Raw genomic sequence first — 57,671 nt, forward strand, 5'->3', positions numbered from 1 at the left:
TTTTGAACAAGATCTTAATATCTTGAAAAAAACAGGCGTGTTCAATGTAGCGCAAATCTAACGCCACCATCTCTTCAAAGCTAAGATCACTTCGACCAGAAACCTGCCATAGACCGGTAATACCAGGGATGACCATTAACCGTTGCCGATCATAGCTTGTATAATTGGCAACTTCACGAGGTAGCGGTGGGCGAGGCCCAACCAAACTCATATCGCCACGCAATACGTTGTAGAATTGCGGTAATTCATCGAGACTGTATTTGCGTAAAACGCGACCAACTCGAGTAATTCGCGGATCGCTTTTTATTTTAAACATAGCACCGTCAACATCATTTTTTGAAAGCAATTTGTCAACCATCTTATCAGCGTTGGCGACCATGGATCGAAACTTCCACATTTGGAATTCCCGACCATCTTTTCCAAGACGAGTTTGTGAATAAAACACTTTGCCTCGCGGATCATCAAGCTTAATCAATAGTGCAATAACCAAAAAAACACCGCTAAGTAGCACAAGTGAAAGCGAACTCACAATAACGTCAAAGCATCTTTTCTCACGTAAATAAGTAAGTGTTAAGCTTCCAAGATCAACCTTTTCAAATTGAATTTGGTTGCGGTCACTTGTCGTTTCCAATAGCTACCCCTCCAAATGTGTACATTAACACAAACAAATAGTTTCCCCCGAAACTTGTTCAGAAACATGTTATAACATTATAACTCTTAGAGCAAGTTATATTGATTTAAAATTCCAGCTAATGTTCTTCTGCATGTCACCATTATACATGAAAGTAAAAGTGATATGAGCAAATTATTAACCTTGTGACAATTCTGACAAAAACTCTGACTGAATTGTCAATAATTGGCTCACTTGCTAAACGCGTTAACTGATTTGGTTCAAATGTGCGTGTCCAAATTAACATGTGTCCCTGTTAATTTGTTTAAAACAAGATTGCGTGCTTTTTTGACAATATGCTCATTCTCCATGAACATCACTGGGCATTCCACATACGTTTTCTTATTAGCCAAAAGCCAGGTATCCATTAGTAATTCGGCGAGAAAGCCCATCACGCGACTTTCATTGCCTTGGAGTTTAGAAAAATCAATTTTGGCTTCAACTGCAAATAAGATGGAAAATAGCCAATAAGAATATGCCATAAATTCTTCTCGGCGCATGATAAACATATTAAACATGTGTGCTTTTTTCGAATGCATGACTTTGGAAAAGCTTTCGCGATATTCAGCCGGCTGCTGTTCAATAACCTCATACAGAGCGTCAATACCGATGGCGCTATGGCTATGCCGATAATGAGACTCAATTGTTTCAATGTAATAATTTCGCGGTTTGGGGACGATAATGCTTGATTGCTTTAGTAACTCTTCAATCTGAGGTTTATGTAAGATCGATGAAAAGTCTTTTTTCTGTCCAAAAGAACGCTTAGAGAAATATCGACGATAGTGAACCAACCCAATTGCGTCTGCCGTGAGATTTTGAGTTGCCCAATATATCGCGGTTACTTCGTTATAATGCGGATTCTTATCCGATATATTGATGCCTTGGTCATCACGTTGATACCCATTCGGAATTTCTGAATGAAGACTGCTACCTACGAATATCGGCATATAAGCAGGATCTGAAGGCATACGGTAGGGTTTGTGAGTTGCAACAAGGACACTGATATGCATTTTTTAACGCTCCTTAAACTGATTGAAAGGGTTCCTGCAAATTTGACAATCGAAAAATACCGATCACAGTCGACAACCTCGCCGTCAACTGATCTTGAACCTAATTTGAAAAATCTACAAGGAATTTTTCAAGACGCTTAAAATATAATTCGGGATAAAATTTGGAAATGGTTTTTGGCAATTTATGATGGTCAAAAAGCCGCTCCCCATTAGCAACAGCGATCAGTCTGTCTGTCAATGTTGACACATCACCCGGCGGATAAAGGTAACCATTGTCATCATTCACAATATCGTCAGGTCCGGTTGGACAATCCGAACTAATGACCGGTATTCCCCGTGCAATCGCTTCACCTAGAACCAATACAAATCCCTCGTATTTTGAGGTTAGAAGCAAACAGTCAGCACTGGTTAATCGGTCGAATGGCCGCTTGACCCAACCATGAAAAGTGATCTTATCCGCAATGCCTTTTTGCGCGACCAATTTCTTAAGTTCTGTCATATCAGGTCCATCGCCAAATACATCCAGCGTCCATCGGGTGGTACTTTTATTGAGAGCACTCAGACCAGCGATGAGTTCCCCCAAATTTTTTTGGCCGTCGATGAAGATTCGCCCGATATAAACGAACTTAAAGGGGAAATCCGTAGTTGGAGGCACGACAGTAGTCGATGGTGCAATAGGATTGTAAACAAGCCCAATATTTGAATCCTTGATACCAATCTCATGCATCTGTCGTTGAATCCCAGAACTGATGGCTAAATGATAATCCGCTTTCTTAAGATCATTTAAGTTTATATCCTGACCATGGCGTAAGGAAAAATGAATCCATGAAACTATTTTAAACTTTTTGTGGAATACTTTTTTTAAGAAAGAAACCTCATAAATCAATTTTGTGCTTAAACAAATCACTTCATCCGCCGAAGTGAAAAGTATTGCGAAGGCAAGCCAAATTGCACCAAACGCATTCCGAACGAATCGCACATTTCTGAAAGCTTGCGCTAGTTTAAAAACCTTAATGCACTTGGAAGATGGATACCAGTGATCACGCATTGAGCCTTGAGGAAGAAGAAATGTCATCCTAAAATCTGGCGAATCTTCGAAATGTGATACCCATTCGTTAACGACGGTTTCAGTGCCACCCTCTCCGGATAAGAAAGGCAGGATGACAAGCATTCTAGTTTTTCTCTTGTTGTGCATCATTACGACCCCCTTGCTGGATCAACAGTCTTTTAAATACTTGTTGGAGAGTGGCGGCAGATGACACTATTGAATAGCCTGCCTCATCAATCAATTTTATGTTTCTCTGACTAATTGCCTTACGTTCCACAGGCAATTTATGTAAATATGAAATCACATTGGCAATCCATATTTCAGGTTCACTTAACGTCAAGCCTATGATGCTATTGGTTAACATAACGTCAGTAGGAATCTGATCAGACGAAATAACTTGAAGCCCAGCGGCCTGTGCTTCAAGAGGAACAAAGCCGAACCCCTCAAAAAGCGATGGAAAAAGTAAGATATCAAACGCCGCATACCATTCATTTGTAACGTTAGTATGCTTTATAAATGAAACAGCTGACTCAAGATTTTTTGCATGAACTTCCTGTTCAAGTTGCCCTTGAAGTTCCCCACTGCCAATAATAACAAGATGACTGTTTGGATGCCCTGTGTGGAGTTCCTCAAATATTTTTAGAGAGAAAAAAGGATTCTTACGTTCTGTTAGAACACCAACCATTCCAACAAGCCAAGTACTGTTCTCAACTTTGAGCGATTCTCGCAAGCTTAAACGCGCTTTCTCAGAAAAAGAAAATTTAGAGAGGTCAATACCATTTTTTAAAACAAGCGCATGCGTATCGCTGCCAAACATCCAGCTTAAGCTTTCAGTCGAAACGCCAAGTTTTAAGTCGCTAATCTTAGAAAAGATCCGCCTACCGTAGCCATTCACCATATCTAATGCAATCCTCAAAGCTCTGGATTTAATCGGCTTACTGTAGTCAGTGTTGTGTGACTGCAAAACGATTTTTGCTTTTGTAAATCGATGCGCGAAAACAACTGGTAGAAAATTCCAAGACGAAGAGAAATTAAAGTGAATAATATCGTACGAGTTTCGGTGCTTTTTGCAAAAACACGCCCAATCTATCCAGTGTTTAATCGGATTTTTGCCTACACGCGTCACGTAATGCATGGGCCATCCTAAGGCATCTGTCTCTTTTTCAAAGTCACGCTTTCCGGAATAACTAAGGCATTCCACGTCAACCCCGCTCTTCGAAAGTTGTCTGTATGTATTCATCATATAAACAGTCATGCCGCTACCGTATTGAAAATCTCCCACCAGCAAAACCTTCACTTAAAGATTCCTCCTTATCCGTTGGCCCAACTGATTCATTTGCCAGGATTGACCGTGTCTTCAAGAACGCTTAAGAATCTGGCACCTTTCCTCAACTGAAGCCCAAAAGTACGGGCATTCCCGGCAAACTCGGCATATTGTTTATCAGTCAGATGCTTTATAATCAACTCAGCCTCAGATAATGAATCAACTGTTATACCAAGGTGATGCTGATCAATGAAGTTCGCAATGGCAGCCTGTTTCCAAACAACAACAGGAATCCCGCTAGCTAAAAACATAGATGCTTTAAACGGACTGTTGTAACGTAAATAGTTACCCATGACTCCGGATATGTCATTTGCGGAAATTCCGTCCCAAACCAAACCAAAGCCTCCAGTAAACTGGCTAACTAGTTCGTCGGAAGGAAAAGAGCCTCGGTAATCAAGGCTGCTAGGTAAGTCAAAAGTAGCAGGTCGTTTCCCATAGATTTCATAGTGGAAATCTGACTGGTGTAGTTTGCTTAAAAAACCTGCCTTATTCAAATTTCCGGCAAATATCATGGTTGGCTGATTCTGAAAAACAGGCATTTTTAGAGAATTAGATAAGTATTCGTACATGCCAAAAACCACTATGTTAGCTGAAACTTTTTTTGTATTCATAATGAACTCGCGCATAGCTTCTGTTGGTACCAAAATATCAGATGCGAGTTTAAGTATTCTCAGCTCGTTTTTCAGCGAAAGTGTCGCGTTGTTTGTATGCCCCATACCTCTAAGTCCTGCGTCTGAATCAATACGCAGGGAGTTAATATCATGGATAATAAACACGAGCCTACAGCGTTTAAAGAATCGGAGGTAATAGATAACCTGTAGAAAGGCAGGATAGGAAATATACAAAGGGTATTGAACGAAAATCGTATCGCCTGCACTAACATCTCTAAAATAAGTTCGCAACTGCTTGTAAGAGATCAACTTTCTACTAAAAATATTAGGCAATGAATCGATTGACCCCATGTCATTGGATCCTAATTTAGCTAGGGTTTTAATCGCATCACCAATTGGCTTACTGACGGCAGTTGCCTGACCATCGACAGTATTGTTAATTGACTGAATATTGAAGCAACTCATAAGTACCCCCTTCTGCGCTTCCGTATACACACTAAAACTTCACTAATCTCGTGTTCTCGATTGGCGGATCCCTGTCTCAAAAATAAAGAAATTTAAAAAGACCCAGAAAATCATGACTAAGATAAAGGAACGAGCAAATATTTGTTCGAAAAACTTATTAGAAAAGAAGGATAATACAAGCGCACTAACAATATTTGAATAAATTAAAATACTGTAAGGCACATGATTTGGATTCCTGGTTGCAAGTACTCGCTCAAAAAACACTTGGCTTATTCCGGCCATAACGGGAACTAAGGTAAATACACCCCAAATTCCAAAGTCATAAAGATATGCGTAATAAGTCGTATAAACATTCCCGAGGTAAACACCGTTCACACTCTGAAAAGGCAAATTCAAGCCTTCAGCCGGTAAGGTAAAATTAAAAAGCTTCGCAAACCAGGGAAGAATGTTCACGAAAGTCTGGCTTCCCCAAACCGAACCAAAAACAGGGATGGTTGTATTGCGCAAAAAGCTGTCGAGATTTTTTATTTCTGCACCAATATAAACAGACAAATAGTCAAGGCTGTTGGATCCTGCATCACTTTCCCGACCTAAAAGCTTGGCAATTTCGGGAAACGCCAGTAAAACAACGACACCCACTGCCACAACACCTAATATAAATTTCTTATTATTAGGCCTTGACCAATTTTTCTGGGACCTCGATAAAAAATAAAAGTAACAGAATATAGCTATCAGGAAAATGATCATCTCTGTCCGGTCACCCATTAGCAACGTTGTCACGATAGCTAATAAGACGATAATCAAATTCGATATAGACCATTTATGAAAATAAACTCTTTCTCGAGCCAAGAGATACCCAAAAAAGAAGCCACAACTTATCGAAAAGTTCCTGATAATGCTGACTGTTCGCGGCAACGTATTACCGTTAACCGTAAAAATCGTCTGAACTCGCACGTAATAGATGGCATCTCGTAAAGACATACCAGTCCCTATTTTCTTTATTGAATAGATCGTGTACATGATACCAACAAATATGACAAAAATGACAAAAGCCATTTTCCAGGGGGCAACTGTCAGCGGCTCGATTTTATCTTCCTTTGTGTCTGCCTGCGCGTCGCTCGATGAATAATCTAAATTTACCTCATTTGCCATTTGTCTGGATCGCAAGGAACCAAAAAAGATATGGATAGCCCATGCAACAAAAACGAACTCAAGCCCACCACCAACTAAAACCAAAACGGTTAAAGATGACGGCTCTAAGAACCATTTGCCCGCATAAGCTAATGCCCACAAGCCGCTAAATGCAAATGCGCCTGAGTACAAGACGGCAGGAGACATTAATTCTCGATTATTCAAAAAATACGCTAAAATTAAAATCAGAACTAAAGTAAAGGCTAATGGGAGCATTCTTTCTCCTTACATTTTCTGCACTTAATCTTTTAACCATGTCCGAGTTGGACAGGAAACTTTTCCTTGAAGTAAAGCAATTACCAATTAGTGTAGCTTTTTTAAAGATGCCAGCATCTTCAGTAGTACAACCGGACGGAACATGAACAACGCTACCGTATAAACCAAAGCCCCATAGATGATCGCGCCAAACAAAGCCATAAGACTGGACAACGACAGCACACTGATGAAGATCCGAACGCTTACACCCATAATGAGAGCAGCCACCATATATTTCCAGACTTCGCGGAAAATAACATAAAGTCTGATCTGGTTTTTTACCCTTGAAAGTTGATAAACAGTCACGAGCAATTCTGAGAGAACCGTCGCTATCATGGCGCCGTTGCTTCCCAAAACTAAAATGAGCGGGACATTTAGTATTATATTCGAAATTGAACCCAAAACAACGGAGGTCGTGAATGGCTTAAGTTGATTTGTCGGGAGCAAATACTGAACCCCGGTTGCATTACTAATCCCTATAAGAATAATAACAATTGACTCAATGACCAACAAATCGGAAACAGGGTCGAATCCTCTCCCAAAGAAAATCCGCGTAAACACAGGCGCTATGCCAGCCAATCCGGTTGCTAAAGGGAAAGCGATAACTAAAATAAAGTGCATTGACTTATTTAATGATTCTTCGACTTCATCATGTTTTCCCTGCGCAAAGCTGTGCGCGGTGTGGGGTAAAAGAACTGTCCCGGTCGCCGTCACAATTGCTAGAATAATCTTTACGATTTTATCCGAGTTGTCATAAAACCCCGAAGCCTGTACGCCTATTAGTGCGCCCAGCATAGTCTTGTTGAGTTGTAAATAAACCTGAGTCGCGATTTGGGGTATAAACATTTCGAGGGTTGGCCGCAAGTGGTTTGCCAACTTTAAATCTGATAGATGTGGCAACCTGACATACCGTTTCAAATACGGAAGTAAGGTCATATTCCCTAACACTTGTGAACCAGTCAGAATCAAAATATACAGCCCAAGGTCATTCTTTGTTTTGATCAATGCGAAGATCAATATCAGAGAAATTATCTTAACCAGTGTATTTCTTAGTACAGTGATCCTGAATTCCTCAAGCCCTTGAAAAAACCAGGAAACATCAATTGCGGTTGCAACCAGCAAGAGGCCTTGAATCAAATAAAAAGTCTGATACTCCCCTGCTACTATAATGAACCCAACGTAGCATAGTGTGGCAATGCCCGTTGTACCTATACGAAGCAACGTCAACTCCCAAAATAAACTTGAAAGCCTTTTGGGGTGATCACGTTGATAGGCCACTTCGCGATTACCGTACATCGTCAGCCCAAGTGTTCCAAACAGAACAAAGTACTGAACAATTGAATTGGTGAAAGCATTAATTCCGATTCCGGTTGGCCCAAGAACACGTGAAACATATGGGATCGTGACGATCGGCAACAAGAGGATAAAAACCTGGTACCCCATGTTCCACAGGAGATTCTTGACAACTTTCGTGACGATCCACCTCATTTCTACGTATTATCAACAAAGAGTCAGCTCATCGGCAGCCTACTTTTTGTTAAAAAAGTCGCCTTGTAGAAATTGTAAAGCTGCTGCAACAACCTGATCCATATTGTAATAGCGATAGAGGCCTAATCGTCCGCCGAAAGCAACTTGTGGCGTTTCCTTAGCAGCCAGTTCGCGGTAGCTCGTAAATAAATGGTTATTCTCCGTATTATTGACCGGATAATATGGTTCGTCACCTTTTGACCAATTGGCCGGATATTCATGTGTAATCACCGTCTTGCCAGAATTGCCTTTACCAAACTCAAAATGTTTGTGTTCGATAATTCGTGTAAACGGTGTGTCGGCATCTGTATAATTGACAACGGCATTTCCCTGAAAATTATCCATGTTCAAAACTTCGGTTTCGAATCGTAAACTGCGGTATTCCAAAGTTCCCAACCGATAATCAAAAAACTGATCGATCATACCAGTATAAATAACCTTATCGTATCGGTTTAAGTATTCCTGTTTGTGATCCAAAAAGTCAGTATTGAGCTCAACATGAATATTAGGCTGATCCAACATTTTCTCAACAATCTGTGTGTAACCGCCCTCTGGAATGCCTTGATACCGATCATTGAAGTAGTTGTTATCATACGTAAACCTCACCGGCAAGCGGCGGATAATGAATGAAGGGAGGTCTTTTGGATCCCTCCCCCACTGTTTAGCGGTATAGTCCTTGATTAACTTCCGATAAATATCAATACCCACAAGCGAAATTGCCTGCTCTTCAAGGTTTTCCGGCTTTTTTCCGGCCATCACTGCTCTTTGTTCGGTAATTTTGGCCTCTGCCTCAGCGGGGGTGATGACGCCCCACATCTTATTAAAAGTATTCATGTTAAAAGGTAGATTGTAAATTTCACCTTTATAGTTGGCAATGACTTCGTTTGTGTATCGATTGAAGGTTGCAAACTGGTTGATGTATTCCCAAACTGCTTGATTACTTGTGTGAAAAATGTGGGCACCATATTTATGAACTTGAATGCCTTCGATATTTTCGGTATAGATGTTACCGGCTACATGTGCTCTTTTTTCAAGAACATCAACCGTATCACCTTTTAGTGCGCGTTCTCGAGCTACTGTAGCCCCGAATAGGCCAGCACCAACGATCAATAACTTCATAGTTAATCCCCCAAATTAAGTCAATGCGTATTCATCTAAATGTCGAGGTTACTTATACTACTAGTAAATCACGAGCTACAAACAATTTACGCATTACTTTGATAACCGTAGCCATAGCCATAACCGTAGCCTTTATCACCATGTCGTGACTTCACACGTTCGACTGAGCCAAGAATTTTAGCTTTTGCCAATTTTAAAACCTCAACAGTTCGCCGCAAATCACTTTTTTGTGTCTGACCGATTTTAGTTACAATGACAACCCCATCTGTCTTCGGAACTAAAACCTGTACATCTGACACTGCTAAAACAGGCGGAGCATCAAGGACAACGATATCAAAGTTTTCACGAGTCCAATCTAATAAATCTGACATCCGTTTGGAATTTAATAATTCAGATGGGTTAGGCGGAATGGGTCCTGAAGGAATAATACTTAGGTTGTCAACGAATGTTTCCTCCACGACCTCACTTGGCTTTGACTTCCCAGTCAGCACAGTTGTAACGCCGTCAAGATTAAGTTTTCTAAAAGTTGCGTGAACAGTAGGCCGGCGAAGATCTGCATCGATAAGCAAAACCTTCTTTCCTGCCTGTGCCCATGTAACCGCAACGTTTGCTGAAACTGTTGACTTGCCTTCAAACATCGTAGAAGACGTGAACATCACAACCTGACACTTGTCTAAAGCAGCACCTGCAAATTCAATGTTCGTACGAACGGTTCGATACTGTTCAGATACAACATGTTTAGGTTCAGCATACGTCACTAACATAACCCCGTTTTTTTGGGATTCCTGGTCTTCTTGTTTCCGTTTAAAACCAAACTTAAATAGCCAGTTCATCATTTTCTTCCTCTCTTAAACTCGACGACGACTTCGTTGGGGAAGGTCCGGCTCTGCAAAACTGTCTACGTCATCGTCATATTTTGCTTTTGTTGCCTGAATAACCTCATCAATATCTTTCATTCGCTGGACATAGTTCACAGCACCTAAATCTACCAAGCCAAGCGAATCTGTGATGAAATCAATGTCCTTAACGGTTTGATCGGTTAACTCTCGAAGTAGTCCCCAAAGGAAGGCGCCCAGAACGCCGACAACCAGACCAACAAGGGCAATTAATTTTAACCGCGGTGAAACAGGCGTCGGGTTAGCTGTCGCCTTTGATACAACCGACACATTGGAAATGCTCATGATTTTCGCAATTTTCTGTTCAAAAACTTTGGCGACCTCATTTGCAATATCACGCGCGCGAACCGGATCGGTGTCCTTAACATTAACCGTAAAAACTTGTGAATTTTGTTGTGTCGATACCGAAACCATTTGGGCTAGATCATCTGCCGTTAAGTTTGAATACCTTGCAGGCTCCAGTTTGTACTGGGCCGGTTTTGCTTTTTCGACAACATACCGTTCTCGAATTCCGGTCGTGGCATTATAGCGCGTACCATAAACTGCCTTTTCCGCTTTCTTGGTCATCACCTTTTGCGGACTTGTCAGGTCACTGGCAACTGCCTGTAAAACAACTGGTCGCGTAATAATGTCCTTATATGTATTGATAAGTTGCACATCTGCTTGTTGTGCATTCAATTGCATGTTCGGATCATTATCCTGTTTCCGATTAACTAACAGTGAGGTATCTGACTCGTACTTTGGTGCAATAAAGGTCTTGGCACCAAAATAAGCCGCTGCCATTCTGACAATGCCAAGAATAATCATTGCCAGAAAGCTGCGTTTGAAGATTTGCCACAACTGTGAAAGGTCGATCTGTTTGTTCATGAACTCTTTCCCCACCTAATCCCAAAAATTGAAAACGAATTTTAAATTGCGAATATGCGATATAGTTCGCAACGAAGACCAAATTTAAAAAACCACTCCAAAGCATAATACCTTAGCAAGTGGCATCAAGTCCACCCATTCATGATTTAGCTAAATCGGCTTGTAACAAATCGAGCTTAATCATGGGCAAAATAGAAGCTATTAAGCCATTATAGTTACCGCTGATAACGATTCCATTACAATCTCTTTACATTTTTTGGAGAAGTTGCGGGAATGACCTAAATTTGTAATCATTTCATTTTAACTTTTAGTTTAAAATGAAGTCAACGCGTTTGGGGGATCTCTAAATGAAAAAGAGTAGTTTGCGATTTCGCGATGTTTTGATTTGCACTGTTTTAGGTTTGCTAATCGCTGGCGTTGGTGGCTTCTTTTATTTCCGCCATTACCAGTCCGAGCAGGCAATTGCGGTGAACCAACAAACACGGCAGAAGATCCAGAAAGATGCCAAGACCAGCGTCAAAAAGGAAAAAGTACTGAACCAATACCGCCTTTATGGGCTGACGGATAATGAGATCACAGCGGCTAAAGATTTACCGGTGACAGCCATTGGCGACTCGGTCATGCTGGGCAGCTCGGCCTATCTCAAGGTGTTGTTCCCGAAGATGTCGATTGACGCCGAAGTTGGCCGCCAAGTGCAGGCAGCGCCCGCGATTATCAGTCAGCTTAAGTCGGAAGGCAAGTTGGACGATACTGTCGTGATTAGCCTTGGTACGAATGGCCCGATGACGGAATCGGACATTAATGGCATTTTGGATCAGCTAGGCAGCAATCGCCAAGTGTTTTGGGTGACGGCGTATGCGCCGGGTAAAGCGTGGATCGATCCGGTGAATAAGCTGATTCATTCCGCTGCTAAGACCCACAGCAATCTGCATGTGATTGACTGGTATTACCTGGCTGGCGGCAATGATGACTGGTTTGCCGACGACGGGGTTCACCCTAACGATGCCGGGCGGGTGCATTATTACACGTTGATTGCCAAGGATGTCATGCAGACGCTTAAGAAGTAGCGTGCCACCTGTTCTTGTCTGCAAACCCGCTTCAAATAAGCCTCAATTTTAAAAATAACACCGAGAAGTTTTCCGTCATCTCGGTGTTATTTTTGATTGATTCTTAAATCTGCCGGCGATCAGTGCGACTTTTTTTACCTCACAACGCTAGCCAACAGGTTTCTGCTAAGTTTATTTGTCCAAGTCCACATACCGGGTCAGCACCATCATCACGACACCGCCGACTGCCATTGAGACAGCTTCACCTAGGGCAATGGTGGCGTATGACGCCCAGAATGGCACCCTGCTCATGATTGTGAGCTCGCCGGCGACTGTGAACATCGAGAAGGCGAAGAGGACGCCCATGATAGCGAATTTGGCCCATTTTTGGTGGACGAATTTGGCTGCCCAGCGACTGATCACGATGAAGACGAGGGTGCCTAGCGTGCCGACTGGGACGTCGAGTAGTGCGGTTGGCGAGGCTAAATTGGCCAAAAAAACACCCAACGTAACCGCCCAGACGTACCGGCGATTAAAGAGCGCCGTGTAGTTGAGCATCTCGGAGAACCGGACCTGGACGACACCGAAGCTTAGCGGGCTGAGCATCAGGGTCATGACCACATAGATTGCGGCGACGATCGCGGTTTTGGTGAGACTGACGATTGAACGATGGGACATTGATGTTGTTTGCATATTGTTCTCCTTTGTGGCTTTGCCAGTAATAACGACGATCAAAGGAAATAAGTATCGTCGTGGAAGCGTTGTGCGCTTCCGATTCAATTAACATCATCTTAACAATGTTTCAAGTTTACTTTTCTAACCAACCGCCGTCAATAGGAATGACGGTGCCGTGAATGTAATCAGCGGCATCGCTGGCCAGAAAAAGGGATACCCGGGCGACTTCTTCTGGTTTGGCCCAGCGCTTGGCCGGCGTCTCCTCAGCCACCCACGCGGCCATTTTCGCGTCACCGGCGAAGTCAGCGGCGTTCATGGGCGTGTTAATGGCGCCTGGTGCTAATGCATTGGCACGAATGCCTCTTGCGGCGTAATCGAGGTCTAACTGCTTGGTAAGCCCGATAACGGCGTGCTTGGCGGCTGTGTAAGCCACGCCTCCGCCGCCACCGACTAATCCGGCGATGGAGCTCATGTTGATAAAAATGCCATGGCCACGCTTGAGCATCCCTGGTAACAACGCCTTGATCATCAGGAACTGGCTGGTGAGATCAACGTTAAGAATATGTTGCCAAGTTGCCAGATCAGTGGCGGCGACGTCTTGATAGCTGTCCAGAATGCCAGCCGTGTTGCAGACAATATCAGGTGCATAGTCACGGGCGATGGTTTCTGCTGTCGCATGCTGACTGACATCTGCCTGAATCGTGACGGCCAGCCCTGTCATGGGTTGAAGATCGACGCCGATAACCCGCGCTCCCGCTGCCGTAAACGCCGTCGCTTGAGCCGCACCGATGCCGGATGCCGCACCAGTCACGACGACGGTTTTGCCGCTAAAGTCAAATGCTATCATGCGTCAACAAGTTGCCAGTCTTCAGCGAGAATGTCACAGTCAGTCGGTGACCACAAACTGAAGGCCTCGTCCGCCGTTTTGATCAGAAAATACGGATTTAACGTGTCGCCTTCAAATTTGCCTTCCGGAACTAGCTGAACATACAACTCGGTGCCTTCCCAACCGGTTCGAACGGCTTTTTGGCCTTTTTTCAGTGATGGTAAAACTGCTTCGAATGTCATGAAGTTATTTCCTCCTTTTTACTTAGCAGGCAGCCCACAGACTTCGTGCGGCTTAGCTAGCTACCTTGAATGTGAATTCAGTGCACTAAGTATACGCGATTTTTTGATTAGCGAACAGCCCCGCTCGCAAAATGCCTAACCGGAGCAACGGCCATCAAGAGCGCTCATCCTTTTGACACTGCCTGCACGCCGCCAATCAACGACAAAGAAAAATCGGTGCCAACGACAATTGCCGCCAGCACCGATTTTCTAATTAGCCAGCCGCATAGCCGCTGCTGGCGTATTTTCAACCTATGACCGCACTCAAAGATTAATCACCTGCATGAGTACCTCGGAAACGCGTGCTCGCTCGGTTTCCGGCAAGCCAGTCAAGTACTTCACCAACGCTAACGTATTGATGTCGCTCATTTCCGGTGCGATGAAGAAATCACCGACCTCCATGTCTAAGGCTTGTGCAATGTCAGTCAACTTCTTAACGCTGATGTTGTTGACATCACCGCGTTCCATACGGGATATCAGACTGACTGAGACCCCCGAACGCTCGGCCAGCTTTTCAATCGTCAGGTTCAAACTGCGGCGTTGTTGATGTACTAATTTTCCGATATTATCTAACATCATGTCCCCCACCTTTAATGTACGGCGTTATGCTTTAACATTAAATGAAACGAGCGACCATCAAAAGATTTTATATTATTATTTAATAATCTAAAGACGGCCTATTCTCACACAACGCTGGTGTACGAACCCCACATTAACGCGCCAATACATCTCCACTACTATTGTAAGCGCTCGCGTGGGGGAAGCGCCAAATATTGGCTTGATAAGCGGGAAAAAAGAGCACATTCCGGCGGGGACAAATGATTAACTGATCTTTCGTGTTCTATAACGCGCTCGGGACAAACGCCCACAAGGTGCCGCGGGTAAATTCTTCACCGTCATCGGTATCGATTTCGCTAATGCTATTATTCGGCGGCATGGCCATTTCATCGCGGGCATTGTTGAGGTCTGCACCAAGATAAGTGCTCAGCAGCAGCATCCCCAACAATCCATGGGCAACCACGAGGACTTTGCCATCCGGATGTTGGTCATAGATTCGCGCGATCACGCGGCGCCCGCGAGTTAACGCATGTTCAAACGATTCGGCGCCGATTCGTTTATAATCAAATGCCAACAGATTATGATAATAATTATCGATTTGGGGATCATCTTGAACCTTTGCCAAAGGGCGACCGTCCCACTGACCCAAATCGACTTCACGTAAATCTTCTTCGGTAATGATTGCCGGTTGGGCCACCTTGCTTTGAGCCACAATGAGCTTTGCGGTGGTTTGTGCCCGCGGCATCGGACTGGCATAGATGCCAGCAAAACCGGTTGTTTCAAAAAATCGTCCCACTGCCATTGCTCCGGCACGGCCAGACGGCGTTAGCGGTGTATCGGTACGTCCGCCATTAAAGCGGTGTGCCAGATTCGTCTCGGTTTGTCCATGCCGTACAAAATAAAACTTGGTCATTCCTTGCACACTTCCTTTGAGGATAGTGTAGCAGACCCGCAGCCAGAAAGCGCCATCTTGAAGTCAAAATTCAATTCAGGCTTGGCAATATTTAGCGAATGTTAACAAGTTTCGGATTGATGAATCACAAGTTCACACAGTTGCAGAAGTCCTTCGTATAAGCGCTTTCATTCGCACTCACGCAAAAAAACCGGCAACACTTTTACGTGCTCCCGACTTTTATAAATCAAACGCTACTTTAATAAGACTTGCCGCAAATGCTACTGGAGCAAGCGAATCCTCAATGTTAGTCCGCAGCTGTCCCGGCTGGCGTCTTATGGTCCTCTTCGGCTTCAGCCTTATACGCGGCCACTTCATCGTCAGCAGCGAAGATGTAGTGATCGGGATAAACCTCGACCATTTTTCGTTGCTTGTTGTCGCCTTCGACTTTGCTGGCATCGTAAGGAATCGGAACGCGCTTCCGTTCGACATCTGGGTCAGGAACCGGAATGGCTGACAGCAGGCTCTTCGTGTATGGATGCAGCGGATGAGAATAAACTTCGTCGGCACTGGCCAGTTCGACCAGACGGCCATAGTGCATAACCGCAATGCGATCGGAAATATACTTCACCATGGACAGGTCATGGGCAATGAACAGATAAGTCAGCCCTTGGCGATCCTGAATGTCCTTCAGCAAGTTAACCACCTGAGCCTGAATGGACACGTCCAGCGCACTGATCGGTTCGTCCGCAATAATAAACTTAGGCTGCACCGCAAGCGCCCGAGCAATGCCGATCCGCTGGCGTTGACCACCAGAGAATTCATGGGGATAACGGGTCGCATGGTCGGCGTTCAAGCCAACTTCTTCCAGCAACTGTTCGACTTGGTGATCGCGATCCGCCTTGTCCTTGGCGAGATGGTGGATATCGATACCTTCCGCAATGATGTCTTTGACTTTCATCCGGGGGTTCAACGATGCATATGGATCCTGGAAAATCATCTGCGTATCCCGCCGAAAAGCCAGCATCTGCTTGGAACCATTTTTGAGCTTGGCGATGTCCTGACCGTTGTACAGAATCTCGCCACTCGTTGGGTCGTAAAGACGGATGATGGCACGGCCGGTTGTAGTTTTCCCGGAACCGGATTCGCCAACAAGGCCAAGGGTTTCGCCTTCGTAAATATCAAACGAGATATCCTGAATCGCCTTAACTTCGTCTTTCTTGCCAGCGTTAAAAGTCTGAACCAGATGCTTAACGGAAACAAGGATTTTTTTCTTATCAGCGGCCATGTCAGTTCACCACCTTTTCGTTTGGATGCTTACTTGCCCACAACGCGTGTCGCCGCGCGATTTCCGGTGGCAGCTCCACTTTCGGCGCACCCGGCGCTAATAGCCAGGTCGCGGCCGAATGGGTTGGCGAGATCTTGAAGAAAGGCGGTTCCTGTTCAAGATCAATGGCCATCGCATAGGGATTACGCGGGGCAAACGCGTCTCCTTTTGGCGGATCAAGCAAATCCGGTGGTGTGCCAGGGATTGCGTACAGCCGATCACTCTTCGTTTCCAGTGTCGGCATTGCTTCCAACAGTCCCCAAGTATACGGATGCTGAGCATTATAAAAGATTTCGTCAACGGTGCCGTATTCCACGATTTTACCGGCATACATAACCGCCACGCGATCAGCGATCCCGGCAACAACGCCGAGGTCGTGGGTGATGAAAATGATTGACGTATCGATTTTGGATTGGATTTCTTTTAACAAATGGATGATCTGTGCCTGAATCGTCACGTCCAGCGCTGTTGTCGGTTCATCGGCTAACAGGATTTGCGGGTGATTGATGATCGCAATCGCAATGACGATCCGTTGGCGTTGGCCGCCGGAAAATTGATGCGGGTAATCTTTCAATCGGCCACCTGCGTCTTTGATGCCGACCAGTTCCAGCACCCGTTCGGCTTCTTTCAAGGCGTCGGATTCGCTAATCTTGTTGTGCAACATTAACGGCTCAGCCACCTGCTTGCCGATGGTCATGGTTGGATCCAACGATGTCATCGGATCCTGGAAAATCATGGCAACATCATTGCCACGCATGGCATTCAACTGCTTTTCCGATTTCTTGAGAATATCGACGCCATCAAAAAGCACTTCACCGTGGGTAATCTTGGCATTGGGGGCCAACAAGCCCATCACGGTACGTACGGTAACGGATTTCCCGGAACCAGACTCGCCAACAATTGCCAGCGTTTCGCCTTTGTTAAGGTCAAAACTGACATCCCGAATGGCGTGCACCGGACCGGCATAAGTGGCAAAGTCGATTTCCAAATCTTTAACTTCCAGAATTTTAGTCATTTTGCCACCTCCTAGTGTTCACTACGCGGATCAAACGCATCACGCAAGCCATCAGCCAGCAAGTTGAATGCCAGCATCAGGACAACGATGACAATCGCCGGATACAGTAGTTGATATGGTAGAACTTGCAGGTTCTTCTGCCCATCGGATAACAACGTCCCAAGGCTGGCAGTTGGTGCCGGCAGCCCGATCCCAATGTAACTCAGGAAGGCTTCAAAGAAGATGGCCGTTGGAATCGTGAACATGGTCTGAATAATGATGATAGAGCTCAGGTTCGGAATCAGGTGTTTAAATGCGATTTTGACACTCGACTCACCAAGCGTTCTGGCTGCCAAGACAAATTCCTGATCTTTTAACTGTAGTGTTTGCGCCCGAATCAGGCGCGCCATGGTGACCCAGCCAGTCAACGCAATGGCCAAAATGATGGACGTCATCCCTGGCTTGAACACCTGTAGCATCAAAATAACGACAACCAAGTTTGGCACACTGGAGATGATTTCAATGACACGCTGCATCAAGGTATCGGTCATGCCGCCGCGCCATCCGGAGATGATGCCGTAGAAAACCCCGATAGTCAGATCGAAGAAGGTTGCGACAATCCCGATGAACAGCGAAACGCGGGTGCCGACCATGATCCGGGATAACAGATCGCGGCCGAGGTAATCCGTACCGAGCAGGTAGTAAACATTTTTGCCCATGCCTGCGTATTTATTCTGGCCATTCAGGTAACCGTTTAATCCCGGTAAATCCACGCCTGGCCATTTTGGTGGCAAATTGGAATAGTTCAGGTTCTGCTTGTTAGGATTTGAAGGTGACAGCCACAAAGATAGAATTGAAATGACCGCAATAATAATCAAGACCCAAAGTGAGATGAGCGCGGCTTTGTTCTTCTTCAGTCGCCGCATCGCATCTTGTGAGAACGTCAGCGCAGGCTTGGCAATGCGTTCCTGTTCAGCCGTATTCACTTTGACATGCTTGAATGCGTCTGGACTTAATTTTGTTGTTGCCATTAGTTTGCCTCCCCGCTCAGTCGGATTCGTGGATCAATGAAGCCGTAGAGAATATCAACGATTAAGATGATGACGGTCAACATTGCACTGTAAAGAATTGCCAAAGCCATGATCACCGGATAGTCGTTGGTCGTGATTGACTTAACGAATTGTTCACCAATGCCGGGAATCGCAAAAATATTCTCGACAACCAGTGAGCCAACCATCAAGTCAACCGCCATTGGCCCGATAATGGTGACAATCGGAATCATGGAGTTACGCAGCGCATGCTTAGCAACGACCTGCCAGCGTGATTCGCCTTTGGACCTTGCGAGTTCGATATAGTCTGAACTTAGCACATCCACCATTTCGGTCCGCATAAACCGCGCTGTCTGAGCCAGTGGCGCGATGGCAAGGGCGATCGTCGGTAAAATACTGTACGTAAATCCGCCCCATAATGCGACTGGAAAAGCACCGGTTTTATAAGCAAACAGTTGCAACAACGCAGCGAACACGAAGTTAGGGATGGACCGACCGAGAATTGCGAAAATTGTCGCGGTGGCATCCACCCAGGTATTCTTCCGAATCGCCGCAATCGCACCGAGCACGATACCGGCAAGCGTGCCCACAACCATGGCTTGCGCGCCGATTTGCAGTGACGGCCCCATTCGCGAAACGATCAGGCCGGACACGGTTTGACCGGGATACTGATACGACATTCCGAAGTCACCATGCGTGATCCCTGCCATATACGTGAGATATTGCATCCAAACCGGCTTATCCAGTCCATACTGTTTCTTTAAAATTGCCAGTTGATCTGCCGGAATTTTAGGATTATTAAACGGGGTCCCCGGCAGTAGCTTCATTAGGAAGAAAGTAATGGTGGCAACAAGAAACAGCGTCAGGAGCAGGAAGCCGATCCGTTTTAAAATATATTTAGCCATGTTTCACTCCTGTTTTTTTGGCTTTTACTCAAACGGCGTTGTCCCGCCGCAAAACACGTGACAACGCCGTTCATGAGAACTAATGATTAAAGTGTTAAGCCTTTATTTTTGATTGTTCCAATGCATCGAGTTACTTAACCTTTGCATTAACAAAGTCGTAAGAACTCGTTGGGTTGTACTTCAAACCGGTAATGGTCTTACGTTGCAGTGTTGCCTGAACGCGTTGATACAGTGGCACAACGCCTTGTTCCTTGGTCAGAATTTCTTGTGCTTTCAGCAAAGTATTCCAACGAGCAGTCGGATTGTTGGCATCTGTCGTCTTAGATTGCTTGATCAAAGCGTCGTACTCGGCGTTTGACCACTTGCCATCATTGTAGGAGTTATCAGAGGTGAACAGATCGAGGAAGGAAATGGCGTCAGGGAAGTCAGCACTCCAGCCTGAGTAAACCATGTCGAATTGGCCATTTTGAGCACGGGATAGACGAGTCTTGAACGGTACACTTGCAATGGTGACTTTCAATCCTGGCAAATTCTGCTGAAGCGTGCTTTGCAGGTATTCAGCAGACCGCTTACCTTGCGTTGTATCATCGGAGAGCAGTTCAAGAGTTGGTGCGCTCTGACCGGTTTCTTTCAAGCCTTCTGTCCATAACTTTTTGGCCTTGGCTGGGTCATACTTCGTCGCCGATGCATCAGTTTTAGATGCAGTCTTTGAGAAGTCCTGACCGCCTTTGGTGAAGAGACCTTCAGGCGTCACGTTGTTTGCAGCAATTGAGGAGTCATTCAAAACTTTCTTGATATATTCAGTCCGGTTAATGGCAGCTGAAACGGCTTGGCGAATCTTGGTATTCTTAAAGATCGGAACCTTCTTTTCGTTGAGTTCCAAATAGAAGATGGCACTTTGATTCAACCCTTTATAATCAGACATCGTCTTTGCTTTAGCTGCTTGCTCTCCAGACAACTGTGCAATGTCAAGCTTCTTTGACTGATATAGATTCAGTGCTGTCTGCGGATCCTTGACAACTTGGCCGTTTAACGTATCAATATGCACATTCTTGGCATTCCAATAAGTCTTGTTCTTGGTTTCTTTCCAAGTATTGCCAGTGCCGTTCCAGTCCTTTAATACATATGGGCCATTAGACAGAATATACTTGGATGTCGTCCCGTACTTCTTACCAGCCTTGTTAACAAACTTCTCATTTTGCGGGAAGAATGCTGGATTAACCAACATCGTCTTGAAGTATGGAATTGCATGATCCAAAGTAACTTTCAACGTTGTTTTGTTAACCGCGGTGACACCCAAAGTGCTGGCAGCTTTCTTGCCAGCAGTAATGTCATCAGCATTCTTCACGCCAGAAAAGAGATAAGCGTATTCTGACTTTGTTTTAGGTGTGACTGTCCGCCGCCATCCAAACACAAAATCTTGCGCCGTAACCGGATCACCGTTACTCCATTTGGCATTACGCAATTTGAAAGTATAAGTCTTGCCGTCTTTGGAAACAGTCGGTTGACTCTTAGCAATCGCCGGTTTCAAATCCTTGCCAGAATAACGGTACAAACCATCCATCGTATCGATCAAAGCCTGACCACTAATCGCATCAGTGTTCGTCGATGGATCCATTGTGGAGATAACATCGCTTTCCATACGGGTGATGGAACTGCCATTGCTGCTTGCTGAATTAGAACCACAGGCTGCTAACACCCCGGCGAGCGCAATTGTTGTGCCCGCAACCATTGTTTTTCTAAATTTCATCTTGTTCCCTCCTAAAATGATTGAACTTACCTTACATTAGAATCTCATTAATGTAAATAAGTAAACCCTCAATTTTGAATAAAAAAACCGCGATGTCAGAAAATGTCTCGTAAAAGGGTTAAGCCCGGTATCAAATAACAAATCGTACAAGGGTTATACAAATGTTTTAGATAGCGCATTAAATCCAGAAATAGCAAAGTTTGTTTCACTGGCAAGGAGTGACATTGAAAAATTGCTGCAATATCGGAAGTTGCAGCAACCCAAATATTAAATAACACGCACTTTTGGCATAATTTATTCCAGTTTTCATGAAATTGTTTGTTTTGTTCGAATAATTTTCGCTTCTGTCAAACGACTTGCTAGTCATGTGCTAACTAAAAAAGCAAGAACCAAGGCTTTTGCTCAGTTCTTGCTAATTATTTTCAAAGCAATCACTTATTATTAGTGAGTGTCTTAGTCTGCTTACGGCTGCGGATACTCCGGAACACCACAATCACCAGGCCGACGACGGAAACCAAAGTGACTAACCAAAAGACCGTAGCTAGCGCGTGTAAAAATGGTTCTCCGGACTGCGGTGAAATGCGGGTCACGCCGGGCAACTGGGCAAATAGCAAGGTAGCGCCGAAGCTGATGCCAATGGTCAACCCGATCGTGCGGGCCAGTGAGTTCATGGAACCGGCAACACCGGAAAGGCTACTGTCCACGGCGCCCATGGTTAAGGCGTTATTCGGTGACAGGAACAAGGCCATCCCCGCACCGTTGGCGACAATCGGCCAGATGATCGGCGCCATGCTTATTTTGGCGGGATAACTGGCATACCCGATTTGCGAAATGATCAGGACGAACAAGCCAAGAATCGTCAGGTAATAGCGATTCCAGTGATCGGCCAGCCAACCGGCAAATGGCGTAATCATCAGCATCGTGTCACTCTGCAACATCATCAGCAGGCCGCTGGCGAACGCTGATATACCGCCATAACTCTGCAGGTAGAATGGGAGAAGAATGTTGGATACCGAATTGACCAGCATCACGATCAACAACACGCTCACTGAAATTAAATAGTCCGGATTGTGCATAATGCTTGGCGCAATCCACGGCGAGCGCGAGCGTTGATCCTGAATAAATGCCAGAATCGTTAATAGAATGCCGCCTGCCAAAATACCTGCGCCCAGCCAAAGCTGTTTTGGCTGCTGCAGCCAGTAACCACTAGCGAACATCAAAATCATCCCACCGGTGAACAGATTCTGTCCGGTCCAGTTAGCTTGCTGCCAGACGCGCCTGATCTCACCATGCGCCGGCCGCCGTAATGGCAACAAACGCATGCCCGCCAAAACGATCAAGATACCCACCGGCACATTGAACAAATAAATCCAGCGCCAACTCGCCCAAGTAATGAGAATGCCGCCGAATGCCGGGCCGGAAATCGATCCCAGCGACACGAACATAGAGATCACAGCAAGGGCTTCTGCGCGATTCGCATCCGGGAAATATTGGCTAATGATGCCCATCGAGTTGGCCATAATCATCGCCGAACCAACCGCCTGAACCACTCGCCCAGCCATGATGGTTAGATAGGTCGGTGCGATTCCCGTCAACAGCGAGCCAACGATAAACACGACTTCGCCAATCAGGAAGACCAGGTTTTTGGAGACTAAATCGCCGATATGCCCGAACATCACCAACAAAACCGCCGTAGTAATGAGGCCAATGGACACAATCCAGGTCGCCGCACTACTGGAAATCATCAAGTCTTCGGAAATCCTGGGCATGGCCAGATTGGTACTCGATCCGGATAATGCCGTCAATAACGACATCATCCCTAAAACAATCAGAATTTTAACGCGTTGCGCCCGCGACATCTCCATCGTCCCCACACCCTTTCGAGTGTATTCTATGCTCATCGTTTAATCGCTACAATTAATCAGCCCGGCGACTTTGCCATGCGCACCACGCTTCCCATTTGCGAGCAACTCAACTATTTCAGATCATCAAAAAAGCGTCCATTTTGATTGGACGCACTTTGTTATTTGAATCTATTTACTTCTGAGCCCGACCCTTGTAAGTACCAGTGTCAGTGGTGACCAAAATCTTTTCCCCAGCCTTAACAAAGTCGGGTACAGTAACGACCAAGCCAGTTTCAAGCGTGGCTGGCTTGCCGCCGCCTGCCACTGTGCCGCCTTTAACCGCTGGCTGCGTATCGGTGACTTCAAGCTCAACCGTTCCCGGCAGCTCAAGGCCAATCACTTCATCGCCATAGAATTCAATTTCGACCGGCACATTTGGCAACATGTACTTAAGCTCGCGCGCGATGCTGGCAGTTGGGACCTCATACTGTTCATAGGTATCACTGTCCATGAAATAAGCGGTGTCGTCTTGCGTATACAGATAAGTGGCCTTTTTACGATCCATGATCGCAATTTCGACCTTTTCACTCGGCCGCATCGTCGTGGTCACGTTGGCACCGGAACGCACATCATACAGCTTCATCTGCATCACGGTATTACCCTTGCCTGGCTTATGATGATTCGATTCCAAAACCTTAATCAACTTGCCGTCCTTAACAAAGACCATTCCGGCCTTCAAATCGATTGCTTCTGTCATTCTGCTATCTCCTTCATTATGAGCAAACCGGCGCTGGCAAAATGTGTGAACACGTTTACAACCTAAGCGTTCACTAAGCACCGGTACAAATCATTTCATCAGCAAGTATACCATATCTGTATGAACGGTCGCTTGACCGCGAAAAGTGGCCTAAACCCCGGCGCACCAAAAAACGGCCACAGAGGCAACTGCTGTCCCTAAGACCGTTTCATTCAGGCATCTTGCATTAACGAGCTACCTGCTACATATCTTCAACCACCAAATAAGTCATATCCAGCGGCCCGTGCACCCCAACAACCAACGTCATTTCAATATCGCCCGAGTTTGATGGCCCGGTGATGAAGTTAATATTGCTGGTTTGCAGCTCACCCGCTTTGATAGCGGCATCGTAACGATCCATCGCCTGCCGTGACCGCGGCAAAATGTTGCTTTTCTTAACAATGGCGAGATAATGCGTTGGCAAAAAGTGGAACCCGCGGCCCTGCCCCGGCGTTGTTGCGATGGTGATGGTGCCGGATTCGGCCAATAGATAATCCGCAAAGCCAATCGCAACATCAGCCGTAGCCGCCTGCTTCAAGTTGAAGTCGCGGCCCTTTCCCGGCGCCCAATACATCGGCTTCGGCGCAACGGTTTCCGTCCAGTCACGGAGGCCAAAATCCTCATACTGATCCGTTGTCGGCAGAATCAGCGTTTTCGGCGCGTCATGTTCGATGTAGGCATTCAACGCATCGGCCAGCCCCGCCTTGTCCGTCGTGGAAAAGGTCACATGCACGGCTTCGCTATTTTTCTTGGCGATCGCTTCCAACTCGTCTTGCGAATGGCCAGACAACGTGGTTTCCGGCAGGTCATTCAGCGGTTCAAACGGATGATCCTGTAGCTGGTGGCGCGGGCGACCGGCTTTTTCGGCAATAGCATTTAAAAAGTCTTCGCGATTACTGTGATCAATCATGTTTTTGCGCCTCCAATGCTGCTTTGTGTTGTTTGAACCAGTGGCGGAAGTTCTCGTTCTTCTTCGGCGGCCGTGGCAAGTCACGCACATCGGTCCAACCGCGCGCCAGCTTCGGCATCATGCCGGTTTGTTTGATCCGGCCGCTATTGTATTCATTTTCAACGCTGCCTTGGTCTTTGGTAGATAAAACGCCCATCATCGCATGATCCATATCAAGTGCCATGTTGAACAGAACCGGTGCACTGGTGCCGACACCGACCATTTTCATAATTTTGTCGCTAAAACTATGATCCGTCTTCAGCTTGTCCATCATGACTTCGCGATGCTTGATCAGCAGATGATGCAATGGAATGCGGACAGGGCAGGTTTCGGTGCAGGCAGCACAAAGGCTGGAGGCAAACGGCAAGTCGCCGAACTTTTCATAGCCGTCTAGCACTGGGGACAGCACCGCGCCGATCGGTCCGGGGTAAATCGAGCCGTAGCCGTGTCCGCCGATGTGACGATAAACCGGGCAGACATTGAGGCAGGCCCCGCAACGGATACACTGCAGCACCGGTTCAAACGGGGTGCCGAGCGCATTGCTGCGGCCGTTGTCGACAATGACTACGTGAAAGTCTTCGGGACCGTCTGCTTCGCCTTCAACTTGCTTGCCGGAGAAGGAGCAGTAACTGGTCAGCTTCTGGCCAACCGCTGACCGCGACAGCATATTGTCCAGCGTCTCGGCTTCTTTCAGGCTCGGCACAATCCGTTCCATCCCCATCACAACCACCTGTGTCTTCGGAATGGCCATGGTCAGATCGGCGTTACCTTCATTGGTGACCAAATTAATCAGCCCGGAATCGGCGATCGCAAAATTACAGCCGGTAATCCCGAAGTCTGCCTGTAAGAAGTAACGGCGCAGGTATTCCCGGGCAAACCGCGCCAGATGTTCCGGATCGTTGTCGCCTTCATAACCGAGTTTGTCAAAGATTTCTTTGACTTGATCGCGGTTTTTAGCTAACGCTGGAAAGACAATGTGCGTTGGCTCCGCCCAATCGTCTTCTTGCAAAATAAATTCCGCCAAATCGGTTTCCATCAACTGGGTGCCGGGAATCTTCAATAATTCCTTATCCAGGTTGATCTCCGTGGTGACCATCGACTTGGACTTCACAATTTTATGTGCCTGCTTTTCCTTGGCGAGGTTTGTAATGTACTCAGCCGCTTCTTTGTCGGTTTTGGCAAAATAAACGTGACCGCCACGCTTTTCGATGTTATCGCTAAATTCTTCCAGATAATCCGGTAAGTACTTAATAACATGTTGGCGAATCTGTTCGCCTAGATCCCGCCATTGCGGCCAGTTGCCGAGCTCCTTACGCGAAGCTTCCCGCTTGTCCCACTGGGCATCCTGGGACTTGGCGACACTGGCTTGCATGAATTTGTCTTGTTCTGATTCCTTAACCCGCTCCAAGAACGGCTTGTCACTGGTTGAAATAGTCATGGGCGCACCTCCTGTTCGACCCCAAGCGGCTCATGGAACTTGATCCGCTCCGGATTAACATTGTGGTTCAAAACTTCCGCGATATGCATGATCTTGATCTTTTCATTTCGCCGGGAAAAACGGCCGGCAATGTTCATCAGGCAAGACGGATCGGCTGAAATCAGAACCTGTGCGCCGGTGCTCAACACATCGTCAACTTTTTCATCGACCATTTGTTTGGAGATTTCCGGCTCCTTAGCAGAGAACATCCCGCCAAAGCCGCAACAGTTTTCGATGTGCGGCAACGGTTCCATCTGCAAATCCTTCACATGATCCAGCAGCTTAAACGGCGCCGTGCGCTCACCGAGCAACCGCGTCATGTGACAGGAACGGTGATAGGTAGCCTTGGCGTCCAATTCGGCTCCGGCATCGATGACATTCAGCACGCGATATAGAAATTGGGAAAACTCGTACGTTTTGTCCGCGACTTCCTTGGCTTTTTCCGCATATTCGGGATCATCCTTCAGCAAAATCCGGTATTCCCGCAACATGTTCACGCAAGAACCGGCTGGCCCGACAATATAATCGGCGTCCACCGACAACAACGCATCGATTTCGTTGCGGAATACCTTTTGACTGGCTTTCACATAGCCAGAGTTATAGGTTGGCTGACCGCAACAAATCTGTTTGACCGGCATAAACGTTTCACACCCAAACCGCTCAAGCACTTCGGTCATCGCCGCCCCAACATTGGGAAAGAAAAGATCCACGATACAGGCGGAGAAAATAACGACTCTCATAATGCACCTCCCATATTACAATGATTCCAATTTAACTATACACCAGTGGCGCTAAATGCAACACCGAAAACGCTTACAAAATGGCAAATTGTTATTTTGTGATTAAGTTTTCCCGCTAAGCCAGTAAGCAAACCCCTTGGTCATACCGCGTTATTGTGACATACGCCACTTAGCTTAAAGCCAGATTCAGCCTAGCCTTATGCCGTTTTTATCGTACAATGCTTATGCAACTATAAGCAATGATCGGTTGTGACCAATTCAATGATATAAAATGATAATCATTTAAATGGTGCTGGTCGCGCCTGCTGTTTCCCGAATGCATACAAAATCGCATCTAAAATTCGCTGCGATGCATGGCCATCGCCATATGGATTCTTGGCATTAGCCATGCGTTGATATTCAGTCTGGTCATCCAGCAACTGCAGCATCGCCGTGTTAACCGTCTGCGGATCGGTGCCGACCAACTTCAGGGTCCCAGCCTGAACCCCCTCCGGCCGCTCGGTAGTGTCGCGTAACACCAAAACCGGTTTGCCCAATGAAGGTGCTTCTTCCTGCACTCCACCGGAATCGGTCATGATGAAATAGCTGCGCGCGGCTAAGTTATGGAAGTCGACCACGTCCAGCGGTTCAATCAGATGAATCCGTTGGTGATGCCCTAAAATCGAATCAGCCGCCTCCTGAACCACTGGATTTAAATGCACTGGGTAGATGATCTCGATATCTGGATGACTTTCAACAACATCCCGCATCACTTTGAAGACGCGGCGCATTGGTTCGCCTTGATTTTCGCGACGATGCATCGTGACCAGAATCATTTTCTTGTTGGGATCGATTAAGTCCAAAACCTCGTGATGATAATTATCCTGAACCGTTTGATCGAGTGCATCAATCGCCGTGTTGCCAGTCACAAAGATCTGCTTGTCGGGATGATGTTCCTGCAACAGATTGGCGCGGCTCTGAGCTGTCGGCGCAAAATAAAGATCGCTTAAAACATCAGTTAACTGCCGATTCATTTCTTCCGGATACGGGCTGTACTTGTTCCAAGTACGCAGCCCCGCTTCGACGTGACCGACTTTGGTTTGTTGATAAAAGGCCGAAATGCTAGCCGCAAATGTCGTGGTCGTATCGCCATGAACTAGCACGATATCCGGCTGTTCTCTGGCGATGATCTGTCCAAGCTTTAACAAAACACTACTTGTAATGTCTGCCAGTGTCTGTTGCGATTTCATAATGTTTAAGTCGTAGCGCGGCTGAATATGGAAAATCGTCAACACCTGATCCAACATGCCGCGATGCTGGCCAGTGACCACAGTAACCTCATCAAACTCGTCATGCCGCTGTTTAAGCCCCAGAACGACCGGCGCCATTTTGATTGCTTCCGGCCGGGTCCCGAAGACTGTCATCACTTTAATTTTTGCCAAGATGATGACCTCTTTTCCCCATTAAATCCGTTATTTTCTCTCGCCCGTTTTTAAATTACGATGAGTATAGCAGGTTGTTCCGATCGAACCACGTGAAAACACTTGGGATGTTGGATGTTAACGTTCACTAACTTATTTGGTAGGTTATTCGTTTGTTTTTCGATAATCTCATCTTTGTCAGAAGATCTTCCGTATTCTCCCTGTTCCACATTGATATATCACTGTTTCTCGATGTTTCACTGCCTTGATTTTTTGGCTGAAAGGACTAACATTAGAAGTGAGTTAGGGTTCCCTAAAATAGCTCAAAATAAATGGAGGCGGGTTTATGCGTAAACGATATCGGGCAACGTTGCGGGCACTTAACTCGGATTGCATTGGCCGCCAAGCGCACGGATTTGCAAATTTTGAGGTCACCGATGATGACGCTTTGCAAATCCGAATCGAGATGTTCAATACGCCAGCGGATATGAACCATATGGCAGTATTGGAAAGTACCGGATCGGATGCGCCGGTAGTGCCGGCCACTAGCGCCCAGGACAAGAATCATGACGGCGTGGTTGACGAAGAAGAAGCCGAGCAAGTTTCCGGCAAGGTCTTTGTGCCGCTCGACAATGCACCGGATAAGCTGAAACTGGTCGGCAGCAAATACCCCGAAGCTGATGACAATGGCTTTTACATTTACCAACAGCGCGTCGTCGTATCCGCGCTGCGCGACCAATTGCGTAAGCGTTATGGCCGAGATGTGCTCAACCTCGACAACACGGTTATCTATGTCAACGGCGTGCAAAGTGATGTCATTCTGCCCAAGACCGTGGCAAGTGATCTGGATAAAAGCAAGCCATACCTTACTTTGCCAATTGCAGTTGGGAAGTTACGAAAAGTAATGGGTTAATTCCTTTTCTGACTAGCAATCGAGTTATCGTGTCCCACACGTTAATTTAAAAAGACTGGAACAACGCGCCTGATGAGTTCTCAGGTTCGCATTGCCCCAGCCTTTTGCTGAATTTCGATTCAAATTTTGTAAAGTGTAGGCAATGACCTTTGTGCCGTACCAAACTCCGCAATCTCCGGCGGTTTGGCACTAAGGTTTAAACATGCCTAACGCGCTATCTTCCTGGACATGAATGATACTTCACGTACCACTATTGTTAATCAGTCACCACGGTTACTTCCGCCAAGCGCTGATACACTGCCACGACTTCGCCAGCTAAATCGCGAAACGTGATTGCATTCATTAAGTGATCCTGCGCATGCACCATCAGCAACGAAATCGTCGCATGCTCGCCGCTTGCCTCGGCTGTCAACAACTCAGTCTGCACATTGTGAGCCGTCACCAATGCTTCATCAGCCAATTTTAAATGGTGATCCGCTTCGCTGAAGTTGCCGGTTTTCGCTGTCTGAATGGCTTCAAAGGCCTCACTTTTAGCGTTACCACCGGCCATAATCAAGCCCATAATCGTTTCTTCGTTTACTTCATGCATAACTTTAATTTCCCCTCGGATTAATCTTGAATAAGTTGCTAGTTGGCAACGCGTTTTAGCATAAACGTCCGCCATGGCTTTAACAATGACAACAACGCCAGATCTTCATCGGTCAGTTGGCCGATTTTATTGCGGCGCCCATCGTTGGGCAGATCACGCAACACGATTTGCAACTCGCCTGCGTAACGCTTGTAAGTTTCATTGACCACCACGACATCCCCGCGGTGCAAGATTCCGGTGGCATCATGTGCCGGCAACGGTTGTCCGGCGTAACGTACGCGCGGTTGGGTATCGCGAATCAGGTAATCAGACGCATCGCCGCGATACAGGTGAGCTTCACTGAATGCAATTTTGGCTTCGAGATCCGCAAGCGCCGGCTCAGTGGTCATCCACAATGTCGGATAAGGACAAAAGAATGCCAATGCGGCTGCTTTTAAATCAGCCTCACTTGCCAGTGCATTGCCAATGAGGACGTCATCAATCACCTCGGTTAAACGCAGATGATGTACTTGACTTGCAATCGAACGGTGACGATCGCTTTCCAATGTCGGCAAGCCTTCGCTGACCGGCCACGGCCCGTGATCCGCACTCGGCGCACTGATAAAAGCCGCTGTTCGGAGTCCATACTGCCGAAACTTCTGGGAATAAGCCACCATCCGTTCATCGCCTAAGCCAGTGTATTCTTGCGGATAAAAGTTGTGACAACCTAGTAAGTTCGACCGCCGCGGACCAAAGGACATGATCGCATCGATTGCATTCGTCCCGGCACTCATGTTGAGTTCGATTTTCAGACCATATTGGTTATGCGTCATCAAGGCTTCTTCCTGACCGGTGAAGCCTTCATCAAGACGCAGGCCCCAAACGCCTAAGTCATGGAAGAAACTCAGGTCATAATAGTCAATGCCCAGTTCTTTAAACAGCGGCGGCGCAATATCGACAATGGTTTGAAAACCAAGTTGATTGGCCTTGGCCACCACGGCTTTGAAAACCGCAAGCTGATCGCGACCGTGGTCTCCTGACAGTTGTAGCAGTGACGTGAAAAGCCGGCGGTAACCGAATTGCCGGGCAGCTTCCAAATAGGCAGTTGCCTGCGCGACCGTTGTTTGTTCCGGATAGAGGCTGATGCCAAGTTTGCCCATAGTTCCTCCTTTTAGCGTTTGTTGCGCGTGATCTTTCAGCGATTATGGCGCAAAAGATCACGCTTCATTCCTACAGTGTCTGTTTAGACCCTCAGGTAGCACACATCTGGCGGGCCATTTTTTTAAAGCGCCGTTTACGGAACCACCCGAGCAAAAAACCGCTGGCACGATTGTTGGCGGCACCACGCGCACTTTTGGCGACAAGTGACTCTTCATAGACGAGCCGACTTTTACCGTTTTCCAGTAGGGTTAATTGATAGCGGACTTTAAAATCATCCCGTGGCGTTGCCAATTCATACGCATAGACTGAGTTAGGTTCGAACTCGGTGATGGTCAGCAGCGCCGTGCGTCCATTCGGCCAATTTTTGGCGTAACTGAACCCGCGCAGACTTTTAGGCAGCGGTTCGCGCCCGGTGTGCTGGCGAATATCGGCTAAGGCAGATTGTTGCAATTGATTGAAAAAGACGTTCGGTGCCACGGGTAAATTCATAATAATCTTCATACTGGCCTCCTTTGGCACGATGCGGCGTGGTGGATCAACCCCGATCGTGACTGCGTTGGTTTATTTTGCTTTGACAAGACCGACGTACCAGCGGGTGCAGAAAATGGTGGCGATGACGCCTAGAAGACAGCCGGCAATGCGCCATGGTGTCGGCATCAACGCGCTGAAAACGATGATTGCCATACTAATGTTAATTAGAATTAGCGCGGTGGTTGCGGTTTTCAAATCGCATCACCTTCTAGGTTGCGATCGTCATCGGTTGCTTCTTTGGTTTTTTCTACTGGCGGTTCGGTCATGTGCAGTTCCGGATCCAGCTTATTGGCCGCCTTGACGAATGGTACATAAATCAGGAAGCCGATGACCATGTTCACGGCTTGCAGAATCGGTGCGCGCCAATCCATGGTGGCGATGATCGAGTTGACAAATGGCGGCATAGACCACACGATTTGGTTCTTGACTGGCGATACCCAGCCTAGCATGTGTGCGCCGTACGCGATCGAGACCATCACAACCGGTGCCGCGATGAATGGAATGAAGTAAATCGGATCGAGCACAATTGGCAGTCCGAACATCACCGGTTCGTTGACGTTAAAGCAGCCAGGCGCAATTGAGAGCTTCGCCACGGTACGCTGGTCGTCACGCTTGGAGAACATGAGGATGGCGATCAGTAACAGTAAAGTACTGCCGGCCCCACCGATCCATGCATACAGATCGAAGGCGTTACGGGTCCAAACAAACGGTAGTGCTTCGCCTTTCATGAATGCATTCATATTGGCGATTTGGGCGGTTAACCAGATCGAGTCCAAAACCGGGCCCAAGACGTTGGTGCCGTGGAGACCGAAGAACCAGAAAATCTGTACCAGCAGCGTCATCAGTAACACCGCCCAGAAGCCTTGGGACATGTTCAAAAGTGGTTCCTGAACAATCGTGGCGATGAACTCGATGACGGTGGTCTTGTTGACGCTGAACAGGTAATTCACGATGCCGGCCAGGTATAGCGCGGCGGTGGCGGGAATGATCCCGGTGAATGCCTTGGCGATGGCTGGCGGCACCGATTCTGGCATGCGAATCGTGACGTTTTTCTTCATTAACCAGATGTAGAGGGTCATGGCAAGGGCGCCCATGATCATGACGGTGAAGAAGCCATAGGAGCCGAAGAACTTGTTGAAGTTGAAGAAGCCCCACATGCTGACGTTTTTGCCGTCTACAACGCCACCGGCATCGGTGATGAGTTTAGTCGCGCCCTTACCGAGTGTGCCTTTTAACGCTAAGGTGAAGTTTTGCGGCAGGCTCATGATGAACGTGCCGAGCACAACAATCCCGCCGGTCACCGGTTCCACTTGGTACTGAACGGCTAGGTGGTAACCGAACGTAAAGGCGAAGAGCAGGCCTAAAATGGCTAGGGTTCCGGTCCACACCATGGCGTTGATGCCGATGAGCCATTGCATGCTGTTGACGATACCCATCCACTTGAACTGGGTCGGGATGTCCCGAATCAAAACGTTCAAGACGGTGGATACCGCGCCGGCCATCATCGCCGGCATGATCGCGATAAACGCGTCACGTAATGCGACTAACCAGCGAATCGATCCAATCTTTGCTGCGACCGGGACGATATGCCGGTTCAGCCAACCAATAAATGCATTCATACTATGCACTCCCTTCAAAAATTTTATAATGTCGTTATTAGTGCTTAACTACAATTAAAATTCTACGGGAGTGCCAGATGGCGGGTCAAAGATTATAGTAGTTATTGTTTATAATTTTTATAAGCAAAATGTTTGACTTTGACGAAGGCGTTTTTAGGCTTGTGTTCTTTGTCGTGCCAAACTCCGCAATCTCCGGCCAGCTGGGGTGGCGACGCGAAGCTCGCGAAGCTAGAGTGGAGACGGCGCTTTGAGCCAGAAAACCGCTGTCTCAAAGTCGCCTAACAACATCAGCGACAAAGACCGTCGCTGTGTTGTTTCCACAACTGAGCCCCATCTGGCCTACGATTGCTCCGCTTTGGCACTGGCTTATTTAAGTTCCAATGGACTGTGTAGCTGATCTTTCTTTTTCAAACAGGTCCGCCTTAGTTTATTGAAAGTAACCCTTCTTCGAATAGTTGAACATGTCCCCACCTAACATGTAGACCGAGCAAATCACCGGCCGTTTGCTTATAATAGATTAAAACCAGAGATTTTCCAGGAGGCGCACCATGGCAAATATTGAATATGATCCGCAACGCCAGCTTTTTCATCTGCATAACGCGACTTTTAGTTACATTATTCAGGTGATTCGCGGGTACCTTGTGAAGCGTTATTGCGGTCCGGCGCTGGAGCAGTTTTCCGGAACGGCGAAGCTGGAAGATTTCAGCCATGCGTTTAACATTCAAAATGATGCCGCGCCGTTTTCGCTGACCACCCTGCCGCTTGAATATAGTACGCTGATGGGTGGCGATTATCGCACGCCTGCTTATGCCGTGCGAAATGCTCATGGCCAGTTGATCGGTAATCTTAAGTTTCACGATTTTCAGATTTTGGCTGGTAATGAAAACTTCAACGGCACGCTGCCGACTGCGCGGACGCCGCATGGACAGACGCTGATTATTACCATGCATGATGAGACCGATACGTTGGCGGTTCACCTTAAGTACACGATTGTTGGCGATCTGCCGGTATTGCTTAAGCAAGTGGCTTACCGCAATTTGAGTGATAACACCCTGACGATTACCCATGCAGCCAGTCTTCAGCTTGATTTTGACGATCATGCCTATGACCTCATTACCTTGACCGGGGCGCATCTGAGTGAAGCCAGTGTGACCCGTCAGCCGCTGACGCCCGGCAAAAAATCAATTGCCAGCAATTATGGCGCGAGTGGCCCACAAGGCGTGCCGGCGACGATTCTGGCAGCCCCCGCGACCGACGATTTTGCCGGCGAGGCGCTGGGCGTCACCCTTTTGTGGAGCGGCAATTTTAATTACACGGCACAGGTGGATCAGTTTGGTAATAGTCGATTGGTGATGGGGTTGAATCCGGAACTCTTTTCCTGGCAGCTTAAGCCCGGCAAGCCGTTTGTTACGCCCGAGGCTGCGGTCGCTTACACGACTAAGGGGCTGAATGATCTGAGTCATATTTTCCATCAGTTCTTCGCCAATCACGTCATGCCGGTGCCGCGGCGGAATCTGATTGAATATAATACGTGGGAATCGACTTATTTTGACGTGAGCGAAGCCAAGGTGCTGGCGGAGATTCCGAAAGCGGAAGCGCTGGGCGTCGAACTGATCGTGGTGGATGACGGCTGGTTTAAAAATCGCCCCAACGATGCTGGTCAGCTCGGCGATTGGGTGCCGGATCCGGTGAAGTTCCCGCGCGGCTTGCGGCCAGTTGCCGATGCCTTGCACGCGCGGGGACTGGCGTTCGGCTTATGGGTTGAGCCGGAAATGATCAGCGAAAATAGCGAACTGTACGCGGCACACCCAGATTGGGCCATGCAATATGTCGGGCAAAAGCCGTTGCGGTCGCGTAATCAATTGGTATTGGACCTCAGCCAGCGCATCGTGCAGGATCATTTGATTGCCGTGTTGACTGACTTGGTCCGCACGAATCACATCGACTATCTAAAATGGGATTACAATCGCCACTTCAGTCAGCCCGGCAGCCCGGTTTTGCCCCCGGATCAACAAGGTGAAGTGGGTTACCGGTACACGCGTGGCTTGTATCGCGTGTTGAAAACATTACGTGACACTTTTCCTAAGCTCATCATCGAAAATTGTTCTTCCGGTGGTGGCCGATTGGACGGTGGGATGCTGGCGTACACCGATCAGACGTGGACCAGCGATTTCACCGATCCGGTTTATCGCATGAAGATTATGAATGGTTTTTCGTTATTCTTCCCGCTTAAAACGTTCGTCTCCCACTTTACGATGTCGCCTAATCTGCAGGATTCACGGGTGACGCCGCTTCGAACGCGGGCGCTGCTGAGTCTGGTCGGCGTGACCGGCATTGAATGTCCGCCGAGCCAACTCAGTCCTGCCGAAGCCGCAGCGGTCAAGGCCAGCTTTGCCTTTTACAAAGCCAACCGCGCCGAATTGCAAAACGGCAGCCTTTATCGCCTCCATCCCAGCCATCCGAATCAGGATCAGGTCTGCTGGCTCATCACCGACGAGGCGAAAACCAAGGCGATCGTCCTGACGTCAGCCGGAGTCATTGCGCCGATTCCCCACTATCAGCATGTCCTGCTGCACTATCTGCGTCCGACCATGTCGTATCAGATTAACGACAAAAAGACCGCAACCGGTGCGGAGTTGAACTTTGCCGGCGTGACCTTGCCGCTGGCGCATGGTGACTTTTCCGCAACCTTGATGACATTGCAGGCCGTCAGCCATCTGCCGCAAACAACGACGCAAGCGAATGGCGATATCGCTAAGTTGCCGTTTTAGTAGTGTCAGCACTGCCATTTTTTTAAAAATGGCTCATCCTACTTAGAAAGTTTGGTTTTCTCTATGAAGTTCATCATTGCACCGGCCAAGAAAATGGTGATCGCCCAAGACGATTTTCCGGTTCAAAGCCAGCCGCAGTTCCGCGATCAGGCGGCGGCATTGCTTAAGCGGATGCAACAACTTTCCCAGACGGAAATGCAGGCGCTGTGGCAGACCAGTGACCGCCTGACGCAGGAGGCCTATCAGCAGTTGCAGACAAGTGACGTCACGCGCCAGCAGTCACCGGCCATTTTCAGCTACGTTGGCATTCAATACCAATACATGGCGCCTGATTTGTTAGACGATGCGGGTTTGGCCTACATTCAGCAACACCTGCGCATTTTGTCTGGCTTGTATGGCATTCTGCGACCATTCGATGGCATTGTTCCTTACCGTCTGGAAATGCAAACGCGCTTGGTCATGCCGCCTTACCATCATTTATACGATTTCTGGGGTGGGCGATTGTATCAAGCACTGGCAGCCATCCCCGGCCCGGTCATTAACTTAGCCTCCGATGAATACGCCAAAACCATCCGCCCTTATTTACAGCCAAACGACACCTTCATCGACGTCCGCTTTGCCCACCTAGTTAACGGCAAGCTCAAAACCCGCGCCACTTATGCCAAAATCGCGCGCGGCGAAATGGTCCGCTATGCGGCGATGCATCAAGTTTCGACCGTTGCTGAACTGACGCGGTTTGATTCGCCAACTTATCGGTTTGACCCTGAGCGATCGACGGAAACGGAATTGGTCTTTGTGGCGAAGTAGGTTGATGGCGTGCAGAAACGTACTGGAAAACTAAAGGACTGCCGTATATTGTCGGATAATTTGGCAATATGCGGCAGTCCTTACTTGCATCATTTACATTCTTGGGAGATGCGATTACATTCCCAGTGCCAAGGCGAAGCAATCGGAGGCCAGATGGGGATCAGCCGTGGAATTGTTGTTGGTGGGGCGGTCTTTGCCCCGCCTACAACAAGGCCGAGCTTTGAAACCGCGGTTTTTGCGGGTTCAAAGTCGTGCCCACAGCGTTCCATCCCCCTCTGGCCGTAGATTGCGGAGTTTGGCACAGTACATCTTAAATTAGTATCACTACTCCCCAGTCGCCTTTTTCATCGGCAACTTAGTAACTTCCCGAACAACCTGATTGAGAATATCCAACTGCTCGGCATACCGCACCGCAAATGGTTGAGTGGCTGCTTCTGGTTTGGCGGCGGTGACGGCGGCGCGGGGCTGAATGCCTTGGTGCCGCTGGTGATCCAGCCAGGCCAGGATCTGTTCGAACGTGAAGCGACTGAACGTGTCCACCGTTAACTGCCCGGAAAGCAGACTGCCGAGCAGGTCGTGGCGCGAGTCAATCGGGTATATTTTGGTGCGCGCCAATAAGACCCGGAAATCACCAAAGAAAATGAACTGCGACTGGGTCCGGGTTAACGCCGTATAAAAGCTCTGCGCATTTAGCATGCGATCCGCACCGTTGACGATCGCAATCACCGTATCAGCCTGGCCGCCTTGCGCTTTGTGCACCGTAATGGCATACGCCAGCGTCAAGGCACGCGGCACACTGCCAAAACTGTAATAGCAATATTGATCGCCGACCTGAACCACCAGAAAATGCCGCTTGGGATCGATATGAGCCACAACACCCGTATCGCCATTGGCCATGATCGTCTCACGCCAGCGCTTTGTTCCGAATTCATCGGTTTTCTGGAGGCCATTTTCACCTAACACAGCGCGGCGTTCCCAGGTTTTCGGATCAACCAAGGCCACATGTTTGTCATTTTTCAGAATCATCACCCGATCATTGAGGCGCAGGTAGTGTTTTTGATTGGTCACCGGATCGACGTAGCTGCTGACGTACTCGGGCTCGCCTGGCTTGGCAGGGTTAACTAGCGCCTGCAGTTCCGCATTAAACCGCAAACGCCCGGTCGCGCCGATGTTTTTGTTGACAATCAGCAACTGCGAATCCGGCTGGTGCCCATGCTTTGCAAGCGCCTCTTGATACGCCTTAATGCCGGCATCAAAAACCCGCCCTGCATCACGCTGATTGTACAGCGCCACATTACCGCTGACATAGCGATCATCATCCGGCCCAAAAGGCAACGCCAACCGATCACGAATGCGGTTAGCCAGTGCCAAAACGCCTGACTGGCTGTCTTGCCGATAAACCCGCGTCAGCGTTGTCGCCGCAACATGATCGTCTGCCAGACAATCCTTCAAAAAGTTTCCCGGACCAATCGGCGGCAACTGAAACACATCACCCACAAACAGAACGTGTGCCTTCTTGAAGTTCACATTTTTCAACACCGTATACGCAAGCGGCGTCGTCAGCATCGAACTCTCATCCACAATAATCAACCGCGCATCGCCAAACGTTTCCCAATCAGCTTCAGAATCAAACCGATCGAGTTCTTCGCCCGGTAAAAGATGCAGATACGCGTGAATCGTGGCAGCTGGTTCATGGGTATAGCGCGCCAGCACCTTTGCCGCACGACCAGTTGGCGCCAGCAGCACACTTTTCCCTTTAGCTTGCGCATTGAAAAAGTGCACCAGCAAGTTCGTCAACCACGTTTTCCCGGTGCCGGCACTGCCATTGAGCACGCTTAGCCCATGTTGGTTAACGTTTTGAAAAGCGGCTCGCTGCTGATCGTTGATGACCAGCTGGTGGCGATCCAAAAACTTATCCAATTTTTCATCCAGTTCAGTCGGCTTAATCAAGGGTTCGGCCGTTTTTTGCGCTACGGCCATGATTCTGGCCACCGAGCCTTCTGTCGCGAACATGTCGCAGCTGGTGACCAGATCATATTGCTCATTCAGCAAAAAGCCATACGCCAACGCTTGCTTAGGGTCAGCGAACATCGTTAAGTCATCCGTGCTAACGCCCAGTAGTGTGGCCGCCTGCTCTTTGAACCAAGTAATCGTAATGTAAGTCAGCCCTTGCGTCAGCACTGCCGTACGGAAAATATATTGCAACCCGGCCGCGAGTCGGTGCGGATCATTTGGCGCCACTCCCCGACTTTTCGCAAAGGCGTCGACCTTCTTGAAATCGAGTTGCGCCACCTGCATCAAAACATACGGATTGGCATCCACGTGTTGCATGGCCAACTCGGCATCTTTATAGGCTAACCAAATCTTTTCGTAAGTCATGGAGCTGAGCGCTTTACCCCAGTGGTTCGCTAACACCGCGACTTCAAGCTTGCCGCGAATGGCAGTAGCAATTTTTTGAATCGTCGCCGGCCCAACGCCGGGAATTTTCGCCGTCTTAATGTCATCTTTTGAAAAAATTGTCAAAATCGGCGCGTCATCCGCAAAATAATCGTGCAGCCGGCGCAAAACCGTGGGCTGATGGACCAACAGCGTGTCGATCAATTGCCACTGTCGTCGCGGTTCTTTGGGCAAGCCAAAATGCAGCCGCGCCACCTTATAGGAAGGTTTGCGGTAGCGCAATGAATCTGCGTCATCATAAACCAAGTCAGCCGTAATAATGGCCCGGCGATTGTAATAGCCCATGTCGCCGGTCACGGTAATTTCCTGCGTCAGCGTCATTTTCAGCTTAGGATTCGGATTTAAAATTCGCACGGCATAAACTTTATAATCGCTGCTATCGCTGTTAAACAGTAACTTAATAATCTGCAGGTCGACATTTTCATAAACTTGGGCTTGCTCCACGGTACATCAGCCTCCTTTCAATTAGGTTTTGCACTGGCTCCTACAATTGCATTCGTAGCTTGGTCGTTTCATGAGTGGCGTCACGATCCAATTTGGTGGCAATGCGAAACCGAAAGTCAGGTGGCAGTTTCTGGAGTTGTTGCTGCGCCCATTGCTGGAGAAATGTGGCTTGATGGCGCGGTTGGTAGAACACTAAGTCACGCCGGTGGGTACTGTAAACCACCACATCTTGGCGTTCATGCTGCGCCGCCCATTGTAACGCCGCTACCAAAGCAATCAACCCAGCAGACGGCACGTAGAAATTGCGGGCCGGCTTGTAGTCATCCGGCGTCAGCTCAGCATTTGCCGGCGCATCGGCATACGCCAGCTCCTTAATCGCGTCATCCAAAAATTGCGTATGCCGCACTAGTACGTGGTCCGCTGCATCGGTTACCTTGATGCCAAACCGATTGCCGTTCAAATCATTCATCCACGCCAAATAAGCCTTCGTCTGGGCGGGAAAATCCGCCTGCTCGGCTTCTTTTTGAAGATTCGCCATTCCGCGCTGCAGCAAGACACCTTTTGCCGTCACACCATTCGGCAATTTGATCAACTGCTGGTGCTCAGGCGATGTTTGATCGTGTTGTTCATGCTTTTCTGTCATCATTGCCTCACTTCCCAATAAGCTTACCTGCGCAGGCGGTGGGATGCAAACTGGATCAAGGCAGTTTTTGAGTTAAAAGTTTGAAAGTATGTATTGATCTAAGAATCCTGAACAACTCGGGAGCTTAAAGTACTTCTTAGAAAAGAAGGATTATTAGTGTTCCGACGATATTATTAAGAACGTGAAGGGCAATGGTGTTCTGCAGCTTACCGGTTTTTGAATAGACAGTTGCAAATACAATGCCAGAGAAAGCGTATAGCAAGAAACCAAAGACGGTATCGGTCGCATGGACTGTAGCAAACAAGCTGGCACTTAACAATGTTCTTAGCACGATTCTATTTGGACTAAAAAACAAGTTGAAAAGAACGCCTCGGAAAATCAACTCTTCCTTGATCGGCGCGATTAGAATTATTTCAACAATAAGCAGAACTGTGACTATCCAGTTAGCGTCCATAAAAGATTCTCTAATCATTTGGTTGTTAGGCGTTTCTGACTGATGGTAAATCAGATCGTTTAAAGCCAATAGCACCTCGTCCGCGATTACAGTAATGACGTATCCACCAACAATGTACCAAATGTCGCGAAGCTCCACCTTTTGTATCATGCTTCTCTGCGTATATTTAAAAGCAGTCCGATACGCGACGTAAATAACGATCGCACTCGACAAAAAAATGCAGCGGCTAGCATCATTGATGACGAGATTCTTAGTACGTTTGGCACGATCCCTAAGAAGATCGAAGGAACCTGCCAAAAAAATAAAGCAATACAACGTACGCAATTCGTTTAACCAGAGAATCTTTGCTGCTATTCACAAATTATCACAGTCCTTCACTATTTTTTGAATAAGCTGTTGATCGTCAGAGTGAGCGATCCTTGAATCGATCCACGGACTTTTGCCAGCTTTCCATTTCTATCAACACTTCATGTGGTCAGTGCAACTCATCGTAAAATTCATTTTCAGAATCACCAAATTGATCGGCCATCAATATGCCGACATTTTCCCATGCATCATTAATTTCATTATCAGTCTCTACAAATTTAAGTCCTTGTTTGTCAGCCCACTCCCGTCGATTGATGGTCCCACCAAGATCAAGTATACGGGCAGCTCCGGTCAAAAAGTTCCGAAATCCGCTGCGATTAATTTTCAACATCTGAGTTCATCCCGTCTCCCTTTTCAACCGTAAAATCAGTCTACCATATGACGTTTTTAAATCTGCCTGTTTTTCCTGAACCAATTTCTAAACGTGTTTTTCCGGTGTACTTTTCTCAAACAGACCGACTTTTTGACCTAGCAGAATGCTTTTTGACCCGTTCACATGTAAACGCAATGTTTCTCAGCGTCAGGCTTTAGCTGTCCTTCAGTATTCCATCACTTTTTTAATAAATCCGTGAATTTGTTCTTGATTCTCACTGCAAGTCGCAATTTTTGGTAATTATTTTACCGAATTTGAGACAAATGACGGCTTTTTTGCGCTGCTTAGTTTTAATCCCAACCCCAGCTTGCGGCGAATTGTTGCTAGACCGGTTTTGGGTAATTATTCACAATATAAACTAAACAGATTAATTAACTTAACAAGTATCTTGCATACAATTAAAAGTGTTCCAAAAAGTTTTTCATTTTGACATTGTCTGGGGGGACTTTTATGTCAAAGAAACGTTGGATCGGCGGAATTGCTTTCGCTGGCCTTCTTGTAGGGAGTTTGACAACCGGCTCCGTCGTTTTAGCTGCAGACGAAGATACCGGAACGACTAATACGTCAGTCACAGTAACCGGTGGCACCATTGGGCTTTCCGCACCAAGCGCGCTCGCTTTTCCAGGTGTCACGGTTGAAAGTATTGTAAAAGGCAATTTGAATGACCCAGTTACCACTGCCGATAGTTCACTGCTGACGGTGAGCGATTTTCGCGGTACCGGTGCGGGCTATACGGTTTCGGCAAAGGAATCACCGATTACGAATGGTAGTGGTGCGACACTGAAAGGCGCCTTTGTTCAAATGGTGCCCGACACTTTGGTAACGCCTAACGCTGCGGCGCCAGCATGGACAAAGTCGGTTGATTTGACAACAAGCGATCAGCCGCTATTTGCGACCAGTACGGGCCAAGATGGTGGCGGGATCACGAGTTATGACCTCAACAAAGTCACATTGGACGTACCTGAGGATAATGATGTTAAAGCTGGCAACTACAGCGGCGTGATCACTTTTACACTGACACCCGGCCAGCCGGCACAAGCCGCAACGTCCAATCCAGTTCCGTAAAAACGCGACCGCAACGACTGATTAATGAAGGGATAGACGTTTAGACACGCCCATTCCCCCCGATGATCTGCCTTGAACAGAAGGGAGGTGGTCACCGGCGACCGCAATGCATCTATATTTTAAAGCAGGCGCGGGGCTGATCCTGATCACGTCAGCCAAACCCGCCTTTGAGACCGCAATCGACCTAACTGCTGGTAAAGGTTTAGGGTAAACTTTCTCACATTTCCTCTGGACCGCCGAATCGGCTTTGGGGAGCCGAGGATGGCCATGGGGTTTTAGGAACGTTATTAAAAATAGTTAAGTTAATGCTCAGCTTAAGGTTGGCCACCCGCCTTCCTCCGTGGCTGCCAAGTTGCGACAAAAGTTAGATCTAGACTAACGCGCCGTCAACAGAACTTGGTCAGGCCACGACTGAGACGCTCGCAGTCTATATTGATCAAATCTAAAAATGATCACAGACTAACCACGTCAAGCTACAAAGGAGCCGCCGATAACAAGTCGGCGGCTCTTTCGTGTTGAGCGCGAACAGGAGCGCTTAGAAGCTGGAGTGTAAGTGGCCGCATAACAAAATGGCTGGGCTTTGGCCATTTTGTTATGCGGTCCTTACACGCAAGCTTCTGCGACTGTGAGCGCGTTATAGAAGCTGAGCGTGAGCCAGCCTGGTTAGAAGCTGGAGCATAAGTGGCCTCGAGCCTGAATGGCTGGGCTTGGGCCATTCAGGCTCGAGGTTCTTATGCGCAGGTTTCTGGGCTGGCGAACGCGTTATAGACAGTAAAAAAGAACAACTACAACCAGACAAGTATGATCCATCCAAGCTGGAAGAATTATTCTAAGCCAACACCTCGCCTTGCTTCCTCAAGCAATCAACGCTGCCCCATGTCCAAACGACCCCGGCACACGCACCTGTGCCGACGAAAACTTCGTCGCATGACTCAACGACTCTGAAACTTTCGCATCAAGTGTCGGCTTTTTCGAGGAATATAGCGTAGCCGCAAACGAAGTAATATACGCATCCCCTGCCCCTAACGCATCCACCGCTTTAACGCCAAGCGCCTGCTGCCAAGACATCGTATCCTTGACCAGCGCCGCCGAGCCGCGGAGTCCCCGCGAGCAGACAACCTGATCGCAACCAGCTGCCGCAACCCGCCGGCACAGAGCCTCCACATCATCATCAGACTTGGCTTTCCCGGAAAGATACGCAAGGTCAATCTGCGGCGCAATCTTTTTGAACACCCGATCGTTGTCAATCGTTGAAAAGTCATAAATTTTAGGCGCCGTGATGGCTGACAAAAAGGCATCCGCACCACTTTCATTATTTAAGTAGACTAAATCAAAAGTGTTGATGTACGCGATATCATCAGGACTCAATTGAAGCTCCTGGACCGGTTCGCCAACCGTTTTCTGGCGTTTACCGTCACTGAGTCGCATGGTCGTGAAGGCATTGGGACCGTCGTACTGCAGCGAATGGCTGATATCGACACCCAGCTCGCTGAGCGTCCGCCGCGCAAAATCACCGCGGGCATCATTACCAAACGTGCCAAAATAAGCAGCCTCTAGCCCCATCATAGTCGCAAAAACCGCCGTATTGGCAGCATGGCCGCCAAGAAACATCTTCTTGTCTGCTGGATAAAGGTCAACGACATTGTCTCCGATCGCGATGATTTTCAAGAGTCTTTCCTTCTTTCCCACACGAAGCGACATCAGTTGTGTCAGCGCAAGGATAACTGGTAATGCACTACTGAATTTAGTTTACCACAGGTTGTTATGGGGTGCGGTCAGCTTCGGGGATAACAAAAACAATAGCTGGTAGACGACGTTTAAAATATGCAATTAAAAAGCAGCCCAGTAGCCAAAAGTAAGCGACTGTTCTGGTACGATTAATGAGGCTGCTGCCCCCAAGGGGGTGTCCTTATGACGTTGAAAGAATTCTTTGTTTTGGTTATCGCACCGCTGGTTACTAGCATCATAGCGGGAATAGCCACAACGCTATTCGCCCGTTAGTGGAACGGACGGCGATAGCCATGCAGTAGCCCATCCACCCACACGCCTGTCAGCCGTAACGGGCGAAAAAATAGCCGTATCCCCGACCCGGGATACGGCTATTGTGCTCTTATGACTACAAGAATTCTTTGTTTTGTCGCTACAGGTATAGTATCACGAGATTTCAAATAGATCAATTTTCGGGGATGTAAAAAAAGTGGACATTCTGTGAAGAACAAAAACAACGGCTCATTGGGTGCTTCTGAAGAACTCGATAAAATTCAAGTTGAGTAAGTTGCGTGGGCTTAAATCCCACTTTTCAGCATATATTGGCCATAAAGTGGAAAGCTAATCCCATATAAGCAGTATATATTAGTTTATTGTGGTGATCTATGATCCAAAAAAAGACTTTTCTAACAGTCTTTCTCGTTGCCATCCTTTTTAATAGTTTATCGAATTTTGTGGTAACCTACCTCGTCCGCCGATAACCACTGATGAGATAAGTGGCAGCGCTTACGACAACGAGGATGAGGCCGAGGATGCCAGTTGCTAGACTGTTCGCGACTTTGGCAGGCGTCAACCACCGAACAAGTATCAACGTTGCTATCAATAGCAGGCTTCCAGCTACTTTCCAATTTTTTCTAACCATCATCCACCGTCCTAACTGCCAGCCGCTGATTGTTGACTATCAGTTTATTTATACGCGCGGCTTGTAAAGGAACTATGGCGGTTTTGCAAAAATTGAATATCGATTGTGTAAATGAACTGCTTATTTTCTTGTCAGTATTATTAGCACCTTCATAAAGGCTAATGCCTTAAAAGCCCCATCATCGATCAATTGCAAATCAATCAACGACAAGGCTTATTGAGTCTCTAATACGAATTTTTGGCGCTACCATCGCAATAGCCTTTTTTACCGCGCCAAATTCCCCACCACTTTAATCTTCACCCGATTTGCATTTTCCGGATGGTAAGCCAGCGGCACCTCATCGACTTCGACCACTTCAATCGTGGCTTCATCTGCACCTGATTCGATGGCCGCAGCAATCGCCTTTTTCTTGGCGTCGGCCATGGCTTGATCGCGCGGAATCTGGTTGTATGGATAAATGCGGCCGTATTCGCCGGAGACCTGGCTGATCGAAGCGCCGATCGCGTTGGCCACGCCGCCGAGCGGATCGCGCACCAGCTTGCCGACGCCGTCCAGATGCCGCGGCGCAATGATCGCACCACCGCCAACCAAAATGACGGTGGCCGGCTCGGCGCTGGTTTTCATTTTATCAATGGCCACCGCAATCATCTCGCCGATGGTCTTTAACGCAGCTTGCGCAAACTTAAGCGGAATTTGCTTCACCAACTCGGGATCGCCGACATCGGACAAGCCGAGGCGCACGGCAATGTCGGTCGCTGTGATTATATTACCGCCAAACGTCAGCGCCTTGTCGGTAATTTGGTAGCCGACCGAATCCGGCTCGACCCTGACACTACCATCGCGCTGCTGGCGGACGATCGAACCGCCGCCTAAACCGATTGACATAATATCCGGCATCCGGAAGTTCGTCGCCACGCCGCCAACGGTCACCGCAATCGATGACTCGCGCGGGAATCCAGCTTGTAACACACCCAAGTCAGTCGTGGTCCCGCCGATATCGACCACAATCGCATTCTTCAAGTGCGACAGATACGCCGCGCCGCGAATACTGTTCGTCGGCCCAGAGCCAATCGTCAGAATCGGAAAATGCCGGGCATACGCCGCCGTCATCAAGGTGCCGTCATTTTGGGTCAGATATAACGACGCATGCTTAATCCCCGATGCCGCCAGCGCCTGCTCGAAGCCGTCCACAGTATTTTCGATGACGCGGAAAAGGCCGGCGTTCAGGATCGCGGCATTTTCGCGTTCGATTAAGCCGAGCGAGCCGACTTCATGCGACATCGTGACTGGAAAATCGGCGCCATAAGCTGCGTGCACCAGATCGGCGGCTTGCTGCTCCTGATCGACCCGCAAAGCAGCAAACACCCCGATGATGGCAACCGAGTCGACTTCCCCACGCCACTGCTCCAGCACCGCGTTGATTTCATCGGGATCAATTTCGTTCAAAATCTGGCCATCATATTCGTACCCGCCTTTGACAACCGCATACTTGCCTGACAACTTGTTCACCAAATCTTCCGGCCAGGCCGTGTACGGCGGAATCGCCTCAGTTGCCGGATACGCCAGACGCAACACCCCGACGCGCGCAATATGTTTACGCTCCACAATCGCATTGGTGATTTGGGTCGTTCCGAGCATGGCCTTGCTGATTTGATCGCGATCAAGCGGCTGATCAGCAAGCACCGCTTGAATGGCGTTGCCAATACCGGTTTGAATGTCTTTGGTCGTGTGGCGTTTAACCGAATTAATCACGTGATGCTGGTCGTCCAAAAGAATCGCATCCGTATTCGTGCCGCCAACGTCAATGCCTAATCGATACATGCTTACCCCTCCTTCACCAGTTCTTCAACTGGCCGATAATCGTAATCGAAGCCAAAGTAACGCGGCCCGGCCGTTTTAATGCCTGCCTCCGTTCGCCAGCGCGCATCTGCCGGGGTGGCCAACACTTTCACACGCTTGCCGTATTTAATGACCTCGGTCGTGACCGGCAATAAGGTGTCCGCATCGACAATTTCAATCAGATCAGGCGTCATGACCAGCGGCTTCCCATTGCGCAATGCCAAAAGATTCTCGTTTTGAATCAAAACGCTGAGATGCTGATCCTGAAAATCGTTGAAGCCATCAATTTTAATATCGCCAACGTTGAACCCGCGCTCGGTGCGCCGCTCGACATCGATGACTTTACCTTCAAAAATTAAATGCCCATTCGTGACTTCAAGAATTTCCGCCAACGCCTTAGCCGGATTCAGGTGGGCATCGCGGATCCGCAAGCCGACCTGTTCGCACAGCGTGACAATACCGCGAATCCCGTTTTGCTTAATCTGTGCACCGCTTGAAGGATACAGCGCCACTGTTGCACTGCCGCCCATTTCCACGGTCTGGACTCGTGCCAAGCGTTCCGCCCACTTCGCGTCAATCGTTTTGATCACGCCTGCGTTGCCTTTTTCATCCGTGATCACCATGGGCGTTGCTGCCACGCCGCCTAGATAGAACGTCACCATCTGTAACTCGGGAAACGCCCGTCCCATGCCGTCGCAGTCCACCAAGGGAATGCCTAGCGACGCCGCCAGTGCAATCGGCACCATCGAGTTCACCCCGCCGGCCTCCATGGGAAACGTGCCGACGAACCGGTGCCCAGTATACTGACTCAGCATGGTGAAAACCCGTTCGAACTCATCACCTTTGGGAATCTTCTCCATCATCACAGCCGGCGCCCCCATAATCGCCGCGGGACAAAAATAATCGTCATCGTTGATCTCAGAAACGTCTAACATCTTCACGGGACCATTTTTCTTAATGGCTTCCAACGCCATCAGCTTGCCTAAAAAGGGATTACCACCACCGCCAGCGCCAAAAAAAGCTGCGCCAGTCGCGATGTTTTCGATTGATTCTTCGTCTAATAACCGCATAATTGCCTCCTTAACATTCACCAGTACACGTCTTAGTCCAACTCAGAAGCTTTATCCCACTCCGGATGCAACTTCGCGCCGGCGTAATAAAGCACAAATGCGAGGATGATGCCCAACACCGGAATATTCGGGATGACGGGCCACACAACCGGCAAAACGCCAACAACCGCGCCTAACGCCCACGCGGACAAGCCAAGCCAGTTCACGCCAGGCACTGACTGCCAACTGTGCAAGTCACCACGATGAATCACCCAATAGGACGCCGCCATCGCACCGGCCACCGGCGGAATCATGGCAGAAAAGATGTTCATCACCGGCTCAAAATAGTTCAAAATGCCGATAATCGACAAAATCGTGCCGCCTACACCGACTAGAAACAGCGTCAACTTGCGGTATTTTTCCGGGATATTAAAAATATTCGCCACGGCAATCCCGCCAGAATACGCATTCACCACGTTGACTTTCCACGTGCCCAAAATCAGCGCCAGGCCACCGATGACCGGCGAGCCGATTTTCATGAAAAGACTGCTAATATCATTCGACTGAAACGCAATCGTCAACACCGCGCCAACCGCAATCATCAAGACACCCGCGGGAATGACGCCGAAAATAGCCGCCTTCACCACATCGCTGCGCTTTTTGGAAAACTGCGCGTAATCCCCGACAATGACGCCGGCCATCGCGAATGAGCCAACCGTCGACGAGAAGCCGTTGACAAACGACACGGTGCCACTCGGATGATAGGCTGCAATCGTCGCCGCCGCGTCCTGCTTAGCAAACGCGAACCACAGGCCATACAAAATGACAATCACCAAATACGGAACGGCGACGTAGGCAAGCAGGCGAATCAACTTCACGCCATACATCGCGGTCACCACCATCAACAACCCTGTCAACAGCGAAGCCAGCCAAGCGGGAATCGGCAAACCCAAATACTTCAGCAAGTTGTCCACCGCCAGACCGCCAACATTCGCCTGAATGCCAAACCATCCCAACGCCGCAATCGCGATGATAATCGAAATCACTTTCGACGACCCAACTTTTCCAAACACCTGTTGAGCCACCACGACCGCCGGCTTGCCTTGGTCAACACTCTGCATCCCTTGCGACACCATCATCAAGACGATGAACCCATACCCGGCCAACCCGGTCAAAATTGCGGCCGGAAGCGACATCCCCGTAACCAGGCTGCCACCAAGAATCAAGCTGGGAATCGAGACCAACGCCCCACAAAGAATCATGGCTAAACCGAACCAAGTTTGATCACGTTTATTTTCTTCCATACTCGGCACCTCACATATTTTTCTAATAATTGCGGACTTTTCAACTGAGTTCGCGGGATAATTTGGGAATTCAGCTGAAATGTAATGGTTTGATTATAGAATTATGAGATTAGTTGTCAATGGGTTCATTTGATTTTTAGGTTAAAACTTGGGTGAGGTTTTGACTTATGCGCGTGTGTTTAGGGTGTTCTGATGGTGATTGGAATCGCCGATAGATCTTGTGTGAGCCAAGGCTTTGCGGCGGAAAGGTTCTGCAGAAATTAAAAAAATCCGAATCTGCATATGATTTTTGCAAATTCGGACAGTTAAATTTTAATTTTGTTATGAAGATAACTGGAGTGACAGAATGTTAACTCATTCGCCACTGCAATGTTCAGAGTGAAAGTGCGTTTTTCGGATGGCAAATTAAAGGCAGGGCTACAGTTTAACAACTCACGGCCTTACCATTAACCATCAATCCCCAAAATCGCATTAATTTCCTGACTATACAAATCCGACTTACCGCCAAAGACCGCCTGGACACCGCCGCTGACTTCCAACACCGCAATCGCGCCTAGTTGTTTCATTTTCGCCTTATCGACTTTCGCGCTGTCAGCAACCGCCACGCGCAATCGGGTCGCGCAGGCTTCGACGGATTCGATATTCTGATGGCCGCCGAGCGCATGAATGATTTGCATTGACTGCTCCGCCAAACCTTGATCGGCCGATGCCGTTTTTGGCGAATCTGCCGTACCGCCAGCCAGTGAAGTCGCCGGTTCATCGTCCAAAGCCACTTCCGAGCCACCCAAAGAAGTGTACCAAAACATCGGATAGATAGTGTGATGCAACCCCACCGCGCCGGTCAGTCGAAGCAGAAAACCGTAAAAGAACGTCCCAATGCTCCCCATGGTGGCAATGCCTTTTCCCGCCGATGTCAAAACGCCTTGAATTGGCGGCCAAATCAGATAAAAAGTCACCCCCAGCAAAATCGCCGCAATCGACGAAATAATCGGAATAAACCGCGAACCGCCGAAGAATCCCAAAAACTGCGGCAATTCGATTTTCCGAAAATGATTGTGCAGATAAGCGACCACACCGCCGACCACGATCGATCTTAAGACGCCAGTATCAATCGTGGCATCCTTAGCCGAAAACATTTGCAGCAAGCCGCTAATTGTTGCGGTATAAACCAGAAATGCCACGGCACCAGACAGGCCTGCCGTGCCACGATCACCTTTCGCAAGACCAACCGCCACACCAATTGTAAAGATCAGCGCAATGTTAGCAAAGACAGCATTCCCGGCGAGGTTCATGACTTTTAAAATCGTTTGCAACCACGCCTGGTCCAGAAACGGATAAGCGGCCAACGCGCCTTTATTGGTTAATGCCCCACCCAACCCAAGCAGCAACCCTGCTGCCGGCAGAATCGCAATTGGCAGCATAAACGCTCTGCCGAGTTTCGAAAACTGCTTAAACATCTTACGTCCTCCGTTTGTTTAATTTTTAGTAGTTGCGTCCAGTGCCGCGACAAATCGCCGGGCTATTACCAGCGGACGGGTAATAGCACTCCCCGCCACGATGCTCGTCACGCCCATCTGCTGAATCCGCTGTGCTTCCTCCGGCGTATTGATGTGCCCTTCCGCAATCACATCAACGCCTTCGTCGACCAACCTCTGAATCAGCGTAAAATCAGGGCCATCATGCTTGCCACTTTCCGGTGTGTAGCCGCTCAACGTTGTCCCCACAAAATCAATACCCGCATCCCAAGCGTTCACCCCTTCTTCAAACGTTGAAACATCAGCCATGAACAACTGCTGCGGATATTTTTCTTTAATCTGCCGAATAAATTCGTTAATCGTCAGGCGGTCATGCCGCGGCCGCAACGTGGCGTCTAACGCAATCACCGCCACACCAGTCGCAACAAGCTGATCCACCTCGGTCATTGTAGCCGTGATAAATGGCTGTTCCGGCAAGTAATCCTTTTTGATAATGCCAATAATCGGCAAATCAACCGCTGCCTGAATCTCTTTGATATCGCGGACCGAATTTGCCCGAATTCCGACCGCTCCCGCCTGTGCAGCGGCCTTGGCAAAAAGCGGCATCACCCCACCGTTCGGACTGTACATCGGCTCATCCGGTAATGCCTGGCAAGAAACAATCAATCCATGATGCACTTTTTGGATGAACGCTGTCTTCTCCATTCTCCGTTTTCCTCCAATTCTTGTATTTTTGGATTTTAATTCCAAAAGAATCGTAGCATCTCCGACAACCAATGTAAACGGTTAATTGGACATTTACTCCAAAAAGTGTCAAAATTTGGAAAGAAAATGGAGGAGGCTTCCGTCCCAATGGCATACGCAGACATCATGCACAAGCATTACAACGAGCTCACCAAATCGGAGAAAAAAGTGGCCGATTATGTCCTCTCGGTTGGGCAAAAAGTCATCTACGCCACGATGACAGACATAAAAAAAGCCACCCATGTAGGTGACGCAACCATTGTCAGATTCTGTCAAAAACTCGGCTATTCCGGCTTCACCGACTTCAAAATCGAAATCGCCAAAGAAGACTTCCCTAAAACCAAACCGGCGACATCCGTCCACTACTACGACCACATCGCCCAGCATTTAAGTGACGCCATCAAGGCAACCGCCGCTCTCATCAAACCGGAAACTCTCCAAACAGCCATTCAAATGATGACCAACGCCACCCGCATCTGGATCTTTGGCGTCGGCGGCAGCGGCGAAATCGCCCACTCGCTATCCTCGATCCTCCTCCGATCCGGACTAAAATGCACACCAGAAGCAGACCCCCACTTCCAAGCCCAAATCGCCTCGCTCCTCAGCCCCAACGATCTAGTCATCGGCATCTCCCTATCCGGCAAAACCAAAGACACCTACGATTCACTAAAAATCGCCCACGACAACGGCGCCAAAGTCATCGCCATCACCAACGCCACCGTCTCCCCAATTGCACAGTTAGCGGACGTAACACTACAAACCGCCATTGAAGAGTTTCTCAATGGCGGCTCGGTGGCTGGGCGCGTGTCCCAGTTGTATATTTGTAATGTTTTGGCGGAGGGGTATGAGCAGATGAATCATGTTGATGCGTTGGCGTTGAAGGAGAAGGTGCTTAGAGCGATTATTGATAAAAGTATTGGGTAAATCTTGTACTATAAATTGAAAAGTAAAAGTAAAAATATTGAAAACTATTTGCTTAGACAAATCGTTTTCAATCAAAACTTATCATCCATATGCGGACTATTCAAAATAATCTTCATCAAGCTTCAGCAACTCATCATGGTACCGAACTTGAACGCCCACGTGGTATTTAAGCATTAAGCCTGATAACCGTATGCCATCTATTAGCACAATTGAAAATCCCTTTGCGGTTTCTTGGGCCGATTTGCTAAAACTTGATGTTGTGATAAACACACCCCGATCAGCATGAACCCGAGAAAGTGCTCCATAAAACGTATCAATTGCTGGGCGTTGGACAATATTGCTTGCCTGATAACGTTTAGCCTGAAGATAGACGGTGCTAGTACCTAAAGGATCTTGATTGATGATAGCATCAATGCCACCATCATTGCTTTGTGGAGTTACAATCGTTGAACCATTTTGTCCTTGATAGCCCATCTTCGTCAATAAATCCGCGACAAGATGTTCAAAGAAAACTGGCTCGGATTCTCTGATTCTCTCTATAAGTTCGGTGGCAATACGATTATTGTAAGCAATGATTTGACCCCTAATTTGGTCTAATTCGTCAATATCGATTGTTCCCAAATCCTGGGCGTTTGAGAATCCATCTTCTCGGCTGCGCTGGGCAAGCTCTTTTTCGTGCGTTTGATATAGCGGCTGTTCATGCACTTTTTTGGAGGTCAGCTTCACTCCATACTCCTCTACTAAATTTCTGCCAAGCTTCGTCATTCGATAAACTGCACGTCTGGGACGCTGCAAGAGTCCCCAATTACCAATTCGGACATTGCCCATGAAATACGATCTTCAATAATTGAAGTTTTATGTTCAGGGCTTAGTTTCTTTTGATAAAGCTCCTCAGGCAGATTAAGCAGTGAAACCGTTGCAGCAACCAATTCTTGACGATTCCACTGCTCTTTTGTACTTGCCGAAAGCATAACCGGTCCCAAGAGACCATCCCAACTTGGCAAGCCATGGTTACCTTGCTTTAGTTCAGCATAATTAATCATAGATTCTCCTCACAACGGTATCAGTGTCTCAGTTTGCGCCTAAAGCTTTAAACGCTGCGTCTTCAACCGAACTATAAAAATTCAAATTAAACGAACTCATTAGATCTGCAGGTACCGCGCTGATCTCAGAAGCAGACGATGTTGGAATCAAAACACGTTTTGCGCCGCTATCCTGTGCCACTTGTAAAACATCTGGCAAGTTGTCAATACGAGAAATCGTTCCTCCTATTGTAAAATCGCCCAAGATCACAAGTTGATCAAGCGTTGGCCGTCCCAAAGCAATCGAAACCAAAGCAACAAACGTAGCCAAAGAAATATGACTTGATGGCACTGTATTATTTAAGTTCGTTTCGCTGACTACGAAGTCGCGGGCTTCAGCTGCAATGCGTTGATCAATGGATTTATAGTTGGCCTTCAGGTACTTAAATGCTGTATCCATCGCTTCTTTAGCCTTCCCACTTGAACCAACACCAGTCTTACTAAGCTTGCCACTACCAGGAACCACTTGCGTTTCAAGTTTGATCAGGCTAAGTCGCTCACTATCATCATATGCCACAGTATAAACGTGCCCAGGATTTTCTTGTCCCACAGGAATTAGTGAACTCGACCCTGACTCAGGCACTGAAACGAATTTCTCCTCAAACGTCTCTTTGTCTATATACGAAAAATTGACGTCATAAAACTCCATGCCACCAATCCGCTTTAATTGCTCTTTAACTCGACGGCGCATTTCTAAAGCAAATTCAAGAACTTTGGCAACCTCGGCCTTATTAAATATACCATTCGGATAAAGTAACTTGATCATTCCAGATACTGTTTTGCGAACAGCGATCACATCACGTTGATTAAGCTGTTTGCCGAAGTTAAAGTATGGATCGATTGCATCTCCATACGAAGTCTTACGCAATTCGCGCATCACTTCGGAAAAGTAATCCGTTATAAATCCAAATCCCTTTGTAAAAAATTCTGGCCTGTACTTTGGGATCTCCCAACCGGGTAAATAGTTGTGAATCCGATCAAGAAAAGCCGTATCAGTACCCATCACTTCTGGAAATGGCTCAAACAAGTTTGACGTGCGCAGCAAGACATCCACACTTTGGTTAATATTTCCAACAAATACCATGCTTGCGGATGCTTGAATTTGATCGCGGCCACGCGCAAAAGACCCTGACGCCATATAGTCTTTCATAATCTGTACGCCATCGTTGTCTTTAAACTTAATCCCTGCCACTTCGTCAAAAGCGACAACATCCCACATGCCAACTAAGCCAACTTCACGGCGAGCCATATTGTAAAAAAGATTAGCAACCGTCGTTTGGCCTCCTGATACTAAAATCGAATCAGGTGATAGCTCTTTGTACACATGTGATTTACCAGTTCCGCGAGGTCCCAATTCAACAAAGTTATAGTTATTTTCGACAAACGGAATTAGTCGCGATAACAATAACCACTTTTCGCGTTCTGTAAATTGTGTCGGCTCCATGCCGGTAGTTCTCAACAATACATCCAGCCATTCATCGGTCGTAAATGCTTTGCGACCTTCATAAACCTCTTTCATATCGACAAACGGCACTTGAATTGGCGTCAATTTTTCAATTGTAAAGTGGTCTTCATTATCGTGCTGATACTCCACGCGCACAATTGACCAAATACCGCCAATTAAAAGCCGCTCATAATCCTGAACATAACGTTCATCAACGGGTACGTTCGTTAGTCCTAGGTTACTGAAGAAAGCTTCATAACGGTCTGCGCGTTCATTCAACTGCACTGTCAACTTGTCTATAACAGTGTATGCTCCGTTTTCACGAATCTTAGATTTAACCATCTCAGCTTCATCAGGGCGAACATAATTATGCGCCAAAGTTTTCTTAACCCGCTCAACACCATCTTCGATCAGTTGTGGATCTGACGAATTGGCGTATTGTCCCAGTAAAAACTCCAACACATAAATCGGAACATTAGCACCTTCTTTAATTCGTTGGGTAAGATCTTTTCGCACAAAACGTCCCGGAAAGCTTTGTTCTAACTTAGCAACAGTCGGATCAACTTGAGGGTCAGCCTGACTACGATCATTATGCTCATCAGATGTCAAAATCAAACCCTCCTCCGACCGTCAAATCCATTTGATATTGAATACGGTCTATTTCTCCAGAATCAACGTTTTCAACCACCAAGAAGTACTCTTGTGAACGATCAAATTCCTTGTCCATCAACGGGATTCGGCCTGTGATTCTACGTTCCTCAATATTTTTTTCCTTGTAATCGGCAACAACCTGTATTTCGCCCGAAATATGATTGCCTTTATCATCTTCAAAGAACATTTTAAAGGTTGCCGGTTTTACTAAATCACTGATCGCATCTTTTTGAACAAAATTGACGATAACTTCACGCGTTGTAATTCGACGCACCGGTGTAACCAGCGTTAATTCAGCATAACTAGCCTGGGAACGACCGCGTCTGGCACGGACATCAAGCACAGGAATAATCATCTCTTGCGGAGAACAACCGCCATGTACATAGTTTTGTCCTGCTCCTGGCACTGTGAACACGTTGCCGTTTTCAGGGTAAAAGACGGATCGAGTATCATCGGTGTCAAGAATGTCTCCTAGCTTGGCCTGCCCAACACCAATCTCATTTAGTTCACCTTGCCCGATTGCATATCGGAGATTCTTCACTTCAAAAACCATATCGGTTGGAAGATTAATCTTGTCCGTAGAATCAAGCGGCTTCCGTCGATAAATAAACCCGTGATCAGCCGTCACGATAATGTGGGCAACCGAAATGTTCCGTAGCCGATCAATACCGCGCTGCAGTTCCGAAATCGCATCGCTAACCGCTCGGAACACTTTCGCCTCTGATGCTGGCTTGTCACCAACTGCATCAATTGTGTTGTGATAGAAATAAATGACCTTTTTACCGGCAATAAACTGTTTTTGTGCCTCGGACGACCATGACAAGAATGTATCCAATCCCTCCGCGTCACTTGCTGGTTCAGCTTGCTGAAGAATAGCCCTGCGGAGCTTAAGATTGGTAGCTGGTTTCTCATCGACTAGTAGTTCCTGGCCAGTGGTATATCTCAATTGATGATTGGGCAATAACTGGGGCATACCAAAATAGGTCACTGAAGGCAACCCAGTAATCGCACTCTGCATTGAGGGGGTGTACAAATCTTGTTGATCAAGTCGACGTTGAAGTTCTTTCGCAGCCTCAAACCTAAATGCATCCGAAATGATAACCACAATGCGATCCTTTTGGTTTGAAACAAAATTCGAGTAGAAGTCCCTCTGCTGATACTGCGGTGGAACCAGTCGTGGTTCGTACACTTTTGTCCAGTTAGAAATGATTGGTACAAGTCGATTATTGTTATAAACGCGCTCAACTTGATCTGACAACTTGTCAAACATCGGTTGGAGATCCACTGGCAAATCATTTCTCGCCTTGTTGTAGCGTCGATATGCCATATCGATTTTATAACCATTCTCCGTATACTGGCTCAACTGTTCGAGCACACTTGCTGGTTCGGTATCAGGTGTAAACTGCTCGCTGAGAATTAAGCAAGCATCCCCTATCATGTCATCCGCGACCTGATACTGTTTGCCAAAATGCATGGTCGTCCGCTTCTGAGCGATATCGTTCAAGGACAGCTGCCCAAGCATTTCACCAGTATTGCCAGCAACTAGCTCTTTGTTAAGCCACTGCAAAATCCGTTTATCAATTTGCGGAAAAGCGTCCACTTTAATTAAACGAGTCGGGTCAATTTGTCCAAAGATTCGATCACCGTTCAACTTTTGCCAAACCATCTCAGCCGCCCAAGCATACTTTTCCTGCAAGTCAGCTCGTTGTCGCCAATTAAGCATAAATGAACTGACATTAGTGAGGTTCGCTAATTTATAATTTGCAAAATTCTTTGGCAAATCGGTATCCAGCTGAAAATAGGCAAAGTTCAAGAACATAGCCGCCAAGAGCTGATTTAACTGATGTTTACCAGTATACCCGTAGG

52 protein-coding genes and 1 riboswitch (1 of these 53 running past the window's edge) are annotated in these 57,671 nt (G+C 47.7%); of the genes, 7 read left to right on the plus strand and 45 right to left on the minus strand.

The genetic code is table 11. The features are described 5' to 3' along the window. The 10 genes from GSO_RS09715 to GSO_RS09760 form a co-directional block, all read right to left on the minus strand. Nucleotides 1-631: sugar transferase (locus tag GSO_RS09715; RefSeq protein WP_010491591.1), on the minus strand; the 631-nt coding region annotated here is incomplete at its 3' end. Nucleotides 632-891: 260 nt separating this feature from the next. After that, a complete protein-coding gene (locus GSO_RS09720) occupies nucleotides 892-1,680 on the minus strand; it encodes a DUF4422 domain-containing protein (protein WP_010491593.1) in 789 nt (262 codons plus the stop codon). 100 nt (nucleotides 1,681-1,780) lie between these two features. Then, a complete protein-coding gene (locus GSO_RS15890; protein ID WP_081483711.1) occupies nucleotides 1,781-2,878 on the minus strand; it encodes a glycosyltransferase in 1,098 nt (365 codons plus the stop codon). After that, nucleotides 2,853-4,025 (minus strand): glycosyltransferase, encoded by a 1,173-nt coding sequence (locus GSO_RS15895; RefSeq protein ID WP_010491597.1) that lies wholly within the window; start codon nucleotides 4,023-4,025, stop codon nucleotides 2,853-2,855. Before GSO_RS15895 ends, GSO_RS15890 begins: the two co-directional genes overlap by 26 nt. 35 nt (nucleotides 4,026-4,060) lie before the next feature. After that, on the minus strand, nucleotides 4,061-5,128 hold the full coding sequence (locus tag GSO_RS09735) for a glycosyltransferase (RefSeq protein WP_010491599.1): 1,068 nt from the start codon (nucleotides 5,126-5,128) through the stop codon (nucleotides 4,061-4,063). Between the two features lie 42 nt (nucleotides 5,129-5,170). Then, nucleotides 5,171-6,535 (minus strand): O-antigen polymerase, encoded by a 1,365-nt coding sequence (locus GSO_RS09740; RefSeq protein WP_010491602.1) that lies wholly within the window; start codon nucleotides 6,533-6,535, stop codon nucleotides 5,171-5,173. A gap of 87 nt (nucleotides 6,536-6,622) precedes the next feature. Further along, entirely contained in the window at nucleotides 6,623-8,062 is a 1,440-nt protein-coding gene (locus GSO_RS09745; RefSeq protein ID WP_010491604.1) for a flippase, read from the minus strand. Between the two features lie 39 nt (nucleotides 8,063-8,101). Beyond that, on the minus strand, nucleotides 8,102-9,220 hold the full coding sequence (gene glf, locus GSO_RS09750; protein WP_010491606.1) for a UDP-galactopyranose mutase: 1,119 nt from the start codon (nucleotides 9,218-9,220) through the stop codon (nucleotides 8,102-8,104). Between the two features lie 86 nt (nucleotides 9,221-9,306). Next, a complete protein-coding gene (locus GSO_RS09755) occupies nucleotides 9,307-10,053 on the minus strand; it encodes a CpsD/CapB family tyrosine-protein kinase (protein ID WP_010491608.1) in 747 nt (248 codons plus the stop codon). A gap of 15 nt (nucleotides 10,054-10,068) precedes the next feature. After that, entirely contained in the window at nucleotides 10,069-10,983 is a 915-nt protein-coding gene (locus GSO_RS09760; protein ID WP_010491610.1) for a YveK family protein, read from the minus strand. Between the two features lie 347 nt (nucleotides 10,984-11,330). Here GSO_RS09760 and GSO_RS09765 point away from each other — a divergent pair, with 347 nt between their 5' ends. Continuing rightward, entirely contained in the window at nucleotides 11,331-12,050 is a 720-nt protein-coding gene (locus tag GSO_RS09765) for an SGNH/GDSL hydrolase family protein (protein ID WP_010491612.1), read from the plus strand. Nucleotides 12,051-12,221: 171 nt separating this feature from the next. On the opposite strand, the gene GSO_RS09770 is transcribed toward GSO_RS09765, so the two are convergent. From GSO_RS09770 to wecB, 16 genes are all read right to left on the minus strand, one after another. Next, the gene (locus GSO_RS09770; protein WP_010491614.1) at nucleotides 12,222-12,722 is read right to left on the minus strand and encodes a QueT transporter family protein; all 501 of its coding nucleotides are present in this window, start codon (nucleotides 12,720-12,722) and stop codon (nucleotides 12,222-12,224) included. Further along, nucleotides 12,720-12,818: riboswitch (PreQ1 riboswitch) on the minus strand. Its footprint overlaps the gene before it by 3 nt. 19 nt (nucleotides 12,819-12,837) lie before the next feature. Then, nucleotides 12,838-13,551, minus strand: a complete 714-nt coding sequence (locus tag GSO_RS09775; protein WP_010491616.1) for a 3-oxoacyl-ACP reductase — start codon at nucleotides 13,549-13,551, stop codon at nucleotides 12,838-12,840. Next, entirely contained in the window at nucleotides 13,548-13,772 is a 225-nt protein-coding gene (locus GSO_RS09780; protein WP_010491618.1) for a DUF2829 domain-containing protein, read from the minus strand. The genes GSO_RS09775 and GSO_RS09780 overlap by 4 nt, the downstream gene beginning before the upstream one ends. Nucleotides 13,773-14,075: 303 nt before the next feature. Then, nucleotides 14,076-14,387: a helix-turn-helix domain-containing protein gene (locus tag GSO_RS09785; RefSeq protein WP_010491620.1), complete on the minus strand. Its 312-nt coding sequence runs from the start codon at nucleotides 14,385-14,387 to the stop codon at nucleotides 14,076-14,078. A gap of 265 nt (nucleotides 14,388-14,652) precedes the next feature. After that, a complete protein-coding gene (locus GSO_RS09790) occupies nucleotides 14,653-15,282 on the minus strand; it encodes a histidine phosphatase family protein (protein WP_010491622.1) in 630 nt (209 codons plus the stop codon). Nucleotides 15,283-15,568: 286 nt separating this feature from the next. Beyond that, on the minus strand, nucleotides 15,569-16,549 hold the full coding sequence (locus GSO_RS09795; RefSeq protein WP_010491623.1) for an ABC transporter ATP-binding protein: 981 nt from the start codon (nucleotides 16,547-16,549) through the stop codon (nucleotides 15,569-15,571). A gap of 1 nt (nucleotide 16,550) precedes the next feature. After that, a complete protein-coding gene (locus GSO_RS09800; RefSeq protein WP_010491625.1) occupies nucleotides 16,551-17,603 on the minus strand; it encodes an ABC transporter ATP-binding protein in 1,053 nt (350 codons plus the stop codon). A gap of 11 nt (nucleotides 17,604-17,614) precedes the next feature. Further along, the gene (locus GSO_RS09805; RefSeq protein ID WP_010491627.1) at nucleotides 17,615-18,613 is read right to left on the minus strand and encodes an ABC transporter permease; all 999 of its coding nucleotides are present in this window, start codon (nucleotides 18,611-18,613) and stop codon (nucleotides 17,615-17,617) included. Then, a complete protein-coding gene (opp3b, locus tag GSO_RS09810; protein WP_010491629.1) occupies nucleotides 18,613-19,536 on the minus strand; it encodes an oligopeptide ABC transporter permease in 924 nt (307 codons plus the stop codon). Before opp3b ends, GSO_RS09805 begins: the two co-directional genes overlap by 1 nt. A gap of 130 nt (nucleotides 19,537-19,666) precedes the next feature. After that, the gene (locus GSO_RS09815; protein WP_010491630.1) at nucleotides 19,667-21,286 is read right to left on the minus strand and encodes a peptide ABC transporter substrate-binding protein; all 1,620 of its coding nucleotides are present in this window, start codon (nucleotides 21,284-21,286) and stop codon (nucleotides 19,667-19,669) included. A 431-nt stretch (nucleotides 21,287-21,717) separates the two neighbouring features. Then, nucleotides 21,718-23,151: an MFS transporter gene (locus GSO_RS09820; protein WP_010491632.1), complete on the minus strand. Its 1,434-nt coding sequence runs from the start codon at nucleotides 23,149-23,151 to the stop codon at nucleotides 21,718-21,720. Between the two features lie 172 nt (nucleotides 23,152-23,323). Then, complete coding sequence (gene efp / locus GSO_RS09825; protein ID WP_010491634.1) at nucleotides 23,324-23,887, minus strand: elongation factor P; 564 nt, start codon at nucleotides 23,885-23,887, stop codon at nucleotides 23,324-23,326. Between the two features lie 241 nt (nucleotides 23,888-24,128). After that, nucleotides 24,129-24,836 carry a LutC/YkgG family protein gene (locus tag GSO_RS09830; protein ID WP_010491636.1) on the minus strand — a complete coding sequence of 236 codons (708 nt, stop codon included), beginning with the start codon at nucleotides 24,834-24,836 and terminating at the stop codon, nucleotides 24,129-24,131. Further along, nucleotides 24,829-26,313 (minus strand): LutB/LldF family L-lactate oxidation iron-sulfur protein, encoded by a 1,485-nt coding sequence (locus GSO_RS09835; RefSeq protein WP_010491638.1) that lies wholly within the window; start codon nucleotides 26,311-26,313, stop codon nucleotides 24,829-24,831. The genes GSO_RS09830 and GSO_RS09835 overlap by 8 nt, the downstream gene beginning before the upstream one ends. Further along, nucleotides 26,310-27,092 carry a (Fe-S)-binding protein gene (locus GSO_RS09840; RefSeq protein WP_010491640.1) on the minus strand — a complete coding sequence of 261 codons (783 nt, stop codon included), beginning with the start codon at nucleotides 27,090-27,092 and terminating at the stop codon, nucleotides 26,310-26,312. The genes GSO_RS09835 and GSO_RS09840 overlap by 4 nt, the downstream gene beginning before the upstream one ends. A gap of 278 nt (nucleotides 27,093-27,370) precedes the next feature. Continuing rightward, nucleotides 27,371-28,513 carry a non-hydrolyzing UDP-N-acetylglucosamine 2-epimerase gene (gene wecB / locus GSO_RS09845; protein WP_010491642.1) on the minus strand — a complete coding sequence of 381 codons (1,143 nt, stop codon included), beginning with the start codon at nucleotides 28,511-28,513 and terminating at the stop codon, nucleotides 27,371-27,373. 325 nt (nucleotides 28,514-28,838) lie between these two features. Between wecB and GSO_RS09850 the strand changes: the two genes are divergently transcribed. Then, entirely contained in the window at nucleotides 28,839-29,405 is a 567-nt protein-coding gene (locus tag GSO_RS09850) for a hypothetical protein (RefSeq protein ID WP_010491644.1), read from the plus strand. Nucleotides 29,406-29,661: 256 nt separating this feature from the next. On the opposite strand, the gene GSO_RS09855 is transcribed toward GSO_RS09850, so the two are convergent. The 5 genes from GSO_RS09855 to GSO_RS09875 form a co-directional block, all read right to left on the minus strand. Further along, nucleotides 29,662-29,994 (minus strand): PTS lactose/cellobiose transporter subunit IIA, encoded by a 333-nt coding sequence (locus tag GSO_RS09855; RefSeq protein ID WP_010491646.1) that lies wholly within the window; start codon nucleotides 29,992-29,994, stop codon nucleotides 29,662-29,664. Between the two features lie 38 nt (nucleotides 29,995-30,032). Further along, nucleotides 30,033-31,133 (minus strand): DUF871 domain-containing protein, encoded by a 1,101-nt coding sequence (locus GSO_RS09860; protein WP_010491648.1) that lies wholly within the window; start codon nucleotides 31,131-31,133, stop codon nucleotides 30,033-30,035. 91 nt (nucleotides 31,134-31,224) lie between these two features. Beyond that, nucleotides 31,225-31,635 (minus strand): DUF3284 domain-containing protein, encoded by a 411-nt coding sequence (locus GSO_RS09865; protein ID WP_010491650.1) that lies wholly within the window; start codon nucleotides 31,633-31,635, stop codon nucleotides 31,225-31,227. A gap of 60 nt (nucleotides 31,636-31,695) precedes the next feature. Further along, nucleotides 31,696-31,860 (minus strand): hypothetical protein, encoded by a 165-nt coding sequence (locus GSO_RS18195; protein ID WP_010491652.1) that lies wholly within the window; start codon nucleotides 31,858-31,860, stop codon nucleotides 31,696-31,698. Next, on the minus strand, nucleotides 31,857-33,284 hold the full coding sequence (locus GSO_RS09875) for a PTS sugar transporter subunit IIC (RefSeq protein ID WP_010491655.1): 1,428 nt from the start codon (nucleotides 33,282-33,284) through the stop codon (nucleotides 31,857-31,859). The genes GSO_RS18195 and GSO_RS09875 overlap by 4 nt, the downstream gene beginning before the upstream one ends. A 548-nt stretch (nucleotides 33,285-33,832) precedes the next feature. Here GSO_RS09875 and GSO_RS09880 point away from each other — a divergent pair. After that, nucleotides 33,833-36,055: an alpha-galactosidase gene (locus GSO_RS09880; protein WP_010491657.1), complete on the plus strand. Its 2,223-nt coding sequence runs from the start codon at nucleotides 33,833-33,835 to the stop codon at nucleotides 36,053-36,055. A gap of 63 nt (nucleotides 36,056-36,118) precedes the next feature. Next, nucleotides 36,119-36,862 carry a peroxide stress protein YaaA gene (gene yaaA, locus GSO_RS09885; RefSeq protein ID WP_010491660.1) on the plus strand — a complete coding sequence of 248 codons (744 nt, stop codon included), beginning with the start codon at nucleotides 36,119-36,121 and terminating at the stop codon, nucleotides 36,860-36,862. Between the two features lie 324 nt (nucleotides 36,863-37,186). Here the strand turns inward: yaaA and GSO_RS09890 are convergent, their stop codons facing one another. The 4 genes from GSO_RS09890 to GSO_RS09905 form a co-directional block, all read right to left on the minus strand. After that, the gene (locus tag GSO_RS09890; protein WP_010491662.1) at nucleotides 37,187-39,763 is read right to left on the minus strand and encodes an ATP-dependent DNA helicase; all 2,577 of its coding nucleotides are present in this window, start codon (nucleotides 39,761-39,763) and stop codon (nucleotides 37,187-37,189) included. A 40-nt stretch (nucleotides 39,764-39,803) separates the two neighbouring features. Next, nucleotides 39,804-40,409: a hypothetical protein gene (locus GSO_RS09895; RefSeq protein WP_010491664.1), complete on the minus strand. Its 606-nt coding sequence runs from the start codon at nucleotides 40,407-40,409 to the stop codon at nucleotides 39,804-39,806. A 133-nt stretch (nucleotides 40,410-40,542) separates the two neighbouring features. Continuing rightward, nucleotides 40,543-40,929: a CPBP family intramembrane glutamic endopeptidase gene (locus GSO_RS09900; protein WP_162097789.1), complete on the minus strand. Its 387-nt coding sequence runs from the start codon at nucleotides 40,927-40,929 to the stop codon at nucleotides 40,543-40,545. 406 nt (nucleotides 40,930-41,335) lie between these two features. Further along, on the minus strand, nucleotides 41,336-41,557 hold the full coding sequence (locus GSO_RS09905; protein ID WP_010491667.1) for a hypothetical protein: 222 nt from the start codon (nucleotides 41,555-41,557) through the stop codon (nucleotides 41,336-41,338). A 492-nt stretch (nucleotides 41,558-42,049) separates the two neighbouring features. On the opposite strand from GSO_RS09905, the gene GSO_RS09910 reads away from it, so the two are divergent. After that, nucleotides 42,050-42,664, plus strand: a complete 615-nt coding sequence (locus tag GSO_RS09910) for a WxL domain-containing protein (RefSeq protein ID WP_010491670.1) — start codon at nucleotides 42,050-42,052, stop codon at nucleotides 42,662-42,664. A gap of 855 nt (nucleotides 42,665-43,519) precedes the next feature. On the opposite strand, the gene GSO_RS09915 is transcribed toward GSO_RS09910, so the two are convergent. Further along, a complete protein-coding gene (locus GSO_RS09915; protein WP_010491672.1) occupies nucleotides 43,520-44,332 on the minus strand; it encodes a PfkB family carbohydrate kinase in 813 nt (270 codons plus the stop codon). An 851-nt stretch (nucleotides 44,333-45,183) separates the two neighbouring features. Between GSO_RS09915 and GSO_RS17815 the strand changes: the two genes are divergently transcribed. Beyond that, nucleotides 45,184-45,360 (plus strand): hypothetical protein, encoded by a 177-nt coding sequence (locus GSO_RS17815; RefSeq protein WP_155807531.1) that lies wholly within the window; start codon nucleotides 45,184-45,186, stop codon nucleotides 45,358-45,360. A 197-nt stretch (nucleotides 45,361-45,557) separates the two neighbouring features. On the opposite strand, the gene GSO_RS09930 is transcribed toward GSO_RS17815, so the two are convergent. The 5 genes from GSO_RS09930 to GSO_RS09950 all read right to left on the minus strand — a co-directional run bounded on the left by GSO_RS09930 (nucleotide 45,558) and on the right by GSO_RS09950 (nucleotide 51,665). Beyond that, complete coding sequence (locus GSO_RS09930; RefSeq protein ID WP_010491674.1) at nucleotides 45,558-47,114, minus strand: hydantoinase/oxoprolinase family protein; 1,557 nt, start codon at nucleotides 47,112-47,114, stop codon at nucleotides 45,558-45,560. A gap of 2 nt (nucleotides 47,115-47,116) precedes the next feature. After that, on the minus strand, nucleotides 47,117-48,202 hold the full coding sequence (locus GSO_RS09935; RefSeq protein ID WP_010491676.1) for an S-methyl thiohydantoin desulfurase family protein: 1,086 nt from the start codon (nucleotides 48,200-48,202) through the stop codon (nucleotides 47,117-47,119). Between the two features lie 32 nt (nucleotides 48,203-48,234). Further along, nucleotides 48,235-49,485: a cytosine permease gene (locus GSO_RS09940; RefSeq protein WP_010491678.1), complete on the minus strand. Its 1,251-nt coding sequence runs from the start codon at nucleotides 49,483-49,485 to the stop codon at nucleotides 48,235-48,237. A gap of 446 nt (nucleotides 49,486-49,931) precedes the next feature. After that, nucleotides 49,932-50,942: a PTS transporter subunit EIIC gene (locus tag GSO_RS09945; protein WP_010491680.1), complete on the minus strand. Its 1,011-nt coding sequence runs from the start codon at nucleotides 50,940-50,942 to the stop codon at nucleotides 49,932-49,934. An 18-nt stretch (nucleotides 50,943-50,960) separates the two neighbouring features. Then, nucleotides 50,961-51,665: an N-acetylmannosamine-6-phosphate 2-epimerase gene (locus GSO_RS09950; protein ID WP_010491682.1), complete on the minus strand. Its 705-nt coding sequence runs from the start codon at nucleotides 51,663-51,665 to the stop codon at nucleotides 50,961-50,963. A 147-nt stretch (nucleotides 51,666-51,812) separates the two neighbouring features. On the opposite strand from GSO_RS09950, the gene GSO_RS09955 reads away from it, so the two are divergent. Continuing rightward, on the plus strand, nucleotides 51,813-52,628 hold the full coding sequence (locus GSO_RS09955; RefSeq protein ID WP_010491684.1) for a MurR/RpiR family transcriptional regulator: 816 nt from the start codon (nucleotides 51,813-51,815) through the stop codon (nucleotides 52,626-52,628). Nucleotides 52,629-52,724: 96 nt separating this feature from the next. On the opposite strand, the gene GSO_RS15900 is transcribed toward GSO_RS09955, so the two are convergent. The 4 genes in view from GSO_RS15900 to pglZ are tightly spaced (at most 28 nt apart) and all read right to left on the minus strand, a layout consistent with a single transcriptional unit that may run on beyond the window. Further along, complete coding sequence (locus GSO_RS15900) at nucleotides 52,725-53,393, minus strand: restriction endonuclease (RefSeq protein WP_235500826.1); 669 nt, start codon at nucleotides 53,391-53,393, stop codon at nucleotides 52,725-52,727. After that, the gene (locus tag GSO_RS18420) at nucleotides 53,390-53,671 is read right to left on the minus strand and encodes a winged helix-turn-helix domain-containing protein (RefSeq protein ID WP_235500825.1); all 282 of its coding nucleotides are present in this window, start codon (nucleotides 53,669-53,671) and stop codon (nucleotides 53,390-53,392) included. The genes GSO_RS15900 and GSO_RS18420 overlap by 4 nt, the downstream gene beginning before the upstream one ends. A gap of 28 nt (nucleotides 53,672-53,699) precedes the next feature. Further along, nucleotides 53,700-55,763, minus strand: a complete 2,064-nt coding sequence (brxL, locus tag GSO_RS09965) for a protease Lon-related BREX system protein BrxL (RefSeq protein WP_010491687.1) — start codon at nucleotides 55,761-55,763, stop codon at nucleotides 53,700-53,702. Next, nucleotides 55,753-57,671, minus strand: the 3' portion of a protein-coding gene (pglZ, locus tag GSO_RS09970) for a BREX-1 system phosphatase PglZ type A (RefSeq protein ID WP_010491689.1). It continues 601 nt past the right edge of the window; 1,919 of the gene's 2,520 nt are visible here — the last part of the coding sequence; the start codon falls outside the window, past its right edge — the gene reads right to left on this strand; the stop codon is at nucleotides 55,753-55,755. The genes brxL and pglZ overlap by 11 nt, the downstream gene beginning before the upstream one ends.

Source organism: Lacticaseibacillus zeae DSM 20178 = KCTC 3804, assembly GCF_000260435.1.
Classification (GTDB): domain Bacteria; phylum Bacillota; class Bacilli; order Lactobacillales; family Lactobacillaceae; genus Lacticaseibacillus; species Lacticaseibacillus zeae.

Bases quoted from the DNA above. Each gene is read 5' to 3' on its own strand.
- GSO_RS09720 (WP_010491593.1), bottom strand. From the start codon at position 1,680: ATGCATATCAGTGTCCTTGTTGCAACTCACAAACCCTACCGTATGCCT.
- GSO_RS15890 (WP_081483711.1), bottom strand. From the start codon at position 2,878: ATGATGCACAACAAGAGAAAAACTAGAATGCTTGTCATCCTGCCTTTC.
- GSO_RS09735 (WP_010491599.1), bottom strand. From the start codon at position 5,128: ATGAGTTGCTTCAATATTCAGTCAATTAACAATACTGTCGATGGTCAG.
- GSO_RS09740 (WP_010491602.1), bottom strand. From the start codon at position 6,535: ATGCTCCCATTAGCCTTTACTTTAGTTCTGATTTTAATTTTAGCGTAT.
- GSO_RS09745 (WP_010491604.1), bottom strand. From the start codon at position 8,062: ATGAGGTGGATCGTCACGAAAGTTGTCAAGAATCTCCTGTGGAACATG.
- glf (WP_010491606.1), bottom strand. From the start codon at position 9,220: ATGAAGTTATTGATCGTTGGTGCTGGCCTATTCGGGGCTACAGTAGCT.
- GSO_RS09755 (WP_010491608.1), bottom strand. From the start codon at position 10,053: ATGAACTGGCTATTTAAGTTTGGTTTTAAACGGAAACAAGAAGACCAG.
- GSO_RS09760 (WP_010491610.1), bottom strand. From the start codon at position 10,983: ATGAACAAACAGATCGACCTTTCACAGTTGTGGCAAATCTTCAAACGC.
- GSO_RS09765 (WP_010491612.1), top strand. From the start codon at position 11,331: ATGAAAAAGAGTAGTTTGCGATTTCGCGATGTTTTGATTTGCACTGTT.
- GSO_RS09770 (WP_010491614.1), bottom strand. From the start codon at position 12,722: ATGCAAACAACATCAATGTCCCATCGTTCAATCGTCAGTCTCACCAAA.
- GSO_RS09775 (WP_010491616.1), bottom strand. From the start codon at position 13,551: ATGATAGCATTTGACTTTAGCGGCAAAACCGTCGTCGTGACTGGTGCG.
- GSO_RS09780 (WP_010491618.1), bottom strand. From the start codon at position 13,772: ATGACATTCGAAGCAGTTTTACCATCACTGAAAAAAGGCCAAAAAGCC.
- GSO_RS09785 (WP_010491620.1), bottom strand. From the start codon at position 14,387: ATGTTAGATAATATCGGAAAATTAGTACATCAACAACGCCGCAGTTTG.
- GSO_RS09790 (WP_010491622.1), bottom strand. From the start codon at position 15,282: ATGACCAAGTTTTATTTTGTACGGCATGGACAAACCGAGACGAATCTG.
- GSO_RS09795 (WP_010491623.1), bottom strand. From the start codon at position 16,549: ATGGCCGCTGATAAGAAAAAAATCCTTGTTTCCGTTAAGCATCTGGTT.
- GSO_RS09800 (WP_010491625.1), bottom strand. From the start codon at position 17,603: ATGACTAAAATTCTGGAAGTTAAAGATTTGGAAATCGACTTTGCCACT.
- GSO_RS09805 (WP_010491627.1), bottom strand. From the start codon at position 18,613: ATGGCAACAACAAAATTAAGTCCAGACGCATTCAAGCATGTCAAAGTG.
- opp3b (WP_010491629.1), bottom strand. From the start codon at position 19,536: ATGGCTAAATATATTTTAAAACGGATCGGCTTCCTGCTCCTGACGCTG.
- GSO_RS09815 (WP_010491630.1), bottom strand. From the start codon at position 21,286: ATGAAATTTAGAAAAACAATGGTTGCGGGCACAACAATTGCGCTCGCC.
- GSO_RS09820 (WP_010491632.1), bottom strand. From the start codon at position 23,151: ATGGAGATGTCGCGGGCGCAACGCGTTAAAATTCTGATTGTTTTAGGG.
- efp (WP_010491634.1), bottom strand. From the start codon at position 23,887: ATGACAGAAGCAATCGATTTGAAGGCCGGAATGGTCTTTGTTAAGGAC.
- GSO_RS09830 (WP_010491636.1), bottom strand. From the start codon at position 24,836: ATGATTGATCACAGTAATCGCGAAGACTTTTTAAATGCTATTGCCGAA.
- GSO_RS09835 (WP_010491638.1), bottom strand. From the start codon at position 26,313: ATGACTATTTCAACCAGTGACAAGCCGTTCTTGGAGCGGGTTAAGGAA.
- GSO_RS09840 (WP_010491640.1), bottom strand. From the start codon at position 27,092: ATGAGAGTCGTTATTTTCTCCGCCTGTATCGTGGATCTTTTCTTTCCC.
- GSO_RS09850 (WP_010491644.1), top strand. From the start codon at position 28,839: ATGCGTAAACGATATCGGGCAACGTTGCGGGCACTTAACTCGGATTGC.
- GSO_RS09855 (WP_010491646.1), bottom strand. From the start codon at position 29,994: ATGCATGAAGTAAACGAAGAAACGATTATGGGCTTGATTATGGCCGGT.
- GSO_RS09860 (WP_010491648.1), bottom strand. From the start codon at position 31,133: ATGGGCAAACTTGGCATCAGCCTCTATCCGGAACAAACAACGGTCGCG.
- GSO_RS09865 (WP_010491650.1), bottom strand. From the start codon at position 31,635: ATGAAGATTATTATGAATTTACCCGTGGCACCGAACGTCTTTTTCAAT.
- GSO_RS09875 (WP_010491655.1), bottom strand. From the start codon at position 33,284: ATGAATGCATTTATTGGTTGGCTGAACCGGCATATCGTCCCGGTCGCA.
- GSO_RS09880 (WP_010491657.1), top strand. From the start codon at position 33,833: ATGGCAAATATTGAATATGATCCGCAACGCCAGCTTTTTCATCTGCAT.
- yaaA (WP_010491660.1), top strand. From the start codon at position 36,119: ATGAAGTTCATCATTGCACCGGCCAAGAAAATGGTGATCGCCCAAGAC.
- GSO_RS09895 (WP_010491664.1), bottom strand. From the start codon at position 40,409: ATGATGACAGAAAAGCATGAACAACACGATCAAACATCGCCTGAGCAC.
- GSO_RS09905 (WP_010491667.1), bottom strand. From the start codon at position 41,557: ATGTTGAAAATTAATCGCAGCGGATTTCGGAACTTTTTGACCGGAGCT.
- GSO_RS09910 (WP_010491670.1), top strand. From the start codon at position 42,050: ATGTCAAAGAAACGTTGGATCGGCGGAATTGCTTTCGCTGGCCTTCTT.
- GSO_RS17815 (WP_155807531.1), top strand. From the start codon at position 45,184: ATGCCAGTTGCTAGACTGTTCGCGACTTTGGCAGGCGTCAACCACCGA.
- GSO_RS09930 (WP_010491674.1), bottom strand. From the start codon at position 47,114: ATGTATCGATTAGGCATTGACGTTGGCGGCACGAATACGGATGCGATT.
- GSO_RS09935 (WP_010491676.1), bottom strand. From the start codon at position 48,202: ATGCGGTTATTAGACGAAGAATCAATCGAAAACATCGCGACTGGCGCA.
- GSO_RS09940 (WP_010491678.1), bottom strand. From the start codon at position 49,485: ATGGAAGAAAATAAACGTGATCAAACTTGGTTCGGTTTAGCCATGATT.
- GSO_RS09945 (WP_010491680.1), bottom strand. From the start codon at position 50,942: ATGTTTAAGCAGTTTTCGAAACTCGGCAGAGCGTTTATGCTGCCAATT.
- GSO_RS09950 (WP_010491682.1), bottom strand. From the start codon at position 51,665: ATGGAGAAGACAGCGTTCATCCAAAAAGTGCATCATGGATTGATTGTT.
- GSO_RS09955 (WP_010491684.1), top strand. From the start codon at position 51,813: ATGGCATACGCAGACATCATGCACAAGCATTACAACGAGCTCACCAAA.
- GSO_RS15900 (WP_235500826.1), bottom strand. From the start codon at position 53,393: ATGACGAAGCTTGGCAGAAATTTAGTAGAGGAGTATGGAGTGAAGCTG.
- GSO_RS18420 (WP_235500825.1), bottom strand. From the start codon at position 53,671: ATGATTAATTATGCTGAACTAAAGCAAGGTAACCATGGCTTGCCAAGT.